Here is a 54,962-nt window from a genome sequence, read left to right as displayed (position 1 = left end):
CAGACCTCGGCTACGGTCGAGAAGCTGCTCGGCGTCCAGACCCTGGACAAGGCCGTGGAGATCCAGACGGCCTTCGTGAAGAGCGCCTATGAGAGCTTCGTGAGCCAATCGACCAAGATGGGCGCGCTCTATTCCGCCCTCGCGACCGAGACGGTCAAGCCTTACGAAGGCCTCCTGAAGAAGGCGACGGCCGCCTAAGGCCCAAGCCGCACCAGAGCTTCGAACCAACGCCCGGCCGAAAGGCCGGGCGTTTTGCATTGGGGCAGCCATGCACCGCAGGCTCGGCTGTGCCATTGCGCTCCTCGCGCAGGAGTGACCAAGATGTCGCTCTTTTCCCGGGCGCTGCGACCACCCATCTGGTTGATCTAGCGAACCGAATGGAGCGACTATACATTTGGCTCTGTGCTTGTGGCTCGAAACAGGATGCGGGCCATGGGGCTAGGACCAAGAAGAGAAGAAGGGGCGGTCACTCGATCATGCTGCGGTTAGCTCAGGATACTTCGACCCCGCTGGAGCAGTTTCCCATTTCGGCTGCAGGCGGGGCGCAGCCCCCTGGAGGGGATGATGGCGGACGCTCCAACACGGCCATCATCACGAAAACCAAACCGCGCACGAAACGGCCGAACCTTTACCGCGTTCTCCTCTTGAACGATGATTACACCCCGATGGAGTTCGTGGTGCATGTGCTGGAGCGTTTCTTCAACAAGAACCGGGAGGATGCGACCCGGATCATGTTGCACGTGCACCAGAACGGCGTGGGGGAGTGTGGAGTTTTTACGTACGAAGTCGCGGAGACGAAGGTGACCCAGGTGATGGATTTCGCCCGGAAGCACCAGCACCCTCTGCAATGTGTAATGGAAAAGAATTAGCCGAGCCCCGTCTCATAAAGGACAAGCCGTTGCCGAGCTTTTCTCGCAGTCTTGAACAAGCCCTTCACCGAGCCCTCGCTCTCGCAGGCGAGCGACGCCACGAATATGCAACCCTCGAACACCTCCTCCTGGCCCTGATCGACGACCAGGATGCGGCCGCCGTCATGCGGGCCTGCAATGTCGACATCGAAGTTCTTCGCCGCAATCTGGCGGATTACGTGGACAGCGAACTTGCCAACCTCGTGGCTGACGGGCGCCAGGATTCCAAGCCGACGGCCGGTTTCCAGCGCGTGATCCAGCGGGCGGTGATCCATGTCCAGTCCTCCGGCCGCGACGAGGTGACGGGCGCGAACGTGCTGGTGGCGATCTTCGCCGAGCGCGAGAGCCACGCTGCCTACTTCCTGCAGGAGCAGGACATGACCCGTTACGACGCGGTCAACTACATCAGCCATGGCATCGCCAAGCGTCCGGGCCTCACCGAGAGCCGCTCTCCGCGCGGTTCCGAGGAGGAGGCGTCGAACGAGCGTCCGACGCAGGATGAGGGCGACGCACGCCAGAAGAAAAAGGGCGACGCCCTCGACGCTTACTGCGTCAACCTGAACAAGAAGGCGAAGGAAGGCCGCATCGATCCGCTGATCGGCCGCGAGTCGGAGGTGCAGCGCACCATCCAGGTCCTGTGCCGTCGCCAAAAGAACAACCCGCTTCTCGTCGGCGAGCCTGGCGTCGGCAAGACCGCCATCGCGGAAGGCCTTGCCCGCAAGATCGTTCAGGGCGAGGTCCCCGAGGTCCTGAAGGGCGCGACCGTATTCTCCCTCGACATGGGCACGCTGCTCGCCGGCACCCGCTACCGGGGCGACTTCGAAGAGCGCCTGAAGCAGGTGATGAAGGAGATCGAGGCGCATCCGAACGCCATCATGTTCATCGATGAGATTCATACGGTGATCGGCGCGGGAGCCACCTCGGGCGGGGCCATGGATGCCTCGAACCTCCTGAAGCCGGCCTTGGCTCAAGGCAGCCTCCGCTGCATCGGCTCGACCACCTACAAGGAATACCGCCAGTATTTCGAGAAGGACCGGGCCCTCGTGCGTCGCTTCCAGAAGATCGACGTGAACGAGCCGTCCGTGCCGGATGCCATCGAGATCGTGAAAGGCCTCAAGCCCTATTTCGAGGACTTCCACAAGCTCAAGTACACCAACGACGCCGTGAAGGCGGCGGTGGAGCTGTCCGCCCGCTACATCAACGACCGGAAGCTGCCGGACAAGGCGATCGACGTGATCGACGAGACCGGCGCGTCCCAGATGCTCCTGCCCGAAGGCCGTCGCAAGAAGACCATCGGCATCAAGGAGATCGAGGCGACCATCGCCACCATGGCGCGCATCCCGCCCAAGACCGTATCGAAGGACGATGCCGAGGTGCTCGCGCACCTGCAGGACACCCTGAAGCGAGTGGTCTACGGGCAGGACAAGGCCATCGAGGCGCTGTCCTCGGCGATCAAGCTGGCCCGCGCCGGCCTGCGCGACGCGGAGAAGCCCATCGGCTCCTACCTCTTTGCCGGCCCTACGGGCGTCGGCAAGACCGAGGTTGCCAAGCAGCTTGCCACGTCGCTGGGCGTCGAGCTCCTGCGCTTCGACATGTCGGAGTACATGGAGCGGCATACGGTCAGCCGCCTGATCGGCGCGCCTCCCGGCTATGTGGGCTTCGACCAGGGCGGTCTCCTGACCGACGGCATCGACCAGCATCCCCATTGCGTGCTCCTGCTCGACGAGATCGAGAAGGCGCATCCGGATCTGTTCAATATCCTGCTCCAGGTCATGGATCACGGGAAGCTGACGGACCACAACGGCAAGCAGGTCGACTTCCGCAACGTGATCATCATCATGACCACGAATGCGGGTGCCGCCGACATGGCCCGCCCGGCATACGGCTTCACCCGCACCAAGCGGGAGGGTGACGATACCGAGGCCGTGAACAAGCTGTTCACGCCGGAGTTCCGCAACCGCCTCGATGCCATCATCTCGTTCGGCCATCTGCCGAAGGAAGTGGTTCAGAAGGTTGTCGACAAGTTCGTGATGCAACTCGACGTTCAGCTCGCCGACCGCAACGTGTCGATCGAGCTCACCGACGAGGCCCGCGACTGGCTGGTCGAGCATGGCTACGACGAGGCCATGGGCGCTCGCCCCATGGGCCGCCTGATCCAGACAACCATCAAGACGCCGCTGGCGGACGAGGTGCTCTTCGGGCGCCTCAAGGATGGCGGTGCGGTCAAGGTCATCGTCAAGACGGACGAGATCGGCCTTCAGAGCCTTGGGTTCGAATATGTCGAGGGCCCGGTCAAGCCGAAGCCCGAGAAGGACGTGACCAACGCCGCCAAGAAGAAGCCACGGGCCAAGTCCGCTTCATCGAAGACGAAAAAGTCGGTGAAGCCGAAGGGATCCGATGGTAATGGTGGCGGCGGTGGTGTTCGCACCGTTCCCAAGGTTCCGCTGGTTAGAGCATGACGAGTGAAATACACGAGGGCCCGCTCGAGGCCTCCCGCACCCTGGATGCTCCGGCGCAGCTGTCATGGCGTGAAAAGCGCTATCAGCGCCGCCGCCGGCGGGTCTGGTTCGAGGAAATCCTGGGCTGGGTCCTCGTGCCGGTCATCGTGCTGGGCTGCTACTGGATGATCGATCTGGCCCTGAATGCAGTCGGCACCTCGCCAGCCGCCATCATGGAAGGGATCGAGGCCGTTATCTCGAGTCTTTGAGGCCGAACGGGCTTTCTAAATGGCTCTCTTGAAAACCAAGCCGTACCGGATCTCACGGATCCGGTACGGCTTTTTTCGTAAGCGGTGTCAAGCGAGTGAGGCGTCCACGGTGCAGATGACGCCCGCCGGAGCAAACTGGATCTTCGCTTCCCCATCCAGGTCTTGGGCCAGGCTGCGCTCAATGAGGCGGGTGCCGAAACCGCGCCGCGTGGGTGGCTCGACGGCAGGTCCCCCGCTTTCGGTCCAGCTGAGATGCAGGCGGCGTTCGTGACCTGAATGCCTGGCCGACCATGCGATGTGAACCTGGCCCTCGGCACCGGAAAGGGCGCCGTACTTGACCGCGTTGGTGGCAAGCTCCTGCAGGGCCATGGCGAAAGCAAGAGCCATGCGCGGGGAAAGGCGCACATCCGGGCCCTTCATGTGCAGCCGGTTCTCCCGCTCATGACGGTAGGGAGCCATGGCTTCAGCGACAATCTCCTTGAGGCTGGCGCTTTCCCAGTTTTCCCGCGTCAGCACATCATGCGCCCGGGACAAGGCGAAGAGGCGCGCCTCGATAGCGGAGCGGGCATCCTCCTTGGTATGAGCGTTGCGCAGGGTTTGCGAGGCGATTGACTGGACGGTGGCGAGGGTGTTCTTCACCCGGTGGTTCAATTCATTGATCAGAAGCTGCTGATGCTGCTCGGCCTGCTTCTCCTGATCGATGTCGACGGCCGCCACGACGCCGGCAACAATGGTGCCCTCCGCATTTCGGATCGGCGCAGCGGCAAACCGCATCCAGGCCACGGTGTCATCCCCGCGGCGGTACAGGTATTCCTGGCCTTCCGTGATCTCCCCAGTCTGGATTGCGCGCGCAATCGGATAGTCCTGAGGAGCGGTCGGGCTTCCGTCCGGGTGGTGGACTCTCCATTGCCCGTAGGCTTCGAAGTCGGGCGTGGGATGGATCGGATGGCGGAAGATGCGTTCTGCCTGCGGGTTGCCGGTCACCACGCGGCCTGAGGGCGCTTCGGCAATGATGATGCCGACTGGAACGTTGTCGAGCACAGCCTTCAGCCGCGCTTCGCTGGCGCGCAGGGCCTCCGAAGCCTTCTGCCGCTCCGTTATGTCCCGGTAGAACGAAGCCACGCCCCCATCTTCGACAGGAAAGACGCGCAGTTCCAGCCATACGTCATGAATGTCGGAGACGTACCGGTGTTCGAGCGAGACCGGCACCCGCTCGTTCATAGCTCTTCGGTATGCATCCTCGACAGGGGTCCCGACGGAGTGGGGCCACAGCTCCCAGTGAGTCCGGCCCAGGATCTCCTCCGCAGCCCTGCTGTCGATCCTCAGGGCTTCATCGTTGATCTGCAGAATTCGGAATTCCCGGTCGAGGAGAAGGAAGCCCTCCGTCATTCCCCTCAGAACGCCGTTGGCTCGCGCTTCGCTCTCGCGAAGGGCCGCCTCGGCCCTTTTGGCTTCCGTGACGTCGCTGCCTTCCGCAAACACGCCGGAGACCCGGCCATGGGCATCCTTGATCGGCTGGTAGACGAAGTCGACGAAGCGCTCTTCAGGCTCGCTGTCGGGCTCCCGCTGAAGGGTCACGGCGATACCGCGGCCGACGAACGGTTCTCCGGTCTGATAAACCCTGTTCAGGAGTTCGTTGAAGCCCTGTTCCGCCACCTCCGGCAGCGCCTCCAGCACCGGCTTGCCGAGAATGTCCCTGTGGCCGACGAGCTGGTAATAGGAGGAATTGACCATCTCGAAGATGTGCTCCGGACCCCGGAGCATGGCCATGAAGCCGGGCGCTTGGTGAAACAGCTCGCGCAGCCGCTCGCTTTCCGTTGCAAGCCTTCGCTCCATCAGGACTTTGTCGGTTGCCTCGATGGCAGCGCAGAACATGCCTGCAATGGCGCCTTCGTCATCGTGCACCGGATTGTAGGAGAAGGTGAAGTAGGCATCCTCCGGATAGCCGTTTCGCTCCATGGGGATCAGAAGATCCTCATGCCAGCTGGCCTCGCCGGCAAGCGTGCTGTCGACAAGAGGCTTGATCTGCTCCCAAATATCCGACCACACCTCGGCGAAGGGCTGCCCCAGGGCATGGGGATGTTTGGCGCCGAAGATGGGCGCGTAGTCGTCATTGTAGAGGAAGACGAGTTGAGGTCCCCAGGCGATGAACATGGCCTGCTTGGCGTTGAGCATGAGACGAACGAGGGTTCGCAGGGATTGCGGCCATGTCTCGGGCAAGCCCAACGGCGACGCGGACCAGTCGTAGGCGCGCATCAGCGCCCCCATCCGGCCGCCGCCTGCAAGGAAATCGGGATTCGCCGCCCCGGCCCCGTCGGTCCGCTTGGCGAGCATTGTAGGCTCAGGCGACGTCATAAGGATCCCGATGGTGCGGCATTCCCGTTCCTTCGGGAGTTGCGGAATACAGGCAACAAGTGGCAGGTTTCACGCTATTTGGTGCAGAGACGGTCATTGGCGAGATGGATCGCCCGGAAACTCGTCTGAGGTGATGGGGGCGTCGACCCGGCAGTTGAGCCCTGGTTCCAGGAATTCGACCGACACCTGCCCGCCCAAGTCCTGCGCCAGACTGCGCTGGATGAGGCGGGTCCCGAAACCGCGGCGCGTTGGAGGTTTGACGGCAGGCCCTCCGGTCTCGGTCCATTCCAAGTGCAGGCGGGGTTGGCCATCAACCCTCTCAAGGCTCCAGGCGATGTGGACCTGACCCACCGCATTGGAGAGAGCGCCGTATTTGACCGCATTCGTGGCAAGCTCCTGCAGAGCCATGGCGATGGCCATGGCCATGCGCGGGGAAAGACGTATGTCGGGCCCCTGCGCATGCAGACGGTTTTCCCGCTCATGACGATACGGTGCCAAGGCCACCCGAACGATCTCCGACAGGCCCGCTCCTTCCCAGTTCTCGCGGGTCAAGACGTCATGGGCGCGGGACAGAGCGAACAGCCGGGCTTCCAAGGCCGAGCGTGCCTCCTCCATCGAGTCGGCGTTGCGCAGCGTCTGCGAGGCGACGGATTGGACGGTGGCCAGGGTGTTCTTCACCCGGTGGTTCAGCTCGTTGATGAGAAGCTGCTGATGCTCCTCCCAACGCTTACGCTCCGTGATGTCCATGATCACCCCGCGGGAGCGGAGGATGCGGCCCTCTTCGTCCCGGAGATACTCGCCCACTCCATTTACCCATCTGATCGTGCCGCCGGGCAGAAGCAGGCGGAGGGTCCATTCGAAGCCCCGAAGGCCGGTATCGGCATGGTCCCGGTCCCGCTTGCCGAAAACTTTCGCCACGTCGTCGGGATGATAACGGCTGCGGATGTCCGCTAGGGTGAGCACATGATCGGGCGGATAGCCGTAAAGTTCGCTAAGGCGAGGGGAGGGGTTCATCCTGCCCTTGATGTGATCGAAGTCGAAGATGGCCAATGAGCCCGCCTCGAGAGCGGCCATCAGCTCCGCTTCCCTTTCCAGCAGGGCCTCCTCGGCTTCCTTGCGGTCGGTGATATCCAGAAGAACACCGACCGTTCGGGTCGGCATCCCATCGGGACCGATCAGCATCTCGGCGCGCATCAGGAACCAGCGCAGGGCCCCGTCGACTCTGTAGAAGCGGTATTCGACCTCGAAGAACCGCTCACCTTTTCTGAGAGATCCCAGGGCTGCTTCGGTCAGTCGCGCGCGGTCTCCCGGATAATAGCGCTCGCGAATCTCCGCGATATTCAGCTGTGCGTCTGCCGGATATCCCAGGAGGCGATTGAGCTCGGGGCTCGCCGTAATCTGATCGGTGGCCGTGTGGTGCTCCCAGACGGCCATGCGCCCGGCATCGATGGCAAGACGCAGGCGGTCCTCGCTGGCGCGCAGCGCAGCCTCCGAGCGGACCCGCTCGACGGCATCCCAGGTTCGCTCGGCTACATCCCTGACGAGCTTGGCTTCGGTGTCGCTCCAGAGGCGGGGCGTCCGGTTGTGCACGTAGAGGGCGGCCACCATCCGCCCCCGCTTGATCAGGCTGACCGTTATGACGGCAGATGTCGCAAGGTACGCGAAGGCGGCCAGATGGTCCGGTGAATTGGTGCGGGGATCGGTGGCAACGTCGTTGACGACCAGGGGCTCCGCCCGCTTGAGGGCAGAGTGTATCTCTGGGCCGAAAGCCGCAAGGTCGTGGGTTCCGGTCTGGTGCGCGACCGTGCCGTCGGTCCAGTTCCGCTCCGTGGTGAAGTAGCGCGCTGTCTCCTCGACCTCTCCGTAGCCGACGCGGCTGGTCTTGAGATGCTCACCCAGCATCTCCTGTGCGGTTGCGATCACCTCGATTGGCTCGTTTAGGCCCCGCAGGCGATCGCTCAGGCGGACGAGAAATTCGAGCCTTTGCTCGCCCTGTACCTTCGCGGTCGTTTCGTGAATGATGCAGAGGAGGCCCACGGCCACGCCGGTCTCGTCATGGATCGGGCTGTAGGAGAAGGTCCACCACGTCTGTTCCGGGTAACCCTTGCGCTCGAGAGTAAGCGGCAGGTCCTCGAAGTAGCTCGCCTCCCCGGCGAGGGCCCGTTCCACAATCGGACCCAGGACATCCCAAGCCTCCGGCCAGATCTCCTGAAAGGGACGTCCGAGGGACTCGGGCTTTACGCCCAGGACCGGCCTGTAAGCGTCATTGTAGAAAGCTGTCAGTTCCGGTCCCCAGACCATGAAGGTCGGGAACTTCGAGCGGAGCATCATGCCCACGGCCGTCCGCAGGGACTGGGGCCACATGCCGATGGCGCCGATCGGGGTTGCCGACCAGTCGTGACAGCGGATGCGCTCACCCATGGTACCGCTGTTCGCCAGGAAGTCAGGCTGAAGCATGATGCTGTTCATCAGGCTTGCTCGCGAGGCAGGCGGGGAAAGAGGTGGATCATGGCTTCTGAGAAGGTTCGGCAAAGGACTGAGGGTCCATAGTCCACATATGAACGACTGTCCCGAATTTTCTAGGCGGCTTTAGGCTATAGGCCGAGCGTTGCCCGCCCCGGCCGTCGTTTGACTCGCACTTCCGCGAACCTTAGCGTTGAAGCGGCTGCCCCTTCCGCAAGGGCATCTTCTTGGGATGAGAGGCGGATGTTCGATGAGGGTGACATGACGAAGCTGATCGGCCTATCGGGGAGCCTGCGCCAAGCCTCCTACAATGCAGCTTTGCTGCGGGCTGCCGCAGGGCTGATGCCGGAGGGGACCGAGCTCGTGGTCGAGACCATTCGGGGCATTCCGCTCTACGATGCGGATCTCGAGGCAGCCGAGGGAATCCCGGAGCGCGTGAGCGGGCTCAAGGACGCTATCGCGTCAGCCGATGGGCTCCTGCTGGTGACGCCCGAGTACAACAACTCGATTCCGGGCGTGTTCAAGAACGCCATCGATTGGCTCTCCCGCCCCAATACGGACCTCAAGCGCGTCTTCGGCGGCAAGCCCGTCGCCCTGATCGGGGCCTCCCCAGGCGGATTCGGGACCATTCTGTCCCAGAACGCCTGGCTTCCCGTGCTGCGATACCTGGGCGCCGATCTCTGGAATGGTGGGCGCCTGATGGTGTCCAAGGCGCAGACGGTGTTCACCCCGAATGGCGTGCTTGCGGACCAAAAGATCGAGGAGCAGCTCCGTGCTTATCTTCAGGGCTTCGTCGCCTTTGCCGAGGCCTCGCGGCAGGAGACGTCCGTGTCCTGAGCCTATTCGTCCTCGCGGTGCTTGAACGGGGTTGCCTCCGCCAGTTCATCGGCTGCCTCGGAAACGTAGAGGCGCTCCTGCTCCAGATAAGCCTCGACGGCCCGGCGCAGAGAGGGATCGGCGATGTCGTGGGCGGATGACGTGATCACGGGCTTGTAACCCCGCGCCAGCTTGTGCTCCCCCTGGGCTCCGGCCTCGACCCGGTCGAGGCCGCGGGCGATGGCGAAATCGATGGATTGGTAATAGCAAACCTCGAAATGCAGGAAGGGATGATCCTCGATGCAGCCCCAATTGCGTCCGTAAAGCCGCTTGGCCCCGATGAAGTTGATCGCGCCAGCGATGTAGCGCCCGTTGCGCTTGGCCATGACGAGCAGCACCCGATCGGCCATCCGCTCGCCGATCAGGGAAAAGAAGCGGCGATTGAGATAGGGCCGGCCCCATTTGCGGGAGCCCGTATCCATGTAGAAGGCGAAGAAGGCATCCCAATGCGCCTCCGTGATCTCGGCACCCGTCAGCCATTCGATGGAGACGTCGTTTGCCAGCGCATCACGCCGCTCGCGCCTGATCGCTTTGCGCTTGCGGGAGGCGAGTGCGTCGAGGAAGCCGTCGAAGCTGCCATAGCCTTCGTTGAACCAGTGGAATTGCTGGTCGTTCCGCTGCAGGAAACTTTCCGAGGTAAATGCCTGGAGGTCCCGATCCTGCAGGAAAGTGGCATGGATGGAGGAGGCGCCTGTCTGGTCCCGCAGGGCCCGCAGGCCCGCGATCAGGTAGGAGCGTACTTCCTCAGCCTTGGATCCGCTGGGGACGAGAAGACGGGGGCCTGTGGCGGGCGTGAACGGCACCGCAACCTGGAGCTTGGGATAATAGCGCCCACCCGCCCGGGTATAGGCGTCCGCCCAGGAGTGATCGAAAACGTATTCGCCCATGGAGTGGGACTTGAGATAGCACGGCGCCGCACCCAGAAGGTTTTCTGCCTCGTCTTCGACAATGACGTGCAGAGGAGCCCAGCCGGTTTTCGCCCCGACACAGCCTGAATCCTCCAGCGCGGACAGAAAAGCGTGGGACACGAAAGGGTTGTTCAGGTCGTCGTCGCCCGATCCACTGCCCGCAGCGCAGGCATCCCAGGCGGCGGCAGGAACGGCCTTCAGGCCCTGGGCAATTTTGACTTGAAGCGTCACTGGATGGAAGGATCTCGCCGTTTGGACAAAGAGCTAATCACTCGGCGAGATCCTTGCAACCGTCAGGGCAGGAAGCCCTCGAACACCATCTGGTCCGCATGCTGCTCCGCTCGGGCGCGATCCTCGGGATTGCGCACGGTCCATGCCATCAGGGGCAGGTTGCCGATGGCCTTTGCCAAATACGGGGCGGCGCAAGGCAGGTTATTCACCTTCCAGGACACGAACTGCGGCTGGGACTCTTCGAAATGCAGCAGGTTCGAGAGCCTGTGCCGCAGCTCGTCTGTCATGAAGCTGTCGGCCTTTGAGGCATATTCCAGCTCGCCGATGATGCCGCGCGTGATGCTCGGCGCGATGGAGCGCAGGGTCGCGACGATCTGGGGATCGAAGGACTTGATCACGAACGGACCGCTGTAGTCGTTCAGGATTTCCACGGTCCGCTTCGTCAGGGTCATGTTGCCGTCGAACTTGCTCTTGATCTCGACCACAAGCGGCACCCGCCCGGCAACCGTATCGAGGAACTGCGTCAGCGACGGAATCTTGTCTCCCGCCTTGGCTCCGGAGATGTCGATCCCGGTCAGGTCGGACAGATTCCGCTCGGCGACGCGGCCGGTCTCTCCGGTCAGGCGCTCCAGCTCGAAATCGTGGAACACGACGGCTTCGTGATCTGCGGTCAGCTGCACGTCGAGCTCGATGGGAAAACCGCGCTCTACGCCGGCTTCCGCGGCCGAGAGAGTGTTCTCGATGACGCCGTTCGCCTTGTTGTGAAGGCCGCGATGGGCGATGGGCTTCGCGACAAGCCAGCTCGGCGTGCTCATTGGACTTCGAACATCCCTTCGACTTCGACACAGGCATCGAGCGGCAGTTCGGCCACGCCGACCGTGGAGCGGGCGTGACGGCCCGCATCGCCGAGGACCTCGACCATCAGGTCCGAGGCGCCGTTCATGACGGGGGCGAGAGCCGCGAAGGTCGGCACGGCGTTGATGAAGCCGCCGAGGCGCACGCAGCGCACCACCTTATCGAGATCGCCGACGGCGGCCTTGAGCTGGGCGAGGAGGTTGATCGCACACAGCCGGGCGGCCTCCTGGCCGGTCTCGGGAGAGATATCTGCCCCGAGCTTGCCCTTATGGCCGTCGGCCAGCTTGCCGTCGAGGCTGAGGCAGAGCTGCCCGGAAATGACGATCAGGTTCCCGGTCCGCACGAAAGGAACGTAGTTTGCAACCGGTGCGGCCGGTGTCGGCAAGGTGATGCCAAGGTCCTGAAGTTTCTTGTCGACTGCGCTCATGAAAGCCTCGGTTTGTCACTTAATCCAGAAGGAGTAGTGGCGGATGAGCCGGAAGGACGCAAGCGGGAACATTGCCCTGTCCGCAGGACACACCTATCTTGGCAACCGTGGGATCGGGAGAAGAGATGCGTTTCCTTGCTGTGGCCTCGGGCCTTTCCATCGTCTTGCTGATGCCGGCTTTAGCGGAGACGGCGAAGCCCTCGGTTCAACTCGCGCCTCACAGGGCGGTCTACGACCTCTCGCTTCTGCGCGCAGGCAACTCCAATGGGGTCGAGAACGCCAGAGGGCGCATCGCCATGGAGTTCGGTGGCGATGCCTGCGACGGCTACACCCTCAAGTACCGTCAGGTCACGATCCTGAACAGCAGTGAGTCGGGCTCCAACACCGTCGATATCCAGACGGCGACTTACGAGACGGGCGATGGCCGCTCCATGCATTTCAAAAGCACATCCCTGCGCCAGGGACTGATCAAGGACGGGGAGGTGGATGGCGATGCCAAGCTCACGCCCCAGGGAACGCTGAACGTTGACCTCAAGCAGCCAAAGAGAGCAGCCTTCGCGTCCAACGGCGAGACCGTCTTTCCGACCGAGCACCTGAAACGTTTGATCGAAGCGGGCCGCCGCGGTGATACGACCCTGGCCGTGAAGGTCTATGACGGGTCGAACAAGGGCGACAAGGTTTATGACACCTTGGGCCTGATCGGCCGAAAGATCGAGCCGGGTGCGGCGGCGGCCTCCCTGGAGGACCCTGCCCGGCAGGAGAGCCTTGCCTCCGTGCCGCGCTGGCCGGTGACGATCAGCTATTACGAGGAAGGGACCGCGGACCGCGTTCCGGTCTACACGATTTCCTTCGAGCTTTATGAGAATGGCATCAGCCGCGCCCTGAAGCTCGATTACGGCGACTTCGCCCTGAAGGGCGATCTGAAGAGCTTGGACGTGCAGGCGCCGAGCCCCTGTCAGCGCTGAGGCTTGCGCAGCACGATTCCCTTCTGCACGGCGTTGGCGCCGAACTTCTCGCGGATCTTGTCGATCGCGGCCTCCATGTGGGCCTGCCGCACCACCGTCTGATCCGCGAGGTCGCCCTTGTCCGCGTCCGCCCCATCGCAGAGATCGGCCGCACCGATCCCAATGAGGCGAAACGCCGTCCCGTCGCAGGACGCCCTCAGGAGCTGCCGCGCGGGGTCGAACAAGCGGACAGCGAGCTGGGTTGGAGCGAGGCCCGACCGGGTCCGGGTCAGGAGCCGGAACTCTTTGTCCTTGAGCTTCAGGGTTACGCTGCGTCCGGCAAGGCCCGCGGCCTTGAGGCGCCGGGAGACCTTTTCCGACAGCCGCCACAGGATCGGCTCGAGATCCTCGAAGGAGCGGAGGTCCGTCTCGAAGGTTGTCTCCGCCGAGACGCTCTTGGTCTCCCGCTCCGGGGTGACAGCCCGGCGGTCCTCGCCCCAGGCCAGACGGGACAGGCGCTGCGAGTCGCGGCCGAGCGCCTCGAAAAGGAGCTTCAACGGCACGTCCCGCAGGTGCGCGATCTGCGTCACGCCCACCTTGGCAAGGCGTGCCTGGGCTGAGGCGCCGATGCCCGGGATGATCCCGACCGGCTTGTCGGCGAGGAAATCGGCGGCCTCCTCACGGCCGATGATGGAAAAGCCGCGAGGCTTGTGGAGATCCGAGGCGATCTTGGCCAGGAACTTGTTGTAGGAGAGCCCGACCGAGATGCTGATCCCGATCTCGTTCTCGACCTTATGGGCGAATCGGGCGAGCGTCAGGGCAGGGCTGCCGTGGTGCAGGCGCTCCGTGCCGGTCAGGTCCAGGAAGGCCTCGTCGATGGAGACCGGCTCGACCAGCGGCGTGAGCTCCCGCATGAGCTGGCGCACCTCGCGCCCGGCCTTGCTGTACTTGTCTCCGTTCGGCTTGATGACCACAGCGTGGGGGCACAGCTTGAGGGCCTGGAACATGGGCATGGCGGAGCGCACCCCATAGGTGCGCGCCACGTAGCAGGCCGTCGAGACAACCCCGCGCTTGCCGCCGCCGATGATCACCGGCTTGTCCGCTAAGCTCGGCTCGTCGCGCTTCTCCACCGCCGCGAAGAAGGCGTCGCAGTCCACATGGGCGATGGAGAGGCCATCGCGCTCCTTGTGCCGCAGCAGGCGAGGGGACCCGCAGGCCGCGCACCTGTCTGCCCCGCGCCAGGCGGCGGGGGTGAGGCAATCGCGGCAGAAGGGCGCTTCGCTCATGGAACGGCTGGGCTCAGAAGGCGGCTTGGCTATTCGAACTCGGACGGAGAAAGGCTCCAGTGGGCCTGCATGATGTATTCAGGCTTGGTGTTCATTTCCTTGGCCAGGGCGATCAGCAGCGGCTCGTCCGAGGCGACGTAGTCGAGGATGCCGGCAAAGAAGCCTGGAGACGAGGCCGCCGAACGAATGGTGTCGGGGCCAAGCCCCGACACCGCAAGGAAGCGGCCCAGGCGCTCTTCGTCGCTCATGATGAACGAGAAAGCCTGGAGTGCGACATTTTCGGCCTCTTCGCGGGTAACTCTTTTTAAGGGAGTGTTCATGCTGTCAGTTTGCATTTCATCAATAGGTTTAGACCTACCTATATCATCAGATGAATAATTGGGCCGGTGAAGTGCGTTTTTGGGCCCCGGGATAGCGGCAATGAAGAAGACGGTGCTCATCGTTGAGGACAACGAACTCAACATGAAGCTCTTCAACGACCTCCTTGAGGCTCATGGCTACGCGACCTTGAAGACCAGCCATGGCATCGAGGCCATGGAGCTGGCCCGGGCCCATAAGCCTGACCTGATCCTCATGGACATCCAGCTTCCCGAGGTCTCAGGCCTCGAGGTGACCCGCTGGCTGAAGGCGGATGAGGAGCTGAAGTCCATTCCCGTGATCGCCATCACGGCCTTTGCCATGAAGGGCGACGAGGAGAGGATCCGGGAAGGGGGCTGCGAGGCCTACATGTCCAAGCCCATTTCCGTGGCCAAGTTCATCGCCACGGTCAAGACATACCTTGAGGCCGACAACGCTTCCTCTTAGCTTGGCCGGAATATTTACCTGGCTAAAACCTAACGTCAGGAGAACGATTCATCTCTTTGACAACACTTGGCTTTAACTTTTTTGGGAAAATGCCGCTTTTTGGCCACAAGGGCGCTTGCATCGCCAAATGTTTCCTATACGTTCAACTCAAGTATCCGCCACGAGCGGAAGAAATGCCCTACGGATGCTCAGGTCCGCCGCATCTCCTGGGACTTCGGGGGCTCGGCCAGCTTGGGGGCAGATCGTTGCCTCCTCAACACTGCCCCCAGCTGGCCACCAAACTTCATTTTCCAAGCATGGCGCCGCAAGGCGCCTTTTTATTTGCCTGGGTTGCGCGCGGGAAGCATTGAAGAACTTTCGTCATGTCCGTTCGAGTCAGTCAAACATCTCGTACACCCCAAGCTTGGCCATAAGACAGGCATGCCGTCAAGGAAACTGCCGCTGCCGGCATGATCCAAGGTGCGGTTGCTGTCCTGCCCTGCTACGTTAGGAAAACACTTTCCAAACGGGATGAGGGACATGGACCATCGCACACCATCGCAGCCTTCCAAGACAGCGTTGACCCGCTTTTCCGTGGCTCCCCTATCGACCATGACCCGGCGGCTGGCGGATGTGGCCTCGGGCCGTGCTCCCGCCGATCTGGTGATCACGGGTGCTCGGGTGCTCTCCACCTACAGCGAGCGCATCGCGCCCGAGCGGGAGATCTGGATTGCGGGCGGGCGCATTGCGGCCGTCAAGTCGGCCGGCTCCCATAGGCAGGTGAAGGGAACGCCGGGCAGGGTCTATGACGCGAAGGGCGGCATCATTGCGCCCGGCCTGGTCGATCCGCACATCCATATCGAAAGCAGCATGATCACGGCCTGCGCCTATGCGGAGGCGGCGTTGCTCAACGGCACGACGACGATCTTCTGCGACAGCCACGAGATCGGCAACGTGATGGACGCCGCCGGCATCGAGATGATGCTGGAGGATGCCCGTCACGCGCCGCTTTCCATTTTCCTCACCGTGCCCAGCACGGTGCCGGCAACCTCGCCGGAGCTGGAAACCGCCGGTGGCGACCTGACGCCTGAAAAGATCGCAGCCCTCTTCGACAGCTGGCCGGAAGCAGCGGCGCTCGGCGAGAAGATGGATTTCGTGCCCGTCACAATGGGCGACGAGCGCAGCCATGCGATCCTGGCCGCGGCCCTGGAGCGCGGCAAGCCGATCTCGGGGCACATCTATGGCCGCGAGTTCGTCGCGGCCTATGCGGCAAGCGGCGTCACCGACACCCACGAAGCCATCGACAGGGACATCGCGGACGATCTGCTCGACGCGGGCGTCTGGATCTTCCTGCGCGGCGGTCCGCCTACGACCCCATGGCACTCCCTGCCGGAGGCCATCAAGACCATCACGGAGCTGGGCTCGTCCCACAAGCGCATTTGCGTGTGCACCGACGACCGGGATGCTGACGACCTCATGATGTTCGGCATGGACTGGGTGACCCGAGAGGCGCGCCGCGCCGGGATGAGCCGCGAGCAGGCGTGGAGCATGGGCTCGCTTCATCCGGCCACCCGCTTTGCCATGGAAGGCGAGATCGGCGGCCTCGGCGGCGGACGCCGGGCCGACGTGGTGCTGCTCAACGATGAGCTGGAGGTGCAGAACACCTGGTACGGCGGCGAGCTCGTGGTCGAGAACAAGCGGATCACGCCGGTTCTCGATGGGGCGCTCTCCAACCGCTACCGCTATCCGGACGAAGCCTACCGCACGGTCCATATCCCCCAGGTGCCGAAGCTGATCCCGGAACTGCCGACGGAATCCTGCACGGCCAATGTGATCCGCGTTGCCCTGCCGGGCATCGTGCTGTTCCACGACAAGGTTCAACTGGACAAGGAGGAGAGCTGGGAGGCTTTGCTCTCCAAGAACGATCTGACCTTCGTCACCGTCATCGAGCGTCACGGCCGCACCGGGGGTGTGGCCCATGGTCTGCTCAAGGATTTCGGGCTCAAAAGCGGCGCCGTCGCCAGCAGCGTCGGGCACGACTCCCACAACGTCATCGTCGCCGGCACGAACGAGGCCGACATGCGGGTTGCCCTCGATACGCTCATCGAAGCCCAAGGCGGCGTTTGCCTCGTCGATGGCGGCAAGGTCGTCGCCATGGTCGCGCTCCCGATCGCCGGTCTTCTCTCCGACAAGCGCGTGACCGAGGTGGCGGCCGAGACGCAAGCCTTGAAGGCAGCCTGGGAAAGGGCGGGCTGCAAGATCCCCTATATGGGTTTCAACCTGATCCCGCTTTCCGTGATCCCGGAGATCCGCATCACCGACAAGGGCCTGGTTCTGGTGCCGGAAATGGAGCTCGTGCCGCTTTACGAGGGGTGACGGCCGCCGCCCGGTGAGGGCCTTTTCACGGGCGCTGCTGCGGCGCAGGCGCTTCAAACCTCCCCAGCGCTTCGCGCATGGCGGCTGCGAAGGCGGGATGACCGTACAGATCGTTATGGCCTGCCTCGGCGACGGTGCGGTCGAGAACGAGGTTGGGGATTGCCGTGCGCAATGGCTCCGTGCGCCGAGGCGGCACGATGGTGTCGCGGCCTGCTGCGATCAGAGCGGTCGATGTCCGTTGATCCTTCACAAGGTCGATGGTCGGCATGTGGTGCCGCAGGAGCAATCCGGTGGGCGCCCATGGAAAATGTTCGCGGGCGAGGGCCTTCAGCGAGTCGAAGGGTGTGACCAGCACGAGGCCGTCCACGGGGCGATGGCGGGCCAGATAGGCAGCCACCCCGCTGCCGATGCTGAAGCCGACGGCGACGACCCTTCGGGCGGGTTCCTGCTGCAGGCGGTCGAAGATCGCCAGCGAGTCCTCGAGCAGGGCCTTTGCGCTCGGCTGGCCGCCGCTCGGCGGATAGCCACGGTAATGAAACGCGATCACCTCGTGATCCGGAAAGAGGCCATGGAGATACAGCCCCATGGCCTCCGCATTCCACGCATTGCCCCCGAACCCGAGCAGCGCGGGCTTCAGGTCCGACCGGCTGCCGAGCCGCACGCCGATGAGGCGCACGCCATCGGCTGTTGTCAGCTCCAGCCGTTCGGCCGACGGCGGCAGGTTGGGCCGGTTGGCCGCTGCCATCTGTGCCGGAAACAGCATCCGGGTTTGCGACAGCGCTGCCACCGAGACCAGGGCGGCGTAGAGGAGGCTGATGCCGAGAATTAGATAAACAAACCACATGCGTGCCAGCCTGGAATGGCGTGCTGCCGGCAAGGTCAACGCTCCGAAGCTTCAGGAGTGCTCCGCAGCGCCAGCTCCTCGGTGCGTGCCAGCAGATCGCCAAGGTCCTTCTTGAACTGCTCGAAGGCAAAGCCCAGGGCAAAGACCTGCCCGAAGGTCTCGCCGGGCAGCTTTTGCATCAGGACATCTGACCTGAGAGCTTCCGTGGCGCCGATGAAGGCATGAAAAGCGGCCTGGAAAGCACCTGGATCCGGAGGTGGCTTACGATGCTGAAGAGCCTGCGCCAGCCCTAAGAGCAATTCCCGAGTTCTTTCATGCAGGACGGTCAGCGTCGGTCCTAGCCTCTCCAGGATCGGTGCGGGCAGAGGGCTCGACGCGGCGCGGCCGATCATCACGAGATCGTGGCGCACCCGGTAGAGCGTGCGGATGAGGGGCTCCGGATCGGCGGCATCGGTCAGGTGGCTTCGGCGCTCCCGCGCCGCTTCATCGGCGGCGGCTTCCGCCTTCTTCAGGGCCGCGCGGATTCGTGGGTGAAGCTGCTGCAACGCCTCACGGCCTTTCGGACCCGCGGTGAGTTCGTCAATGAAGAGGGAGATCAGCTCCGCATTGAGGGAGACAACCTTTGCGGCGGCTTCCGTCATCAGGGTGTGGGCTCGGGCAGGCAGCACCAACAGGGAGACGATGAGGCCTACGATGTTGCCCAGCGTGATCTCCAGCACGCGGTCGAAGGCCGAGAAAAGGGGGCCGATCGCCTGCCCCGTCGGCGGCAGAAGCATGATGAGCGCGGTGATGGGCGCAACCCGGAAGGCTGGTCTGACGGCGGCAAGAAGTGCCAGAGGGAGCAGGGCGACGACGATTGCAAGCCCCAAGCCGGCGGGAGAGTCATGCGGGACGAAAGCCGCAACGACTCCGCCGTAGACAGCTCCGGCAAGCGTGCCGCTGAACCGCTCGATGGCGGCCTTGAGTGAACCTCCGACGCTGGCCTGGGTCACCACAACGGCCGTAATCACGGCCCAGTATCCCTGCGGCAGGCCGATGACCTTCGTCACTACAAAGGCAAGGAAACCGGCGACGGTTACCCGCAACGCCAGCTTCATATCTGCGGGACGTAGCCCGATCCGGTCCCAGGCTCGTCCGATCCACCCAAGGAATGCCATGCGATTCTCCGAACGCAGAGCATAAAGGGTGGTTCGCAAAGGGTGCCAGGCGATTGAGCCTATGCGTGAGGATCCTGCGGGTCTGGCAGCACTCTCAGGCTCGATCCGCAATCTGCGCAGATGCCAAGGCCCGGTGACGCGATCATATGGGACGTGCCGCATTCCGGGCAGCCCTTCATGGCCATCCGCAGAGATCCCTGCATCTGGGCTGCACTTTGACGGAACGCCTCACTCACTTCGACGACTTGATCGAACATGGCCGCCTCCTTCGAGGAAGCACGATGCTGCGCCTCTTGGCACCCGTCGTCAAACACGAATTCTGGGTAGTCAGGCGGGCTCCCGATGGCCGGTGGACAGCACTGTTTCCATCCGGGTCAGAAGGCTCGCCGCAACGGAGAACAGGCCAAAGAGCACATGCGGGAGGTAGACCCGGTCCGCAAAGCCGAACAGGAAGGGCGAGGCCGCCAGCACCAATCCTCCGATCCCGTCGAAGATCAGGTGGAGGGGCATCGGCAGGAGGCGCAGCACCCCGAGCTCATAAGCCGTCAGGGCGGAGTAAAGGATCGCTCCCACCCCGAACACGACCGCAACCCACTTGGCTGCCGGCACATCCGCGAAACCGAGGAGCCAGGGGGTCGAGAGCAGCGCGATCCCCCAGATATAGTCGATCACGCCATGCACGCTCGTCGGAATGAAGCGCATTCGACGGGCCTTACGAGCGTGCAGCGCCTTGCGCGCCGGAGAGGTTCTGCTGAAGCCATTGCACAATCTCGCCGCTTTCCAGCATCGGCTGGCCGTCGATCACCAGACAGGGCACCTGCGACTTCCCGGTCAGCTGGACGAGCTTGTCTTTCGCGCCCTCGACCTCGTTGATCTCCGTATAGTCGATCCGGTCCTTCAATCCCTGCTCGTCGATGAAGTCGCGCACGCGGGCTGAGTAGGGGCACTGCCATTTGTGAATGAGCTCGAGCTTCAAGGCATGGTCCTTTCAGGGTATATCACTTGAGGGAGCGCCTGCGTCGCCGCAGGACGATCGCGATTACGAGGATCAGAGCCGAGAGGCCGATGATCGTGCCGATCGTCGTCAGCCAGATCGCACCGCCTTCCATGGCCCATCTCCCTCCTGGTCTGTTGCGGCAACGTGGTTCTCCAGCGCCCTGTTCCTCCGCTCAAGCATCCTTGGCTTGTGAAGATGGGCGGCTGCTCTAAATCGCAGGGAGGGCCAGAGGATCGGCAGAGCGGCGGATGAGCAGAATTCAGTGGCAGCAGGACCGCGTGGCTGGCGTGCCGCTCAATCGCCATGTGGGCTTTGTCGGACCCATCGAGGTCGGCAACGTCGCCTATGACGGCAGCAACAAATTCTGGATCTGGTCGACACCTCTCCAGGAGGATGCCTGGGGCTACGGTCCGACGGAGCAGGCCGCCAAGGCAGCTTTGGAGTTCTGGCTCGTCTCCTGGCTCGAAAACTTCAGGCCTTTCTTTCAGGCTGGCGATACACCGCCAGCCTGACTGGCTTGTTCCGTGCGCGATCAAACCCTCGTGCTGCGGCCGCGCCCGAGGAAGTAGTAGAGGAGTGCGGCAACCACGACGACGGCGACGATGATCCAGATCCAGTCCATTCCGTCGCCTGCGGCCGCCGCCTCGCCGGGGGTCGCTCCGGTCGTGGTTCCTGAAGGGGAGGTTGCTCCACCTCCGGGCGCTCCGGCTGGGGGTGTCTGAGCGAAAGCGATGGTGCTCCAGACCGTCAGCATCATGGTCAGCATGGACGCCTTGAATGTTTCAAGCATCTGATCTCTCCTCAGCCCGCCATCGGGCTTTTGAATCAACGTTGCCCACGGAGGGGCGTTCCGTGGAGACGAGAGAAGGTTACATCTGGAACAAGGGCAGTTTCCGCCAAGTTGTCGCTGCACGGGTTTGTCCTATCGGAAGGGAATGCGCAGGTGCCCTCATCGCCGCAACAGTCTCCGGTGGTTCTCCTGGTGGAGGAGGAGCCGAGCATCCGGGAGGCGCTTGTCCGCCACCTGCATGAGGCAGGATTCGAGGTGCTCGAAGCGACGGATTCGGATGCTGCCCTCGCCCAGCTTCAGAGCCGCCCTGCCGTCCATGCCCTCCTGACCGACGCGCACGTGCCTGGCAAGATCGACGGCTTCGAGCTGGCGGACCAGGCTCGCAGGCGCTGGCCCGATCTGGCCGTGGTGATGATGTCGGGGCATTCGGATGCCAGTTCCGGGCCTGTGCCTGCAGGCGCGGAATTCGTCGCCAAGCCCTACCTGACCACCCATCTCGTTCCGGCCCTGAACCGGCTGCTCGGGAGAGCCTCATGACTCACGTCGTGCTGCTCGGCGACAGCATCTTCGACAACGGCGCCTATGTGCGCCGGGGCGAGCCCGATGTGGTGACGCAGGTGCAGGCGAAGCTTCCCGGCGGCGCGAAGGCCTCCCTCTGCGCGGTTGATGGCGCCGTCACCGCCGGTGTCGAGCGACAACTGGCAAGGTTGCCTTCGGACGCGACCCACTTGGTGGTGAGCGTTGGCGGCAACGATGCTCTGCGCAGCAGCGGCCTCCTGCGGGAGCAAGCCCGCTCGGTGGCCGAGGTGATCGCGAAGTTCGCCGCCGTTCAGGACGAGTTTGCCCGAAACTACCGGGCAATGCTCGATGCCGTTCTCGAGCGCCGCCTGCCGACTGCGGTCTGCACGATCTACGATGCCCGGTTCCCGGACCCGCAGGAGCAGCGCCTTGTGGTGACGGCGCTTTCCATCTTCAACGACGTCATCACCCGCGAAGCCTTTGCCCGCAGGCTCCACCTCATCGACCTGCGCCTGATCTGCAACGAGCCCGACGACTACGCCAACCCCATAGAGCCATCGGCCAAGGGTGGGGAGAAGATCGCGGGCGTAATCGCGCAAGTAGCGGCGGGAAACACGATTTTCCCGCGCTCGCAGGTTTATGCACGCTGATCGATTGGTCCTCGAAGGCGGCCAATCATCTGCCTGTGGCGAACAGGCTCCCGGAGCATCCTGGGTCCTCCCGATCATCCTCCCAATCGTCCTCTCGGTCCTTGTAAAGATTAGACCTGAAAGCCGAGGTGCCATGACGCGGAAGCCGGAAACATCGAACCAGCGAATTGAGGAGCTTGCCGTCTTTCTTGATCAGGTTGCGTCGATCGGAGGCAGGATTGCTCATTGGCCAAGCGGCGCAGGGCGGCATGGCGCGAGGCTGCCAAACGGATCAACGCTTCAACTTCAGCTTAGCCGCAGATGCGGAGCGGATCGCCGAGCATCGGTCAGCAATTGTGAACGAATTGTCAGAAATCTTTGATTTTCATCAAGAAATTACGAGTTTTTCAGCCAAGCTGCGAACCAAGACTCAGGCTTCTGAATTGATTCAGTATTGAAGGGTATTTGCCCCTTCTCAAGAGGTTGGTCATGAAGAAACTAGCGTTACTGGCCAGTGCTGCCATCATCACTGTCGGAAGCGTCGGATCGGCTGAGGCCCAACGGTGGCGCGGCCATCGCCACGGCGGCTGGAACAATGGTGGCGCCGTCGCCGCCGGCCTGATCGGCGGCGTGGTGCTCGGCGGCCTGCTCACTGCCGCAGCTACCCCGGCTTACGCCTATCCCGGTTATGGCTACAGCTATCCGTCCTACGGCTATCGCTATGGGTACGGCTATCCTGCAGCCTATAGCTATCCGGCCTATTCCGACCCGGCCTACGGCTACTACTCGGCCCCGGTCGCAACACGCGTCGTCTACCGGCCTGCTCCGGTCTATCAGACCCGAGTGGTCTACCGCGAACCGCGCTACCGCACCCGAGTCGTTTACCGGCAGCCCCGTGAGGTGACGCGGGTGGTCTACAGAGAGCCACGGGCAATCAATGACAGGCGCTTCTGGGACCGCGATCGTGTCCGCCTCGTGCGAGCCGCCCGGCGCGATGTGGTAACGACCGGTTCGATCAGCCGTCGCCAGATGCGTGAGATGGACCGGATCCGCCACTGGGAAGACACGCGTTCGAGCCGCTAGGCAGGCACCTGCCGGGCAGTCTTTACCACAGAGAACGAAAAAACCGCCCGAGAGGGCGGTTTTTATCTGCGCAATTCTGCTTGGAAGCGGATTACTTGATCTTGGCTTCCTTGAAGTCCACGTGCTTCTTCGCGACAGGATCGTACTTCTTCATCGTGATCTTGTCGGTCATCGTGCGCGAGTTCTTCTTCGTCACGTAGAAATAGCCCGTGTCGGCGGTGGAGACGAGCTTCACTTTGATCGTTGCGGCTTTGGCCATGGTCGGACCTCATGTTCGGTTCGGCGTTTCGGTGGGCCCTAGGGCTTCGGCGAAACGCAAAAGCCGGGCGAACCCGGCCGGAAAATCGTGACGTTCCATTGCCCCATAATCCAAGTTCCGTCAAGGGCAGGGGGCGAAAAATCCCCGCCAGACCTCCACTGTCATCCCCGCGAAGACAGGGATCCATGATCATGGGTTTCAACGCGTGTGCGTTCAGTCCCCATGCCATTCTGCCCCATGCCCATTCTGGCTCTTAAAGGCTATGGGTTCAGGGCTCTGCTACACGGCTCCGGGATAACGGGTGGCGTCCGGATTACAGCAGCTCCTTTATGAAACGGCCGCGCTGCTGATGGAAGAAGGGCACCGGCAGCTGGTGCCCGAAGCCAGCGGCGATACGGGCCTCCAGCTCATTGAGAATCACCGTCGTGATCGGGGGCAGATCCAAGGCTTTCGCCTGAGCGATGGTGACCCAGGTCAGCTCCACAAGCTCCGCCTCGGGGCCGATCACTCCCTCGACTTCATCGGCGATGGCGGTGCGATCGACGGCAAAGAACCGGGTGTCGAAGCGCCTTACCCGCTTCGGAGGCGTGATGGCCCGGCCGATGAAGTGCAGGGCTTCGAGATCAGGATAGACGCCCCGTTCCTGGAAAGTGGACCATGCCGTGCCGGCCGGCACCTTGTCCGGGCTGCCGTAATCCTTGGAGCCCAGGAGAAGGCCCGTTTCCTCGCAGGTCTCGCGGATCGCCGCCAGGGCCAGGGCACGGCTCCGCTGGGCCGAGGGCTTAGTCACGCGGGCCATCAGGGCCTGCTCGGCGCGAGGGTGTAGGGCGCCGGTCACCGTCATGGACCGGTCGCCGGCCTCGATCCGCCCGCCGGGAAAGACGAACTTGCCCGGCATGAACTTGAGACCCTGATGGCGCTTGCCCATGAGCACCTTCGGGCTTTTGGGCTTGCGGTCGATGATGATGAGGGTTGCGGCGTCGACCGGACGGATGGTCGGAGCTTTGGGGTTGGCCTCAGCGGAAACGAGGCGATCCATCTTCGCCAGGGTTTCGATATCCGTCACGTGCATTGTCCTCGTCGGCAATCTTCTTCGCCCGGGCCGCCCCGAAGCCATGCATACCTAGCGCGTATTGCAGCCCCACGACAGCGCCTTTCACAGGCTGGAGAAGCGCAAGGCACAGGATCAGCGTCAGAGCGGGCCAGGTGGCCAGATGCACCCACATGGGCACCTCCAGCCTGGTCTCGGTCATCAGGATGCCGTAGCCGATCAGGTGGCCGACGATGAAGATCACCAGATAGGGCGGCAGGTCGTCCGCCCTGTGGTGGTGAAACTCTGTCCCGCAGGCGTCGCACTGCTCAGCCACCTTGAGAAAGCGGCCGAAGAGCCGACCCTTGTCGCAGGCCGGACAGTGGCCGAGAAAGCCGCGCCTCATGGCCGGGATGACCTTTATGTCGCCGGGCTCCTCCAGGGAGCCCGTCTTGATCGTCAAAGACATCGCCTATCCTTACTGGGCGCCTCCGCGCCGCTTGACCTTGACCCTGGTCGGGGAGCGGCCGCTCGGCGGAGGCGCCTTGCCTGCCTTGAAGCCGCGATGGGGACGCTTCGCGCCCTTCGTGGCTGCCCCTGTCTTTCCGGTGAAGCGGCCCTTGGTGAGCAGCTCGAACCGCAGCGCACCGGCCACCGGCGCGGCCTCGACCAGCTTCACCTGCACCTTGTCGCCAAGGCGATAGGTTTCGCCCGTGTCGTCGCCGCGCATGGAGTGGGTCTTCTCGTCGTAGCGATAGTAATCGTTGCCGATGGTGGCCGCCGGGATGAAGCCGTCCGCGCCGGTCTCATGCAGCTTGATGAAGAGGCCCGCCTTCGACACGCCGGAGATCTGCCCATCGAATGTGGCTCCGATCCGGTCGGCGAGGAAGTGCGCGATCAGGCGGTCGATTGTCTCACGCTCCGCCGCCATGGCCCGCCGCTCCGCCGCCGAGATCTTGGCGCTGATCTCGATCAGCTCCGCCCGGGTCGTGCCGGAGGGCAGCCCGTCCTTGCCGAGCTTGAGGCCGCTGACGAGGGCCCGGTGCACGATCAGGTCCGCATAGCGGCGGATGGGGGAGGTGAAGTGAGCATAGCGCCTGAGGTTCAGGCCGAAATGGCCGTAGTTTTCCGCCGAATATTCGGCCTGGGACTGGGAGCGCAGCACCACCTCGTTGATGAAGAGCTGGTGCTCGGAGCCCTCCACGCTGCGCAGGATCCGGTTGAACAGCTCCGGCTTGATCGGCCCCTGTCCCGGAATCTTGAGGCCGATGGAGGCCAGCACCTCGCTCAAGGAGCGCATCTTTTCAAGCGAAGGCTCGTCGTGGACACGGTAGATCAGGTCGGTTTCGACCTTCTCCAGGCTCTCGGCCGCCGCCACATTGGCGAGGATCATGAACTCCTCGATGAGCTTGTGGGCCTCCAACCGCTCGGGCACGAAGACGCGATCCACGGTGCCGTCGGGATTGAGCACGATCTTGCGTTCGGGAAGGTCGAGGAAGAGCGGCTCTCGAATATCGCGGGCTCGTCTTACAAGCTCGTAGCCCGCCCAGAGAGGCTTGAGGATCGTGTCGAGAATAGGCTTCGTGACCTCATCCGGGTGTCCGTCGATGGCGGCCTGCGCCTGCTGGTAGGACAGCTTCTCCGCCGACCGCATCATGATCCGGTGGAAGGTATGGCTCTTCTTGCGGCCATCGGGGCCGATCACCATGCGCACCGCGAGCGCCGGGCGGTCCTCGCGCGGCCTCAAGGAACAGAGATTGTTCGAGATCCGCTCCGGCAGCATGGGCACCACCCGGTCGGGGAAGTAGACCGAGTTGCCGCGCTCCTGCGCCTCGTTGTCCATGGCGGAGCCCGGCCGGATATAGGCGGCCACGTCCGCGATCGCGACGGTGACCACATAGCCGCCCGCGTTGTCGGGGCTGTCGTCCGGTACCGCATGAACCGCGTCGTCGTGGTCCTTGGCATCCGGAGGGTCGATGGTGACGAGGGGAAGGTCCCGCCAGTCCTCGCGTCCCTCCAGGGAGACCGGCTGAACCTTCTCGGCCTCGTCAAGAACGGCTTTCGGAAATTCGTTGGGAATGTTGTGGGCGAAGATCGCGATGAGGCTGACCGCCTTCTCGGATTTGACGGAGCCCAGCCTTTCCTTGACCTTGGCGGTGGGCAGGCCGAAGCGTCCATGCTTGACGATGGACACGGCGATCAGGTCGCCATCCTGCGCCTCGCCTTCGTCCCCTGGCTTGATCTGCAATTCCTGCTCGCGGGCCTTCTTGTCGACAGGAATGAGCCTGCCGCCGCCTTCCGGCATGGCCCGGAAGATGCCGAGCACCTGCGCCTGCTTCTTGGCGATGATCTTGGTAACGCGGCCGGAATAGCGGTGAATATCGCCTGGTTTCAGCGGATCGACGCGCAGAAGCGCCCTGTCGCCTACGCCTGCCACGGGCATGCCGGGGCGCGGCTTGCGGGGCGACAGGATAATGATCGTCGGAATGGAGCCGTGCTCCTCCTCGTCCCACTCCGTGGGTACGGCGATGAGCTCTCCGTCCCTGTCCCGCTTGGTGATGTCCGCCAGCACGACCGGCGGCAGCTGGCCTGCCTTGTGGACCGTCTTGCCCCTGCGGTCGACCACGCCTTCGATCTCAAGGTCCTTGAGGATCTGCTTGAGCCAGATGCGATCGTTCCCCTTGATGTTGAAGTGATGCGCGATCTCCCGCTTGCCCACCTTGCCCTGGGCACTGGCGATGAAGGAGACGACATCCTCGCGGGATGGGGGAGCGGCGGCGTGGTCAGATTTCGGACGTTTGGCCAAGGGAGAAGCTCGTTGGGTTCATCGGGTCTTGTCGCATGCAAGCTTGGCCGCGGCTAGTGCGCAGCCCGCCAGAGGGATGACGCTTGTGCGGGGCAAGAGATCCATCGAGGCGATTTGCCGTGCGGACAAAAAAATAAGGCCCCGCGAACGGAGCCTTTGAGGGACCGGCCCGTGGGGGCAGAATGAGCCGGTGAGCTTGTACAACTTCCCTCGACGGGGATGGTTCCAGGGGAGTCGAAAAATTTTTAAAAAAAGTTTCGAGCCCTCGGATATTCCTTGTCATCCCCGGCGAGCCGCAGGCGAGGGAAGGGGATCCACACTCGGCGGACGGATTTCCTTCCCGCACTTCGTGCGCCGGGGATGAAACCGGACAGGGTACCCGAAAATCGCGCTGAGCTGCCCCGGGCCGTCGTGTTCAGATGTCCAGATCCGCCTCATCGGCGAAGGCGGCGCGTTCCTGGATGAAGGCGAAGCGGGCTTCGGGCTTGTTGCCCATCAGGCGCTCCACCGCATCGCTTGCCTCCGGCTTGTCGTCCGCGTTGACCACCACCTTCAGAAGCAGGCGCTTCTTGGGGTCCATGGTGGTTTCCTTGAGCTGGGCCGGCAGCATCTCGCCAAGGCCCTTGAAGCGGCCGATCTCGACCTTGCCGCTGCCCTTGAACACCGTTTTCATGAGCCGTTCCCTATCGGCATCGTCGCGGGCATAGGCCGATTTCGACCCTAGCGTCAGCCGGTAAAGGGGCGGGACCGCAAGATACAGGTGCCCCTCGTCGATGAGGCGGGGCATCTGCCGGTAGAAGAAGGTGATCAGCAGCGAGGCGATGTGGGCGCCGTCCACGTCCGCATCGGTCATGATGACAACCTTCTCGTAGCGAAGGTCGGCATCGCGGTACTGCGAGCCCGTGCCGCAGCCGAGAGCCTGGACGAGGTCCGAGAGCTGCTGGTTCTGGTGCAGCTTCTCCTTGCCGGCCGAGGCCACGTTCAGGATCTTTCCACGCAGGGGAAGCACAGCCTGGCTGGCGCGGTCGCGCGCCTGCTTGGCGGAGCCGCCCGCCGAGTCGCCCTCAACGATGAACAGCTCGGAGCCTTTCGCGCCAGCGTTCGAGCAATCCGCCAGCTTGCCGGGAAGGCGCAGCTTGCGGGTGGCGGTCTTGCGGGCGACCTCCTTCTCCTGGCGGCGGCGCAGGCGCTCCTCGGCCCGGTCGATCACCCAGTCGAGGAGTTTGTTGGCCTGTTGCGGCGAGGCGGCGAGCCAATGGTCGAAGGTGTCGCGGATCGCGTTCTCGACGATGCGCCCGGCCTCGACGGTGGCCAGCTTGTCCTTGGTCTGGCCCTGGAACTCCGGCTCGCGGATGAACACCGACAGCATGGAGGCGCAGGTGGCCATCACGTCGTCGGTGGTCACCGCCGCCATGCGCTTGGCCTGGTTCACGCGCTCGGCATGGTCGCGCAGGGCCCGCAGCAGGGCGATGCGAAGGCCGTTCTCGTGCGTGCCGCCCTCAGGGGTGGGCACCGTGTTGCAGTACGAGGTGGAGAACCCGTCCTCGTTCGCCATCCAGGCGACCGCCCATTCCAGCGAGCCGTGGCTGCCGGGCTTGGTGATCTTGCCTGCGAAGATCTGGTCCGTGACCAGCTCCTTCCCCTCGATGTCGTGGAGCAGGTAGTCCTTGAGGCCATTCGGGAACTTGAAGGTGGCTTCCGCCGGAACGTTGGTAGCTCCCTCGATCAGGGACGGGGCGCATTTCCAGCGGATTTCCACGCCGCCGAACAGATAGGCCTTCGAACGAGCCATCTTGAACAGGCGACGGGGCTGGAAATGGGCGTCCGCGCCGAAGATCTGGTGATCGGGCTTGAAGCGCACCTTGGTGCCGCGGCGGTTGAGCACCCGGCCCACGGTTTCCAGCTTTCCCTTGGGGGTGCCGCGGGTGAAGATCTGGCGGTAGAGGGTCTGGCCGCGCGCCACCTCGACCTCGAGGATCTCGGAAAGGGCGTTCACCACCGACACGCCGACGCCGTGCAGGCCGCCCGAGGTCTCGTAGACCTTCGAGTCGAACTTGCCGCCCGCATGCAGCGTGGTCATGATGACCTCGAGCGCCGACTTCTTCGGGAACTTGGGATGCGGGTCGACCGGGATGCCGCGCCCGTTGTCGGTCACCGACAGCCAGCCGCCTTCCTCCAGCTCCACCTCGATGAAGGTCGCATGGCCTGCGACCGCCTCGTCCATGGAGTTGTCGATCACCTCGGCGAACAGATGGTGCAGGGCCTTCTCGTCCGTGCCGCCGATATACATGCCCGGACGGCGGCGGACGGGCTCGAGCCCCTCCAGCACCTCGATGGCCGACGCGTCGTAGCCGGCCTCGTCAGGCGTGCCGGCCTGAGGAGCCGGACGAGACACCTTGACGGCGGCGTTGCGGGCCGAGGCGGGCGTGGCGCGCTTGGCCGTTCCGCCCCCGAAGAGATCGTCATTATCTGTCATTGGGACCTTGGTCCGTGATGATTCGCGTTTCTTTACACTATATCCCATACCGTTTTTATACGTGAACAAAACGGAAACAGGAAGAGCGGTTCGACGTCACGAGCCACAAAATTGAGGCTCTGGTTAGCCTGTAAAGGTTACCATCCGATTCCCTCTAAAGGATGTCTTCCAGCTGTCATCAGGAACTGTTTAAATTCCATTCACGTTGGATGGTTAAGCATGAGCTTAACGGGAGATTAATCGTGACCACGCGGACAGCTTTGGGACCGGCACGCAAGCTTCACCTTGACCGCGCGGCGCGCACTGCAGGCGAGGCTTTTGCCTTCGACGAGCCGGATGCCATGCCCGCTCCCAATCGTTCCTATGGGCCGAGCCTCGTCTGGCTCTCCATGGCGGCCGTTGCCGTGCTGGGACTCGCGCTAGTCTTCTAAGGCCTGATCCGCCTCGGTGCTGTTGCTCTTGCCGAAGATACGGATGAGCCTCCGTTCAAGGCGCGTGCCGTAGGTCAGAAGCAAGAGCGTCACGAGGGTGCCGGCGATGGTGATGAACCAGGCGCCCAAGCCTGCCGTCACCCCAAGAGCCGCTGCAATCCACACGGTCGAGGCCGTGGTCAGGCCCTGAACCTCCGTCCCGTCCTTCCCCCGCAGGATTGACCCGGCGCCCAGAAATCCGAGACCCGTCAGGATGCCTTGAACGACGCGGCTCACCGCATCCTGCCCGAAATGCAGCCCCTCATAGACCGAACCGGACAGGATCACGATGGCGGAGCCGAGCGCCACGAGGCCCAGGGTCCGCATCCCGATCGGCTTGTTGTGAATGTCACGGTTGATGCCGATGATCATGCCGGCGACGGTCGCTCCGAAAAGACGGAGCGTCATCTCGATCTGATCGGCATACTCCACCGAGAGCCAGGACAGCCACTGATTCATCGAGTTCAACCTGCCCCGGCAGCCTTCTTGGTCGAAGCCGCCTTCTTGGCCGCCGGCTTCTTGACGGCAGCTTTCTTGGCTGCCGCCTTGGCGGGTGTCTTCACCGAGGCCTTCTTCGCGGCAGGCGCCTTGGCGGCGGCCTTTTTGGCCGGAGCTTTCTTGGCCGGAGCCTTGCGGCCGCGAGCGGGCTTCTTGGACGGGCCTGCGGCGCGACGGGCGACGAGAAGGGCAATGGCTTCGTCCAGCGTCACGGCCTCGGCCGTAACGGCCTTCGGCAGAGTGGCGTTGGTCTCGCCGTCGGTCACGTAAGGGCCGAAGCGCCCGGCCTTGACCACGATGGGCTTGCCGGACTCCGGATCCTCGCCCAGCGGACGGCCGGGATCGGCCGCCCCCCGCCGGGCGCCGCCGCCTCCGCTTTCCTTGGTGACGATCAGGTCGATGGCCCGGTTCGCACCGATCTCCAGCACGTCGTCGCCCGCGCCCAGATTGGCGTAGGTCTTGCCGTGTTGAACATAAGGACCGTAGCGCCCGATGCTCGCCAGGATCGGCTCGCCCGATTCAGGGTGGACCGCCACCTGACGCGGCAGCGCCAGCAGCTTCAAAGCCTTTTCCAGGTCCACCTGAGCGGGGGACAGGCCCTTCGGCAGGGAGGAGCGCTTGGGCTTCTCGCCTTCGCCGAGCTGAACGAAGGGGCCGAAGCGCCCGTCGCGCAGGGTCACCTGGAGGCCCGTCTCCGGGTCGTCGCCCAGCACCTTCACGCCAGGCTGGCCGCCGTTCTCGGATGAGCCTTCCCCGTCGCCATCGACGCCGGTGGCGGCAAGCTGGCGGGTGAACTTGCACTCGGGATAGTTCGAGCAGCCGATAAAGGAGCCGAACTTGCCGAGCTTCAGCGAAAGCTGACCCGTGCCGCAGGTCGGGCAGGTGCGCGGATTGGAGCCGTCGCCCTTGTCCGGGAAGATGTGCGGGCCGAGCAGCTCGTTGAGGGCATCGAGCACTTCCGTGGTGCGCAGCTCCTTGGTCTCGCCGATGGCGGCCGAGAAGTGGTTCCAGAACTCGCGCATCACCTGCTTCCAGTCGATCTCGTTGTTCGAGACCCGGTCGAGCTGCTCCTCCAGGTCCGCCGTGAAATCGTACTCCACGTAACGGCGGAAGAAGCTCTCCAGGAAGGCGGTGACAATGCGGCCCTTGTCCTCGGGGACAAGGCGCTTCTTCTCGATCTTGACGTATTCACGGTCCCGGAGGGTCTGCAGCACGGCGGCATAGGTCGAGGGGCGGCCGATGCCGAGCTCTTCCATGCGCTTGACCAGCGAGGCTTCCGAGTAGCGCGGCGGCGGCTCGGTGAAGTGCTGGCTCGCGTTGATGCGGCGGCGCTCCAGCGGATCGCCCGCCTTCATGGGCGGCAGGCGGCCTTCGTCCTCGTCCGCCTCGTCGTCCTTGCTCTCATTATAAAGCGTCAGGAAGCCGTCGAACTTGATCACCTGCCCGGTCGCTCGCAGGTCCAGCTTGCGCGGGCCCACCTGGGCCGCGATGTCGGCCGTGGTGCGCTCCAGCTCCGCCGATTCCATCTGGCTCGCGATGGTGCGGGTCCAGATCAGGTCGTAGAGGCGCGCCTGCTCGGGTTCCAGGTACTTCGCGATTTGTTTCGGCAGGCGGCCCATGTCCGTCGGCCGGATGGCCTCGTGGGCCTCCTGGGCGTTCTTGGCCTTGGTCGAGTACTTGCGCGGGGCGCCCGGCACGTAGCGGTCGCCGTATTCCTTGCCGATCACCCGGCGGGCGGCCTGCACGGCCTCGGGCGCCATGTCGACGCCGTCGGTACGCATATAAGTAATGATGCCGACCGTCTCGCCGCCGATATCCACGCCCTCATAAAGGCGCTGGGCGATGCGCATGGTCTGGGCCGGCGCCAGCCCCAGCTTGCGCGAGGCCTCCTGCTGCAGGGTCGAGGTGGTGAACGGCGGGTAGGGGTGGCGCTTGGCGGGCTTGGCCTCGATGTTCGCCACCGAGAAGGTGGCAAGCTCCAGGTCCTTCTTGAAGGCCTCGGCGTCCTGTCCGTTGCCGATGTCGAGGCGCTGGATCTTCTTGCCGTCGGCGCCCACGAGGCGGGCGTCGAACACGCCGCCTTCCTTGGTGGCGAGGGTGGCGATCAGCGACCAGTATTCCCGGGGCTTGAAGGTCTCGATCTCAAGCTCCCGGTCGCAGACCAAGCGCAGCGCCACCGACTGGACGCGGCCGGCCGAACGGGCGCCGGGCAGCTTGCGCCACAGGACCGGGGAGAGGGTAAAGCCCACGAGGTAATCGAGGGCGCGGCGGGCGAGATACGCATCGACCAGCGCCTGGTCGATCTGGCGCGGCTGGCGCAGGGCGGCCTGGACCGCGTCCTTGGTAATGGCGTTGAAGGTCACACGCTCGACGGGCAGGTCCTTCAGGACCCGCTTTTCGCGCAGCGCCTCCAGAACGTGCCAGGAAATCGCCTCGCCCTCGCGGTCAGGATCGGTGGCCAGGATAAGCTTCTCGGCTCCCTTGATCGCCTTGGCGATGTCGGAGACCCGCTTCGAGCCCCTGTCCTCCAGCGTCCAGATCATGCGGAAATCGGCATCCGGGTCGACCGAGCCATCCTTGGCGGGCAGATCGCGGATATGCCCGAAGGAGGCCAGGACCTCATAGTCCTTGCCGAGATACTTGTTGATCGTCTTGGCCTTCGCAGGCGACTCGACGACGAGGACTTTCATGAACGACTTCCTAAAAGCGGCAGCGAGCGGACGCCCTGCTGTCAAGGCGAGACACGGCGGTCAGCCCCTGACCGTCGCAGGGCGGGATAAGTGGTTGATGATTGCGGACAAGTCAAATCGGACTTGCCCATGGACAAAAGATATGGCGACGAGGGCGTGCTCCAGCAAGGGTTTCAAGGCTGAGCCGTTCGCCGGCAGCCCCCCGATCTCGGAGCCAAGGGCAGGTCCGGCGAGGGTAAAGGACTGCCTGATTTGGGAGGCGGCAGAGCCGGGGCAGGGGAGCCTGGGCATAATCTCACCCAAAGCCGAAACCCTTGCTTGCCGCCCGTTTCCGGAGCGCCTATAGCCGTTTCTTTAAGATGACAGACGCCCCCCGATCCGTTTTTCGCCACCGGCATCTCCTCGGAATCGAGGGGCTGTCTCCTTTGGATATCAAGGCGCTTCTCGATCTGGCCGACGCCCAGGTCGAGGTGAGCCGGCAGGTCGAAAAGAGAAAATCGAGCCTGCGGGGCCGCACCCAGATCAATCTCTTCTTCGAGCCCTCCACCCGCACGCAGTCCTCTTTCGAGATCGCCGGCAAGCGGCTCGGCGCCGATGTGATGAACATGCAGGTGGCCTCGTCCTCGGTGAAGAAGGGTGAAACGCTGATCGACACGGCGGCGACCCTGAACGCCATGCGGCCCGACATTATCGTGGTGCGCCACCATGCGGCGGGCGCGGTGCATTTGCTGGCCCGGAAGGTCGACTGCTCGGTGGTCAACGCCGGCGACGGCGCCCACGAGCACCCGACCCAGGCGCTGCTGGACGCGCTCACCATCCGGCGCAACAAGGGCCGCATCGAGGGCCTCACGGTGGCGATCTGCGGCGATATCCTGCATTCGCGGGTGGCGCGCTCCAATATGATCCTGCTCGCCGCCATGGGGGCGCGGGTGCGCCTCGTGGCGCCCTCGACCCTGCTGCCGCCGGGGATCGCGCGGCTCGGGTTCGAAACCTTCACCAGCATGAGTGAGGGGCTCAAGGACGCCGACATCGTCATGATGCTGCGCCTCCAGCTCGAGCGGATGAACGGCTCCTTCGTGCCTTCCGTCAAAGAATATTTCCGCTTCTACGGGCTCGATCAGGAGAAGCTCGGCTATGCCAAGCCCGACGCCCTCGTGATGCACCCCGGGCCCATGAACCGGGGCGTGGAAATCTCGTCCGACGTGGCCGACGGGGCGCAGTCCCTGATCCGCGAACAGGTCGAAATGGGCGTTGCCGTGCGCATGGCCGTGCTGGAGGCTCTGGCGAGCCATCTGCCGAACGCGTGAGAAATCCCTCTCCCGTACGGGAGAGGGAAAGGAGACCATCCGTAATGCCCACTGAACAACCGATCCTGCTGAAAAACGCCCGCCTGATCGACCCCGCCGGCGGCCGGGAGCAACGCGGCGCCGTCCTGGTGCGCGACGGTGTGATCCAGGAAGTCGGGCCGCAGGTCACGCAGGCTGAGGACGCGCAGGTGATCGATTGCGGCGGGCAGGTGCTCAGCCCGGGTCTCATCGACATGCGCGCGTTCATCGGCGAGCCGGGCGGTCCTTACCGGGAAACCCTGAAGAGCGCCGGCGAGGCGGCGGCGGCCGGCGGGGTCACCACCGTAGTGTCCATGCCGGACACCAGCCCGGCTCTCGACGATCCGGCGGTGATCGACTTCATCGTGCGCCGCGCCCGCGACACCTCCATCGTCAACATCCGTCCGGCCGCCGCCCTGACCAAGGGACTGAAGGGTGGGGAGATGGCGGAGATCGGCCGTCTCAAGGAGGCCGGCGCCATCGCCTTCACCGATGGGGCACACCCGGTCACCAACGCCCAGGTGATGCGCCGGGCGCTCACCTACGCCCGCGATTTCGACGCGCTGATCATCCACCACGTGGAGGATCCGGATCTCGTCGGCCAGGGCGTGATGAACGAGGGCGAGTTTTCGGCACGACTCGGTCTTCCCGGCATCCCGCGCGAGGCCGAGACCGTGATGCTGGAGCGCGACATCCGCCTCGTGCGCCTCACGGGCGGGCGCTACCACGCGGCCATGATCTCATGCGCCGATTCGGCCGAGATCGTGCGCGCCGCTAAGGCGAGGGGGCTGCCGGTCACCTGCGGCGTCTCCATCAACCATCTTGCGCTCAACGAAAACGACATCGGCGATTACCGCACCTTCCTGAAGCTTTCGCCGCCCCTTCGGCACGAGGACGACCGGCAGGCGATGATCGAGGCGCTGGCCGACGGGACCATCGACGTGATCGTCTCGGACCACAATCCACAGGATGTGGAGACCAAGCGACTGCCCTTCTCGGAGGCGGCCAACGGAGCGGTCGGGCTCGAGACCCTGCTGTCGGCCGCGCTGCGCCTCGTCCATGCAGGCCGCATCTCCCTGCCAGGGCTCCTGCGGGCGCTGTCCACGAGGCCTGCGGAGGTTCTTGGGCTTCCCGGAGGACGGCTCGCGGTCGGCGCTCCCGCCGATCTCATTGTCTTCGATCCCGATGCCCCATATGTCCTCGACAAGCGCCAGCTTCGCTCCCTGTCCAAGAACACGCCTTTCGATGAAGCCCGCCTGGAAGGGCAGGTGACCACAACAATGGTTGCAGGCAGGATAGTCTTTCAGCGCGATACGATGTAACGAGAAATAGATGTCCGACCCTGCAATCGTGCCCGAATCGATGATCTGGCTCTCCGTTCTCTCCGCCCTGGTGCTTGGGTACCTGTTCGGCTCCATTCCCTTCGGGGTGATCTTCACCCGCATGGCGGGGCTCGGCGACGTGCGGAAGATCGGGTCCGGCAATATTGGCGCGACCAACGTGCTGAGAACCGGCCGCAAGGGGCTTGCGGCCGCGACCCTGCTGGGAGATGCACTCAAGGGCACGGCGGCCGTGCTCATCGCCTATTATGTCTGGGGAGCGCAGCTTGCGACGATCGCCGCCCTGGGCGCCTTCCTGGGCCACCTGTTTCCGGTGTGGCTCAAGTTCAAGGGCGGCAAGGGTGTTGCCACCTTCATCGGCGTGCTGATCGGGTTGAAGCCCTTGGCGGCCCTGATCTTTGCGGCCGTCTGGCTCGGGCTTGCCTTCACGACCCGCTATTCCTCCCTGTCGGCCCTCGTCGCCAGCGCCGCGACGCCGGTTGTCCTTTGGCTTCTGGGCGAGCCTGGAATGGCGGGCATGACGGTGATCCTCGTGGCGCTTCTCTGGTGGAAGCACAGCGAGAACATCAGCCGCCTTCTGGCCGGGACCGAAGGCAAGATCGGGCAGAAGGGCTAAAGGCATGATCTTGACGGATGAGCAGCGTCTCGACTGGCTTCGCCTCATCCGCTCGGAGAATGTCGGCCCCAGAACTTTCCGGGCCCTGGTCAATCAGTATGGCGGCGCGGCCGCAGCGCTGGAAGCCTTGCCCGATCTCGCCCGTCGCGGCGGGCGCCTGCTCCTGAAGGTCACCAGCCGTGCCGAGGCCGAGAAGGAGATCGCGGCGGCGACACGGATGGGCGTGCGCTTCATCGCCATGGGCGAGCCGGATTATCCGAAAACCCTGCAGGCCGTTGACACCGCGCCGCCCCTGATCGCGCTTCGCGGCTCCAGCGACGTGCTGGCAAAGCCCTCCGTTGCCATCGTCGGCTCCCGCAACGCCTCCGCCTCCGGCCTGACCTTCGCCGAGCGCCTGTCCCGGCAGCTGGGCGAGGCCGGTTACGTGGTGGTGTCCGGCCTTGCGCGAGGCATCGACACGAAGGCCCATAAGGCGACCTTGCAGACGGGAACGGTCGCCGTGCTCGCGGGCGGCCACGACCGGATCTACCCTGCCCAGAACGAGCCTCTGCTCCAGGCCATCGTGGAGGAGGGCGGGGCGGTGATCTCCGAGATGCCCATGGGCTGGGAGCCGCGGGGCCGTGATTTCCCCCGCCGCAACCGGATTGTCTCAGGGTTGTCCTATGGGGTTGTCGTGGTCGAGGCGGCGCGGCGCTCCGGCTCCCTGATCACCGCGCGCTTTGCCCTTGAGCAGGGGCGCGAGGTCTTTGCCGTGCCGGGCTCCCCGCTCGATCCGCGCGCCGAGGGCACGAACGACCTCATCCGCGACGGCGCCACCCTCTGCGCCGGGATCGAGCATGTGACAAGCGTGCTGGAACCCCTGATCGCCTCGGGGCCTCGCCTCGACAGGAGCGCCGAGGAGCCTCACTACGCTCTGGGATCCGAGGAATTGTGGGACGAGCTCGATCTGCCGGATGTTGCGCGGGCTCCCGTGACGCCTGTCACGCCGGACCTTGGAGCGGGCGACGACCGGGACGATGAGGAAGCAGCAAGCCTGATCACCCTGCTCGGGCCCTCGCCCATCGCCATCGACGACCTGGTCAGGCAGTCCGGCCTGTCGATCCGCACCGTGCAGATGGGCCTGCTGGAGCTTGAGATCGCAGGGCGCCTGGAACGTCACGGCGGCAATGCCGTGTCCCTGATCGCAGGCCGTTAGCCCTATCGGTCTTTCTGCCCCGCCTGGACGCTTCGAATGGCTTCCAACCGGGCCATGTCGAGCAGGTAGGCCAGAAGATCGAGCTTCGACTCACGGGCCAGAAAGGCCAGCTCCGCGGAAAACTCGGCAATGTACTGGGCTGTTTCAGCGCTCGACATGTCAGCCACAGCCGAGCCGACCTGTTCACCAACCGTACCCTGCTGCTTCGGCGACGGGTCTTTTGCGGATCGGCGCATGGCTTTGGACATGGAGGATACAGCTGTCTCTTTGTTTCACTCCATCTAGATAGCAGCACAACCAAAGATAAAACAAGATCAATATACTTGACCTAAGGTTGTAGTTCTAAAGGTGTCATCAACCCAGAAGGGAGATTAATCCTGCTCCGAGAGATAACGGCTGTTTGAGGCAGCGGCTCAAACTGTGATCGGTGGCTGATAGACAGTCCGTGCGCGAAGTCGCAGGGGGTGAGCACACAAGATGGCTTCGATCGCAGGTCGAGCTTGGCATAACGAAATTACGACTTCGCAAGCGCTTCGTGTCGACCCCAAGGGTTTTATCGCCCGCGGTAGATCAAGGAGACTTCACCACTAAGCCTGCGGCCGAAGCCATGAATTAGGTCTTAAGAGCATTTCCTGGATCTGATCCTCATCTACTGCTTGAAGGCATCTCGCAGCTTCACATCGCGGCTTAGCCTCTCTTTCATGCGTGGTGCGAATTCACGTTGCAGAAGCAACTGGATTTCAGCCATAGCCTGCTTCATTACAGAATTTGTCTTAGAGGCTAAGCGAGCACCGATCGGGGTTTTGTAGAAATCGTAGAGGGCCCCAATTTCCTCCTCAGTAAAGCTACGCTTAAAGTAGTCGTTTATGAATGCCATTATGAATGGTTTCGTGCTGGCGATTTCATCGTCAATCAGTTGTAGAATGTAGTTTGCAATCTCTGGGGTAACTTTTGAGGAGGCGGCTTGTATTTGCCGCAACATCACTGGCCTTACTGAATCAACGCCGAGGTCGAAGCTCTTCTGAGCTTCGGTGATTTCGAGAATGTATTTAACCTTGTCATCGATCGTAGGCGTTGTTTGTGCTGTGGCCGTTAACGGCATGAGGATCATGCTCAAGATCGCAATCCATTTCACAGTCCTGATCATAGTCACTCCGATGTTGGGGCACGTGAACGCCTTATATCTAATAACATAACGCGCCTGTTAAAGGAGCAAACCTCTCTTTCCCTTTGGAGTGGCTTTCGCCGGTGGCCCAAAAACACTGCTTCTCAGCTTAGGAGCGAGATCAGCACAGGCATCGAGAGCAGGGCGATCAGGGTCTGCAGGGTCAGGATCTCGGCCATGAGGGACGCGTTGCCGCCCATCTGGCGGGCGAGCACATAGGACGCGCTGGCGGAAGGCACCGAGGCGGCGATGACCGTGACGGTCATGTCGTCGCCGCTCACGCCGATGAATCCCGCGAAGGTCACGGCGAGGAGCGGCATGAGAACCAGCTTCAGCCCGGCCGCGAGGGCATGGGGCAATCCCGGACTGGCAAGGCGCCGGATGTCGAGACCCGCTCCCACGATCAGGAGGCCCGCCGCCAGCGCCGCCCGTCCCATCACTTCGATATAGCCCATGAGGGGCTTCGGCAGCGGAGGCGCCAGGAGGTTGAGCGCCAGCCCCACGGCACAGGACCAGATGAAGGGATTCGTCAGGAAGGAGCGCAGGATGTCCCAGGGGCTCTGCTTCGGCCTGCCGGCGAAGCGGATGAAGACGTAGAAGGCCAGAAGGTTGAGCAGCGGCACCATGGCCGCGATGGCCACCGCGATCAGCGCGATGCCCCGCTGCCCGAACAGGCTGCCGGCAACGGCCAGGCCCACAAAGGTGTTCCACCGGGTGGCACCCTGGAAGACCGAGGTGAAGCTTGGGCCGTCGATGCGCAGGCGTCGCTCGAGGAACGGCCGCAAAGCCAGCACCAGCGCCGCCATGGACAGGATGGCGCCGATGAGCGCCCCGCCCACGCCCAGAACCGGCACCGACGACAAATCGGCCCGGGACAGGGTGTCGATGATCAGGGCCGGAAAGAAGATCACATAGGTCGCCCGCTCGAGTCCGGCCCAGTGCTGCTCGCTCACGAAATCCGTGGCCCGGCACAGCCAGCCGGTGGCGATGATCAGAAAGGTCGGGATCAGGCTGGCGAGAACGGCCGACATGGGAAAGCCCTGGAGGAGAGGGGTCGCAGGACCCAGCAGGACCGGGGCGCATGAGGCGCTTAGAACTTATCGCGGCAGTCGACAAGCGGCGGATAAGCTTGCATTGGAATTCAGCTTACACGCCCCAGTTTTTCCTGTTGCGTCCTGCCCGAGGCTTTCATGATTCACGTGACCAATTCGATCGCCCTCGACGAGGCGGAGCTTCAGGAGAGCTTCATCCGCGCCTCGGGTCCTGGAGGCCAGAACGTCAACAAGGTGGAAACCGCCGTCCAGCTGCGCTTCGACGTGCGCAATTCACCCTCGCTGCCGGATTACGTAAAGGAAAAGCTGGAAAGGCTGGCCGGAAAGCGACTGACGAACGAGGGCGTGCTTATCATCACCGCCCAGCGCTTCCGCACGCAGGAGCGCAACCGGGAGGATGCCGTCGAGCGCCTGGTCGAGCTGATCCGTCAGGCCACTGAGCGCCCGAAGCCGCGCCGCCCTACGCGACCGACCCTCGCTTCCAAGAAGCGTCGGCTGGAGGCGAAGGGGCGGAGAGCCGAGATCAAGAAGGGGCGCACGGGCAAACCGGCTTTCGATTAGCGGTGAAAGCCGGTTCGGGAACCCTTGGGGCCGAGGCGTTTAGCTGTAGGTCCGCCCCACGCCGACATCGGCCGTGTCGGGGGTCGTATGCGTCGTCAGCGCGGCGCCGATCTCCAGGATGCCGATGATGAGGTGGGGCCAGAAAACCTGATCGGCGAAGCCGAAGAGCCAGGGCGAGGCTGCGAGCAGGAGACCGCCGGCCGCATCGACGCCCAGATGCACCGGCATCGGGATCACCTTGGCCAAGGACAGTTCGTAGTTCGTCATGAGGCTCATGACCAGAATGGCCGCGCCGAGGACCATGGGCACCCATTGGGCAGGTCCGTTATCGGCAAAGCCGAGCACGAACGGAGCCATGATCAGGACGAGACCGGTCAGGTAGTCGACTGCACCGTGAACGCGGGTTGGGATGAAGCGCATGAGAATTCCTTACACATGGGTGGCTTTGCACCGGTGCAGGAGTAAAGACCGGAGAGCTCCAATGTTCCCGAAATCGCATCTTCGGCCTTGAGGCTTCGGGTCTCGAAGTCATTGAACTAACATATGTTATTCTTGCGGCGGGTACATGTGCTCCGTACCCCTGAAATCCAGGACCGTGTGGCAGCCGCCGCTCTCGCGAATGGCACTGGCCCCGATCACCGCCTTCCCGTGCCCGCCGGGAATGTCGAGGATATAGGTGGGCTGGCATAAACCGGAGATCCGCCCCCGAAGGCTTGAGAGGAGCGCGCGGCCCTCCTCGATGGAGAGGCGGAAATGGCTTGTGCCCGGAGCAAGGTCGGGATGGTGGAGGTAGTAGGGCTTGACCCGCGTTTCCACGAAGGCCCGCATGAGGGCAGCGAGCGTATCGGGATCGTCGTTGACGCCCTTGAGCAGCACCGACTGGCTGACCATGACGATCCCTGCATCCACGAGGCGGGCACAGGCGGCGCGGGCTTCCGGGGTCAGCTCGCGCGGATGGTTGGCGTGAAGCGCCACATAGGCCGTCTTGCCGCTCGCTTTCAGGGCTCCAATCAGATCCTCGTCGATCCGCTCGGGCTCGACCACGGGAACGCGGGTGTGGAAGCGGACGATCTTCACGTGATCGATGGCGGCGAGCCGCCCCATGATCTCGGCAAGGCGGCGCGGGGACAGCACCAGGGGATCGCCGCCGGTGAGGATCACCTCCCAGATGTCAGGGTGGCCTGCGATATAGGCGAAGGCTTTGTCCATGGCCTCAGGCGACAGGGTGCCGAGCCCTTGCGGCCCCACCATCTCGCGCCGGAAGCAGAAGCGGCAGTAGACCGGGCAGACATGCACCGCCTTGAGCAGGACGCGGTCGGGATAGCGATGAACGATGCCCTCGACCGGGCTGTGGGCGAGATCGCCGATGGGATCGTCCCGCTCCTCGGGCGTGACGGTCAGCTCGGACGCGTCCGGCACGAATTGACGGGCAATCGGGTCATGGGGGTCGTCCCGGTCGATCAGCGCGGCCATTGCGGGGCTGACCGCAATGGCGTAGCGCTCCGCCACGCCTTCGATCTCGGCGAGGCGCTCGGGCGCTACAAGGCCGGCGTCCAGCAGATCTGCGGGGGTGCGGATGGGGCGCTGTGCGTTCATGGGCGGGTCTCCGGCACGGGAGCCCACAGCACCTGCTCGATGCGGGAGGCGCCGGTCGCCAGCATCACGAGCCGGTCGAAGCCGAGCGCAATGCCGCTGGCGTCTGGCATGTGGCCCAGGGCTGCCAGGAAATCCTCGTCCACGGGATAGCTTTCCCCATAAACCCGCATCTTCTCACGCATCTCAGCCTCGAACCGGCGGCGCTGCTCGTCCGCATCGGTCAGTTCCCCGAAGGCGTTGGCGAGCTCGACCCCGCAGGCATAGAGCTCGAACCGCTCCGCCACGCGGGGATCCTGCGCGGTCGGACGGGCGAGAGCTGCTTCCGCGACGGGGTATTCGTCCAGGATCGTGGCGCGCCCAAGGCCGAGACGGGGCTCCACGCGCTCCACGATGACCCGGCTGAACAGGTCCGACCAGGTGTCGTCCTCCGCAACCCGTAAGCCCGCGGCTCTCAGATCGGCGGCCAAGCGATCCCGGTCCGTCGCACCACTCCTGTCGATAGAGGCGAGGAGATCGATCCCGGCAAAGCGCCAGAACGCCTCGGCCACGCTCAGGCGCTCCGGCTCCTGGAAAGGATCGGTCTCACGACCCCGGTAGGCGAGGGTACGGGTGCCGACGGTTTCGGCGGCCAGAGCCAGGATCCGCCCGCAATCCTGCATCAGCGCCTCGTAGCTCTCACCCGCGCGGTACCATTCGAGCATGGTGAATTCCGGGTGGTGCAGGGGGCCGCGCTCCCGGTTGCGGTAGACATGGGCAAAGCAGCTGATCCGGGGCTCGCCTGCAGCGAGCAGCTTCTTGCAGGCAAATTCCGGCGAGGTGTGGAGGTAGAGCGGCGCCCGCGACCCGTTGGGCCCGACAGCCTCCGTCGCGAAGGCATGAAGGTGCGCCTCGTTGCCTGGCGAGACCTGGAGCGTAGCCGTGTCGACCTCCACGAAATCCAGATCCGCGAAGAAGCCCCGCAGGGCCGCCTGGATGCGGTTCCGCCCCATCAGAAAGGGGCGCCGGTCGGCGTGAACATGCGGTGTCCACCAGGGGGAGGGCGAGGGCACGGAATTTTCCCTTCCAGAGGGCTCGTTAAGGTCGGACTGGCGATTTGCGCGAAGATAGGCTACTTGCGGCTCACAAAACCGTTTTCGGCGCCACTGGGGCAGGACGACCCGGCCCTCACGACGCGCCCCTATCTGTCACAAGGAAAGCTTCCCGTGAAGGTCATCGCCTCTACGCTCCGCAAAGGCAATGTCGTCGACATCGACGGCAGGCTCTATGTCGTGCTCACCGCCCAGAACATCCATCCCGGCAAGGGCACGCCGGTTACCCAGCTCGACATGCGCCGCATCTCCGACGGGGTGAAGGTCTCCGAGCGCTACCGCACCACCGAGCAGGTGGAGCGCGCCTTCGTGGAAGACCGCGAGCACACCTACCTCTACGAGGATGGCGAGGGCTTCCACTTCATGAACCCGGAAACCTTCGACCAGGTTGTGGTTCCGCAGGACATCATCGGCGACCTGAAGCCTTACCTTCAGGAAAACATGGCCGTGATGCTCTCGACCCATAACGGCGTGCCGATCGCCATCGAGCTGCCCGCCCGCGTGACCCTCGAGATCACCGAGACCGAGCCGGTCGTGAAGGGCCAGACGGCCTCCTCGTCCTACAAGCCCGCCATGCTGTCGAACGGCGTGCGCACCCTGGTGCCGCCGCACATCCAGGCCGGCACCCGCGTGGTCATCATGACCGAAGACGGCTCCTACGTGGAGCGCGCGAAGGACTAAGGTCCTTCTCCCCCTCCATCATCATCGGCTTATGTCGGTGATCCCGATATGAGGAAGCGCAACGCTTTTCAGAATCGGGATGGTTGGGACAACCCCGGCCATGGCGGCAGGCAAGGCCAATCAGACCTTGAAGGGCAGGCGGTTTCGGTGGAGGCTCACCGGCCTCTTGCCCTTTTTCAGTTTCGGAGTCGCGCAGTTTCATGACGAGCGGTCTTGTGAACCCCATCAACTCTCTCGTCGCCGATGTGGGCAGCCCGCCGATTCCCGAGGCGCAGAGCTGGATCAAGCGCTACGATGGAGCTTTCGGACCGCTCATCAATCTCTCGCAAGCCGTACCGGGCAATCCGCCTCACGCCAGCCTTCTGGAACGCATGGCCGCCACGGCAGGCTCGGCTGCTGGCTCGCAATACAGTCCGATCAACGGGGATGCGGATCTGAGGGAAGCCTATGCGGCCGAGCTCTCGCGGATCTACGAGGGCCGGATCGAGCCGGCCGACACCGCGATCACCGCCGGCTGCAACATGGCGTTCTTTGCCGCCATGATGCTGCTGGCCCATCGCGGCGATGCCGTGCTGCTGCCGACGCCCTGGTACTTCAATCACCAGATGAGCCTCGAGATGCTGGGCATCGAGCCGCGGCCGCTGCCATGCCGGCCGGAAGCCGGCTTCGTGCCCCGCGTCGAGGATGCGGAAGCCCTGATCGACGATAAAGTCAGGGCTCTGGTCCTCGTCACGCCGAACAATCCCACAGGCGCCGTCTATCCGGCCCACGTGATCGAGAGCTTTGCGCAGCTCTGCCGCCGGCGCGGCATTTATCTCGTGATCGACGAGACTTATCGTGACTTCCTGCCGCACGGGATGAACCGTCCGCACGGCCTCTTTACCGGCGAGGACTGGCGCGACACGGTGATCCAGCTCTACTCCTTCTCGAAGTCCTATGCGATTCCGGGACACCGCACGGGCGCCATCATGGCGGATGCCCGGCTGATCGAGCAGGCAGCCAAAATTCTCGACTGCATCCAGATCTGCGCCCCGCGCACCGCCCAGGCCGCCCTGCCCTGGGCCATCGACGCCCTACGGGACTGGCGCGAGGGCAACAGGACCGAGATCAACGGGCGTGCACAGGTTTTTCGGGAGGCGCTCGCGCCTCTGCCGGAATGGACGATCGAGTCGGCTGGCGCCTATTTCGCCTATCTGCGCCACCCGTTCCCGGGAGTGAGGGCGCAGCAGGTAGCGGAGCGATTGGCGACCGAGCGCGGCGTCCTGTGCCTGCCGGGCAGCTATTTCGGCCCCGGCCAGGAGGGGCATCTGCGGGTGGCCGTCGCCAATGTGGGGGCGGATGTTCTGGGTGGCCTGACCGAGCGCCTGAGAGGGCTCCGGATCTGATACCCCTTTCGGGGGTAAACGATATTCTGCCGGCTCCACCCTTGGCAGGACCGCAGGGCGGTTGTTACTCTCAGGACAAAGAGGGCATTCCCACCGGGGTGCCTGGGGAATGAGTTTTGACCGTCAAAGCCGACGTACCAACAGAACCGGGAGACCGACGCGCGGATCCGCTGATCGAGCCCGCGAACGGTTCATCCTGGGTTGCCGACCGTCCGGCGCCGGCTGCCAGAACGGAACCGAGACGGCGCACGTCCAGAAGCTACGCGGCCCTCGACCTCGGCACGAACAACTGCCGCCTTCTCATTGCGGAGCCTGCACATTTCGGCTTCCGGGTCGTGGACGCCTTCTCGCGGATCGTGCGCCTGGGCGAGGGGCTCGGGCTCGGAAACCGCCTCAGCGACGATGCGATCATGCGCACCCTCGAGGCGCTTCGCGTCTGCCGGGAGAAGATGATCGCCAAGGATGTGATCCGGGCGCGCCTCGTGGCCACCGAGGCCTGCCGCCTCGCCCAGAACGGCCCGGCCTTCATCGAGCGGGTGCGGCGCGATCTCGATCTGGAGCTTGAGATCGTCGACCGCAAGACGGAGGCTTATCTGGCCGTGACGGGCTGCGCGTCCCTGGTCGATCCCAAGGCGCAGTCGGTGATCATCTTCGACATCGGCGGCGGCTCCACCGAGATCGCGTGGCTCGACGGCCAGGCTCCGCATGCCTTCGCGGATCCGTGCAAGCGGATACGGGCCTGGGACTCGCTGCCTGTGGGCGTGGTGACCCTGGCCGAGCGCCATGGCGGAATAGACGTGACGCCCAAGACCTTCGAGAACATGGTCGAGGAGGTGTCCGACCTGCTCATGAATTTCGCCATCGGCGCCGCCGAGGCCGGTCGGGCCCGGAACTTCCATCTTCTCGGGACCTCGGGAACCGTCACGACCGTCGGGGGTATTCATCTCGGGCTCGCGCGCTACGACCGGCGCCGGGTCGATGGGATGTGGATGCGCAACGGCGAGATCTCGACAGTGATGGAGCGTTTGCTGCATTCGGACTTCAGGCAGCGGGCCGAGAATCCCTGCATCGGCAAGGACCGCGCCGATCTGGTTCTCGCAGGCTGCGCCATATTGGAAGCGATCCGGCGGGCTTTCCCCTCGGAGCGCCTGCGCATCGCGGATCGCGGACTGCGCGAAGGAATTTTGATGAACATGATGCGAGAGGATTCCGTGTGGCGAGGGGGCAGCCAGCGGTGAGCACGAAAACCGGATCCGGTGTCCGCAATCTCAAGCAGCGGGTGAAAACCGCCAACAAGCGGTCACTCTCCTCGCAGAAATGGCTCGAACGCCAGCTCAACGACCCCTACGTCGCCCGCGCCAAGCGGGAGGGCTACCGCTCGCGCGCGGCCTTCAAACTCCTGGAGATCGACGAGAAGTACAAGATCCTGAAGCCCGGCCAGAAGGTCGTCGATCTCGGCGCGGCGCCCGGCGGCTGGTCCCAGATCGCCGCCAAGGTGGTGGGTCCCAAGGGCAAGGTCGTCGGCATCGACCTCCTGCCCATCGATCCCATGGCGGGCGTGGAGTTCATCCAGCTCGACTTCCTGGACGAGAGCGCGCCGGGCAAGCTCATCGAGATGCTGGGCGGCCCGGCCGACATCGTCATGTCCGACATGGCGGCAAACACCACCGGCCACAAGAAGACCGATCATCTTCGGATTATCGGCCTCGCCGAAGCCGCCATCTACTTCGCGCGCGAGATACTGGCGCCCGGCGGCGCCTTTGTGGCCAAGGTGTTCCAGGGCGGCACGGAGAACCAGCTTCTCGCCGACCTGAAGCGGGATTTCGCCGTGGTCCGCCACGTGAAACCTGCCGCGAGCCGTGCCGATTCGGCGGAACTCTATGTGCTGGCGACCGGTTTCCGAGGGCGGGCGGACGAGACGCCTGCGGCCTGAAGGCCTTTGCATCAGCCTCGAAATCGAAGGAGCCAGACATGGCAGCCCATCAGATCGGCATCATCGGCCTCGGCAAGATCGCGCAGGATCAGCATCTGCCCGTCATCAAGGCCAACCCGAACTTCGAGCTTCTCGCGGTGTCGAGCCAGCGCGGGCTTTCGCATGAGGATGCGAAACACACCTTTCAGGATTACCACGATCTCCTGAAGCTGCCCGAGGTGGAGGCGGTTGCGATCTGCACCCCGCCGCAGGTCCGGTATGTGATCGCCCGCGAGGCGCTGCTTGCCGGCAAGAGCGTGCTCCTGGAAAAGCCGCCGGCCGCCACCTTGAGCGAGCTGGAGGACCTGAGGCACCTTGCCGACAAGATGGGCAAGACGGTCTTCACCACCTGGCATTCCCAGTACAACAAGGCCGTCGACGAGGCCAAGAAGGCCCTTGCCGGCTGGTCCATCAAGCGCCTTCAGGTGACCTGGAAGGAGGATGTGCGGCACTGGCATCCGGGCCAGCAATGGATCTGGGAGGCGGGCGGATTCGGGGTCTTCGATCCCGGCATCAACGCGCTGTCCATCGTCACGCGCATCATGCCCGAGCCGGTGTTCATCAAGAATGCGAGCCTGGAGTTTCCCGCCAACCGAGACGCTCCCATCGCGGCCAATCTGACGTTTTCGGCAAGCCACGGCACAGGCGATCTTCAGGCGGTGTTCGACTGGCGCCAGACAGGCCCGCAGAGCTGGGATATCGAGGTGGAGACCGAAGCCGGCCTGACCCTGAAGCTCTCCCATGGCGGAAGCTGCCTCGAAATCGGCGGCCGCCTCGTGGTGCAGGAGAAGCCCGCGGAATACGAGGGCATCTACCGGCGCTTCGACGCCCTGCTCACCATCGGCCGCTCCGAGATCGACGACGCCCCGTTCCGCCTCGTGGCCGATGCATTCATGATCGGCAAGCGGGTGCAGGTGGACGCGTTCGAGGAGTGATCTGCACCCCTGTCATTCCGGGGCAGTGCAGCGGAGCCCGGAATGACGGTGTCTCACGAGATTAAGCCAAGTTCTTCTTAAGAAACGCCACCGTCCGGCTCCAGGCCAGGTCGGCCGCCGTCTTGTCGTAGCGCGCTGCGTTGGTGTCGTTGTTGAACGCGTGGTTGGCGCCCTCGTAGACGTGGATCTCATAGGATTTGCCGGCCTGCTTCAATGCCGCTTCGTAGGCCGGGATGCCGGCGTTTATGCGCTCGTCGAGGCCGCCGTAATGCATCATCATCGCGGCTTCGATCTTCGGCACGTCCTCGGCTTTCGGCTGGCCGCCGTAATAGGCCACGCCGGCATCAAGGTCCGGTTCGTTCACGGCGAGGTTGTTCACCGCGCCGCCGCCCCAGCAGAAGCCGATGGCGCCCACCTTGCCGTTGCTGTCAGGGCGGCCTTTCAGGTAGGCCACGGCCGCCTTGCCGTTGGCGATCACGTCCGGCTGCTTCAACTGGCCGATCATCTCTCGCCCCTTGTCCTCGTCGGCGGGCGTGCCGCCCATGGGCGAGAGATAGTCCACTCCCAGGGCGATGAACCCCTCCGTCGCCATGCGGCGGGTGACGTCCTTGATGTGCGGGTTGAGTCCCCGGTTCTCGTGGATCACGATCACGGTCGGTAGCTTGCCCGCCGCGTCCTTTGGCTTGACGAGGTAACCCTTGAGGCCCTGTGCGCCAGGAATATCGATGGTCTCCGCCGTGATCCGGGGATCCGTCTCCGGCACGGTCTGGGCGTGGGCATAGTTGTTCTGCAGGATCGGCAGGATGGCTGCCGCGCCGGCCGCACTGCCGGCCAGGGCCACCAGCTTGTCGAGAAAGGAGCGGCGGCTCATGCCGCCATGGGTGAAGTCGTCATAGAGATCGATGATGCGCTGATCCATGGTGGCCTCCTGGTCCCGTCCATGGATGCTAGCGCAGCTTAGCGGCCCGACATACCGTCTCCGAGCCCCGCGGAGGGCGGTCTGTCCTTCACAATCTTGTGTCCCGACATCTCGGCGCCGGCCGTTGGAGACAGGCGGGCGAAAACGAAGCCGGATGTGGCCGATATCGCGGCAACGGCCCAAAAGGCCGGTCCGAAATCCGCAGCCGTGACGGACCGGTCGCCGTTGAGGCTCGCTGCCGTTTCCAGCACGAAGGCGCCGAAGGCCACGCCGATGCTGAGCGAGACCTGCTGCAGGGCGCTTCCCAGGCTGGTGGCGTAGCTCATCTCCCGGTTGGAGATTTCCGCATAGCCGATGGCGTTGAGGCTCGTGAACTGGAGCGAGCGGAAGCAGCCGCCGATCAGCAGGAAGATCATGATGAGCCAGTGCGGCGTCTCGGGGGTGAAGAACCCGTTGGCCGCCACAAAAGCGGCGCCTATGAAGGCGTTGATCGTGAGCAGCCGCCGGAAGCCCGTTCGCTCCAGGATGCGCTTGGCCATGGTCTTCATGAACAGCGCGCCCACGGCTCCGATGAAGGTAAGCGAGCCCGAGGCCAGAGGGCCGAGCCCGAAGCCCACCTGCAGCATCAGCGGCAGCAGGAACGGAATCGCCCCGATGCCGATGCGGAACAGCGAGCCGCCGATGACGCTCGCCCGGAAGGTGGGCACCTTCAGGAGGCTCAGGTGCAGAACCGGGTAGGGGGTGCGCCTTGCGTGAAAGACGTAGAGAACCAGGCTGACGGCTCCGATCACCGTGCACCCGAGCGAGATCGCGCCCGGGATGAGATGCTGCCCGCTCGTGGAAAAACCGAGCATCAGCAGGGAGAAGCCGACGCCTGTCAGCAGAAACCCGATGATGTCGAGGGGCGGCGTGTCGTCTTCCTTTATGTTGGGCACGAACATCAGGGCGCACACGATGCCGAGGATCCCGATGGGGATGTTGATGAAGAAGATCCAGCGCCAGTGGAAGAACTCCGTGATGAAGCCCCCCAGCGGCGGCCCGATGATGGGGCCGATGAGCGCCGGGATCGTCAGGGTCGCCAGCGCCTGCACCACCTCGCTCCGGGCCACGCTGCGCAGGAGCACGAGGCGTCCCACCGGCACCATCATGGCGCCGCCCGCCCCTTGAACGAAGCGGGAGAACACGAAGCCTTCGAGGGAATCGGCGGCGGCGCAGGCAAGCGAGCCCGCCATGAACACGCCGATCGCGGCGGTGAAAATGGTCTGTGCGCCGTATTTGTCGGCCATCCAGCCGGAGATCGGGATGAAGATCGCGAGGCTCACCAGATAGGAGGTCAGCGCCAGCTTGAGAGCAATCGGGTCGGTGCCCAGGTCCTGCGCGATCATCGGGAGCGACGTGGAGATCACGGTCGAATCCATGTTCTCCATGAACAGGGCGGTCGCGATGATCAGCGGGAGAAGGCGGGATTGACGCATGGCCTGTGAGACCTAGCGCATCGTGCGGAAAAGTGGACCCGGTTTTCCGCTCACGACGATGCGCTGCTTAAAAAATGAGCATCGGATGGATCTCAAAAGTGCATTCCACTTTCGGGTCCGATGCTCTAGCGCTCGGCAACTGGATTGCAAAGGCTCAAGCAGCGCAATCCAGATCTTCTGGGAATGCGTCTCTCGGCGCTTTGCGAAAACCAAACCCCGTGCTACGGACCCGTGCCAACTCGCCATAGCGTTATCGCTGCATCTGCGCACCCCAAAGGAGTTGGTTCATGGCCTCAGTTTTCGCCGATAAGATCATCGAAGGACTGACCTTCGACGACGTGCTTCTCCGGCCCGGCCGCTCCGAAGTCCTGCCGAGCGATGTGGATGTCGCAACCCAGCTGACCCGCACCATCCGCCTCAACATGCCGATCGTCGCCTCCGCCATGGATACGGTGACGGAAGCCCGCATGGCCATCGCCATGGCCCAGAACGGCGGCCTCGGTGTGATCCATCGCAATCTCGAGCCCGACGCCCAGGCCGAGCAGGTGCGCCTCGTGAAGCGCTACGAGTCGGGCATGGTGATGAACCCCATCACCATCCATCCCGACGAGACCCTCGCCGATGCGCTCGCCATGATGAAGCATCACGGCATTTCCGGCATTCCGGTGGTCGAGCGCGGACCCGGAGGCGCCAAGGGCAAGCTCGTCGGCATTCTCACCAACCGCGACGTGCGCTTCGCCACCAGCCCGGCTCAGCCCGTGTCCGAACTGATGACCAAGGACCGCCTGATCACGGTGCGCGAGGGCGTAAACCAGGAGGAGGCGCGCCGCCTCCTGCACCAGTTCCGCATCGAGAAGCTGCTCGTCGTCGACGATCATTACCGCTGCATCGGCCTCATCACCGTCAAGGACATCGAGAAGCAGGTGGCCTATCCCAATGCCGCCAAGGACACGCAAGGCCGCCTTCTGGTGGCTGCGGCCACCACCACGGGGGAACAGGGCTTCGAGCGTTCCGAGCGCCTTATCGATGCGGGCTGCGACGTGATCGTGGTCGACACCGCCCACGGCCATTCCGTGAAGGTTCTGGAGAGCGTCACCCGGGTCAAGAAGCTCTCGAACGCTGTCCAGGTCATCGCCGGCAACGTGGCGACGAGGGAAGGGGCCAAGGCCCTCATCGATGCGGGCGCGGATGCGGTGAAGGTGGGCATCGGACCCGGCTCCATCTGCACCACCCGCATCGTGGCGGGCGTTGGCGTGCCCCAGCTCACCGCCATCATGGAGGCGGTGGAATCGGCGATGGAGGCCGATGTGCCGGTGATCGCCGACGGCGGCATCAAGTTCTCGGGCGATCTCGCCAAGGCGCTCGCGGCCGGCGCCTCCTGCGCCATGGTCGGCTCGCTGCTTGCCGGCACGGACGAAACCCCGGGCGAGGTATTCCTGTACCAGGGCCGTTCCTACAAATCCTATCGCGGCATGGGGTCGGTCGGTGCCATGGCCCGCGGTTCGGCGGACCGCTACTTCCAAGCGGAGGTGCGCGACACCCTGAAGCTCGTGCCGGAAGGCATCGAAGGGCAGGTGGCCTATAAGGGTCCGGTCTCGGCGGTGCTCCACCAGCTCACCGGTGGCCTGCGCGCCGCCATGGGCTATGTGGGCGCCGCGACCCTGCCGGAATTCCGCGAGAAGGCCCAGTTCATCCGCATCACCTCTGCCGGCCTGCGCGAAAGCCACGTTCATGACGTGACGATCACGCGGGAAAGCCCTAACTATCCGACTCGCAGCTAAGTTTTACGCGAGTCACCACATGAGCATCTCCGCCGTTATCCTGCCCGTCCTCGTTCAGGTCGGGCTCACCCTCCTTCTGCTGCTCTGGATGGGCCGGACCCGGGTCGGCCACCTGCGCCGCGGCGAGGTGAAGGTGCAGGACATCGTTCTCGGCGAGCGCAACTGGCCCAAGCAGGTGACGCAGATCCAGAACTCGTACCACAACCAGTTCGAGCTTCCGGTGCTGTTCTATGTGCTCGTGGCCCTAGCGCTGATCACCCGCAAGGCGGACCTGCTTTTCGTGGTCATGTCCTGGGTTTTCGTGGCGAGCCGGCTGGCTCATGCGGCGATCCACACCACCTCGAACAAGCTGGCCTGGCGCTTTCAGGCCTTCGTCGTCGGGGTGCTGATCCTCGCCGCCATGTGGGTGATCTTCGGCATCCGCATCTTTTCGGCGGAAGCCGGCGTTTAAGCCAGGACGGGATGGGCGTTGCGCCCATCCCGCCGATGCCGTTAATAGCGGCGGCCGCTCTCGAGCTGCGTCTTGGCATCGAGCTGCTTCATCGGAGGTGGCTGGATGCTGGCAGCCGGGGCCGTGGCGCAGGCGGCGATCGCGAGAGTGAGGCCGAGCGCGACGAGGCCGCGGGTCACACGGGTCAACATAAGGTGTCTCCAGAAAGAATCGTGCGGACTGCACGCCCTCTCTGAAGTCACGGCTGATCCCGACGGAAAATAGGAAACATTGTGTCGTATCTACGGCCAAGCTTGAGTGTGCTTTCCCCATGACACCTGCCGCCCGCATCTCCGCCGCCATCGAGGTCCTTGCCGACATCGAGACCCGCCGTCGCCCGGCAACGGACGCCCTGAAGGATTGGGGCCTGTCGCACCGTTTCGCCGGCTCCAAGGACCGAGCCGCCATCGCGAGCCTCGTCTATGACGCCCTGCGCCGGAAATCCTCCGCCGCCTGGATCATGGGGGATGCCACGCCCCGCGCCACCGTGCTGGGCATGCTGAGGCTGCAGCGGGGTCTGACCGTCGATGCGGTCGCGGCGCTGTGCTCCGGCGAGCGCTTCGCCCCTGAGCCCCTCTCGGCCGCCGAGCGCGAAAGGCTGGAGAAAGCCGACCTGGGCGGCGCGCCCGCACCCATCGCCGGTGACTTCCCCGACTGGATCGAGCCTTCGCTCCAACGCCTCTTCGACGGCGATCTCGTCCCCGAGATGCAGGCTCTGGCCACGCGCGCCCCCCTGGATCTGCGGGTCAACCCGTTGAAGGTCTCGTCCCGCGATGAGGCCCACGATGCCCTTCCGCATCTGGGCGCGGTGGAGACGCCCCTCTCGCCCCTGGGGCTGCGGATCGCGCCGAGCGAGGATGGGCGCGGACCGGCCGTGCAGTCGGAGCCGGAATTCATCAAGGGCTGGATCGAGATCCAGGACGAGGGATCCCAGCTGGCGGCCCTGATCTCCGGCGTCAAGCCCGGCGAGCAGGTGGTCGATCTCTGCGCCGGCGGCGGCGGCAAGACCTTGGCCCTGGCGGCCATGATGGACAACCAGGGCCAGATCTACGCCACGGACAACGACGCGCGCCGTCTCGCACCGATCCATGACCGCCTGGCACGGGCAGGGGCCCGCAACGTTCAGGTTCGCACGCCCCGGGCCAAGGCCGATGCGGTCTCCGATCTCGACGGGCGTATCGACTGCGTTCTCGTGGATGCGCCGTGCACGGGAATCGGCACCTGGCGGCGCAACCCGGATGCCAAGTGGCGACTGAGGCCCGGAAGCTTGGACGTGCGGCGCAAGGAGCAGGCAGCGGTGCTCGACCGGGCAGCGGCTCTGGCGCGGCCGGGCGGACGGATCGTCTACATCACCTGCTCGATCCTGCCCGAGGAGAACGACGACGCGCTTACCGCCTTCCTGGAGCGGAATGACGGCTTCAAGCCGCTGCCGCAGGCGGACGTGCTGGCGCAGGCTGGCCTCGGCCACCTGTCCGCGCTGACCCATGCCACCGCCTTCGGTTTGCAGATGACCCCGCACCGGACCGGAACGGACGGCTTCTTCGTCGCAGTCCTTCAACGAGCCTCTTGAGGCTTTTCGGAATAAGGTGTTTTGCCCCGCAGCGTCCCCTGGGGCGCAAGTGTTGCGTTCCCAGACCGAGTCAATTGCCAAGCTTAACGTTTCTTTCGGCTGAAAATATTCAAAGGATATCGTCTCCGTCTTGAGCATTAATGCCTAACTGGCTGATAGGATTACTTACGTTTAGACATTAAGGGTTATTGCAGGGCATCCGAACTCATCTAAGCTGGCCGCAACAAACAGAATAAACGGGGGTGTCTGCCATGGAGGAAAACAATGGCGGTTCGAACAGGCACCAACAGAAGTGAGGTGCTGCGAGGAACGAGATCAAGCGACACTCTCAATGGCTTAGGCGGGGATGACACCCTCCTCGGGGGCCGGGGCAACGACCAACTGAACGGCTCAACCGGTGACGACTTCCTGCGGGGTGGCCCGGGCCGCGACCGCCTCAATGGCGGGAT

At 64.0% G+C, this 54,962-nt stretch carries 58 protein-coding genes (2 of these 58 cut by a window edge); 28 read left to right on the top strand and 30 right to left on the bottom strand.

The annotated features are described in order from the left end of the window. The 4 genes from JKG68_RS00825 to JKG68_RS00810 all read left to right on the top strand — a co-directional run. Positions 1–198: the 3' portion of a phasin family protein gene (locus JKG68_RS00825; RefSeq protein WP_202055188.1), read on the top strand. 138 nt of this gene lie to the left of the window's left edge; 198 of the gene's 336 nt are visible here — the last part of the coding sequence; its start codon lies beyond the left edge, outside the window; it ends in the stop codon at positions 196–198. A gap of 278 nt (positions 199–476) precedes the next feature. After that, on the top strand, positions 477–869 hold the full coding sequence (clpS, locus tag JKG68_RS00820) for an ATP-dependent Clp protease adapter ClpS (RefSeq protein WP_246514991.1): 393 nt from the start codon (positions 477–479) through the stop codon (positions 867–869). Positions 870–898: 29 nt separating this feature from the next. Then, entirely contained in the window at positions 899–3,367 is a 2,469-nt protein-coding gene (clpA, locus tag JKG68_RS00815) for an ATP-dependent Clp protease ATP-binding subunit ClpA (RefSeq protein ID WP_202055187.1), read from the top strand. After that, a complete protein-coding gene (locus tag JKG68_RS00810) occupies positions 3,364–3,615 on the top strand; it encodes a hypothetical protein (protein WP_202055186.1) in 252 nt (83 codons plus the stop codon). Before clpA ends, JKG68_RS00810 begins: the two co-directional genes overlap by 4 nt. Before the next feature lie 87 nt (positions 3,616–3,702). Here the strand turns inward: JKG68_RS00810 and JKG68_RS00805 are convergent, their stop codons facing one another. Both JKG68_RS00805 and JKG68_RS00800 read right to left on the bottom strand, forming a co-directional pair. Further along, positions 3,703–5,949, bottom strand: coding sequence for a PAS domain-containing sensor histidine kinase (locus JKG68_RS00805; RefSeq protein WP_202055185.1), 2,247 nt, complete (start codon positions 5,947–5,949; stop codon positions 3,703–3,705). Between the two features lie 114 nt (positions 5,950–6,063). After that, positions 6,064–8,427 carry an HWE histidine kinase domain-containing protein gene (locus JKG68_RS00800; protein ID WP_202055184.1) on the bottom strand — a complete coding sequence of 788 codons (2,364 nt, stop codon included), beginning with the start codon at positions 8,425–8,427 and terminating at the stop codon, positions 6,064–6,066. Between the two features lie 267 nt (positions 8,428–8,694). On the opposite strand from JKG68_RS00800, the gene JKG68_RS00795 reads away from it, so the two are divergent. Continuing rightward, positions 8,695–9,270: an NADPH-dependent FMN reductase gene (locus JKG68_RS00795; RefSeq protein WP_202055367.1), complete on the top strand. Its 576-nt coding sequence runs from the start codon at positions 8,695–8,697 to the stop codon at positions 9,268–9,270. A 2-nt stretch (positions 9,271–9,272) separates the two neighbouring features. Here the strand turns inward: JKG68_RS00795 and JKG68_RS00790 are convergent, their stop codons facing one another. The 3 genes from JKG68_RS00790 to JKG68_RS00780 all read right to left on the bottom strand — a co-directional run bounded on the left by JKG68_RS00790 (position 9,273) and on the right by JKG68_RS00780 (position 11,730). Continuing rightward, complete coding sequence (locus tag JKG68_RS00790; protein WP_202055183.1) at positions 9,273–10,448, bottom strand: GNAT family N-acetyltransferase; 1,176 nt, start codon at positions 10,446–10,448, stop codon at positions 9,273–9,275. 62 nt (positions 10,449–10,510) lie between these two features. Next, on the bottom strand, positions 10,511–11,263 hold the full coding sequence (locus JKG68_RS00785; RefSeq protein ID WP_202055182.1) for a glycerophosphodiester phosphodiesterase family protein: 753 nt from the start codon (positions 11,261–11,263) through the stop codon (positions 10,511–10,513). Next, a complete protein-coding gene (locus JKG68_RS00780) occupies positions 11,260–11,730 on the bottom strand; it encodes a RidA family protein (RefSeq protein WP_202055181.1) in 471 nt (156 codons plus the stop codon). The genes JKG68_RS00785 and JKG68_RS00780 overlap by 4 nt, the downstream gene beginning before the upstream one ends. A gap of 125 nt (positions 11,731–11,855) precedes the next feature. On the opposite strand from JKG68_RS00780, the gene JKG68_RS00775 reads away from it, so the two are divergent. Beyond that, positions 11,856–12,695, top strand: coding sequence for a cell envelope integrity EipB family protein (locus JKG68_RS00775; RefSeq protein WP_202055180.1), 840 nt, complete (start codon positions 11,856–11,858; stop codon positions 12,693–12,695). On the opposite strand, the gene JKG68_RS00770 is transcribed toward JKG68_RS00775, so the two are convergent. Further along, positions 12,686–13,960 (bottom strand): DNA polymerase IV, encoded by a 1,275-nt coding sequence (locus JKG68_RS00770; RefSeq protein WP_202055179.1) that lies wholly within the window; start codon positions 13,958–13,960, stop codon positions 12,686–12,688. The genes JKG68_RS00775 and JKG68_RS00770 overlap by 10 nt on opposite strands. Before the next feature lie 29 nt (positions 13,961–13,989). Then, entirely contained in the window at positions 13,990–14,400 is a 411-nt protein-coding gene (locus tag JKG68_RS00765) for a DUF3572 domain-containing protein (protein WP_246514990.1), read from the bottom strand. Between JKG68_RS00765 and JKG68_RS00760 the strand changes: the two genes are divergently transcribed. Together JKG68_RS00760 and JKG68_RS00755 are read left to right on the top strand one after the other, a co-directional pair. Further along, a complete protein-coding gene (locus tag JKG68_RS00760; protein ID WP_202055178.1) occupies positions 14,381–14,764 on the top strand; it encodes a response regulator in 384 nt (127 codons plus the stop codon). The genes JKG68_RS00765 and JKG68_RS00760 overlap by 20 nt on opposite strands. Before the next feature lie 519 nt (positions 14,765–15,283). Then, positions 15,284–17,119 (top strand): adenine deaminase, encoded by a 1,836-nt coding sequence (locus tag JKG68_RS00755; protein WP_202055177.1) that lies wholly within the window; start codon positions 15,284–15,286, stop codon positions 17,117–17,119. Positions 17,120–17,144: 25 nt separating this feature from the next. Here JKG68_RS00755 and JKG68_RS00750 read toward each other — a convergent pair whose 3' ends face one another. From JKG68_RS00750 to JKG68_RS00725, 6 genes are all read right to left on the bottom strand, one after another. Next, entirely contained in the window at positions 17,145–17,963 is an 819-nt protein-coding gene (locus tag JKG68_RS00750; protein ID WP_202055176.1) for an alpha/beta hydrolase, read from the bottom strand. 35 nt (positions 17,964–17,998) lie between these two features. Further along, a complete protein-coding gene (locus tag JKG68_RS00745; RefSeq protein ID WP_202055175.1) occupies positions 17,999–19,120 on the bottom strand; it encodes an FUSC family protein in 1,122 nt (373 codons plus the stop codon). 59 nt (positions 19,121–19,179) lie between these two features. Beyond that, positions 19,180–19,377: a hypothetical protein gene (locus JKG68_RS00740; protein ID WP_202055174.1), complete on the bottom strand. Its 198-nt coding sequence runs from the start codon at positions 19,375–19,377 to the stop codon at positions 19,180–19,182. 70 nt (positions 19,378–19,447) lie between these two features. Further along, on the bottom strand, positions 19,448–19,822 hold the full coding sequence (locus JKG68_RS00735; protein ID WP_202055173.1) for an SPW repeat domain-containing protein: 375 nt from the start codon (positions 19,820–19,822) through the stop codon (positions 19,448–19,450). Between the two features lie 10 nt (positions 19,823–19,832). Then, on the bottom strand, positions 19,833–20,096 hold the full coding sequence (locus JKG68_RS00730; protein ID WP_202055172.1) for a glutaredoxin family protein: 264 nt from the start codon (positions 20,094–20,096) through the stop codon (positions 19,833–19,835). Between the two features lie 22 nt (positions 20,097–20,118). Then, positions 20,119–20,229, bottom strand: coding sequence for an LPXTG cell wall anchor domain-containing protein (locus JKG68_RS00725; protein ID WP_202055171.1), 111 nt, complete (start codon positions 20,227–20,229; stop codon positions 20,119–20,121). A gap of 136 nt (positions 20,230–20,365) precedes the next feature. Here JKG68_RS00725 and JKG68_RS00720 point away from each other — a divergent pair, with 136 nt between their 5' ends. Beyond that, positions 20,366–20,629, top strand: coding sequence for a hypothetical protein (locus JKG68_RS00720; RefSeq protein WP_202055170.1), 264 nt, complete (start codon positions 20,366–20,368; stop codon positions 20,627–20,629). Between the two features lie 20 nt (positions 20,630–20,649). On the opposite strand, the gene JKG68_RS00715 is transcribed toward JKG68_RS00720, so the two are convergent. Then, positions 20,650–20,907, bottom strand: coding sequence for a hypothetical protein (locus JKG68_RS00715; RefSeq protein ID WP_202055169.1), 258 nt, complete (start codon positions 20,905–20,907; stop codon positions 20,650–20,652). Positions 20,908–21,060: 153 nt separating this feature from the next. Here JKG68_RS00715 and JKG68_RS00710 point away from each other — a divergent pair, with 153 nt between their 5' ends. The 4 genes from JKG68_RS00710 to JKG68_RS00695 all read left to right on the top strand — a co-directional run bounded on the left by JKG68_RS00710 (position 21,061) and on the right by JKG68_RS00695 (position 23,138). Then, positions 21,061–21,444, top strand: coding sequence for a response regulator (locus JKG68_RS00710; RefSeq protein ID WP_202055168.1), 384 nt, complete (start codon positions 21,061–21,063; stop codon positions 21,442–21,444). Further along, positions 21,441–22,076, top strand: a complete 636-nt coding sequence (locus tag JKG68_RS00705; protein WP_202055167.1) for an SGNH/GDSL hydrolase family protein — start codon at positions 21,441–21,443, stop codon at positions 22,074–22,076. The genes JKG68_RS00710 and JKG68_RS00705 overlap by 4 nt, the downstream gene beginning before the upstream one ends. Positions 22,077–22,294: 218 nt before the next feature. Then, positions 22,295–22,513: a hypothetical protein gene (locus JKG68_RS00700; protein WP_202055166.1), complete on the top strand. Its 219-nt coding sequence runs from the start codon at positions 22,295–22,297 to the stop codon at positions 22,511–22,513. Between the two features lie 31 nt (positions 22,514–22,544). Beyond that, the gene (locus tag JKG68_RS00695) at positions 22,545–23,138 is read left to right on the top strand and encodes a hypothetical protein (RefSeq protein WP_202055165.1); all 594 of its coding nucleotides are present in this window, start codon (positions 22,545–22,547) and stop codon (positions 23,136–23,138) included. Positions 23,139–23,229: 91 nt separating this feature from the next. Here JKG68_RS00695 and rpmG read toward each other — a convergent pair whose 3' ends face one another. The 5 genes from rpmG to parE all read right to left on the bottom strand — a co-directional run bounded on the left by rpmG (position 23,230) and on the right by parE (position 29,709). After that, complete coding sequence (rpmG, locus tag JKG68_RS00690; RefSeq protein ID WP_202055164.1) at positions 23,230–23,397, bottom strand: 50S ribosomal protein L33; 168 nt, start codon at positions 23,395–23,397, stop codon at positions 23,230–23,232. Positions 23,398–23,710: 313 nt separating this feature from the next. Next, on the bottom strand, positions 23,711–24,469 hold the full coding sequence (locus JKG68_RS00685; RefSeq protein WP_376773093.1) for an NUDIX hydrolase: 759 nt from the start codon (positions 24,467–24,469) through the stop codon (positions 23,711–23,713). Continuing rightward, a complete protein-coding gene (locus JKG68_RS00680; RefSeq protein ID WP_202055163.1) occupies positions 24,414–24,896 on the bottom strand; it encodes a DUF983 domain-containing protein in 483 nt (160 codons plus the stop codon). The genes JKG68_RS00685 and JKG68_RS00680 overlap by 56 nt, the downstream gene beginning before the upstream one ends. A 9-nt stretch (positions 24,897–24,905) precedes the next feature. Next, complete coding sequence (gene rnr / locus JKG68_RS00675) at positions 24,906–27,233, bottom strand: ribonuclease R (RefSeq protein ID WP_202055162.1); 2,328 nt, start codon at positions 27,231–27,233, stop codon at positions 24,906–24,908. A gap of 415 nt (positions 27,234–27,648) precedes the next feature. After that, positions 27,649–29,709: a DNA topoisomerase IV subunit B gene (parE, locus tag JKG68_RS00670; protein ID WP_202055161.1), complete on the bottom strand. Its 2,061-nt coding sequence runs from the start codon at positions 29,707–29,709 to the stop codon at positions 27,649–27,651. A gap of 242 nt (positions 29,710–29,951) precedes the next feature. Here parE and JKG68_RS00665 point away from each other — a divergent pair, with 242 nt between their 5' ends. Next, positions 29,952–30,140 carry a hypothetical protein gene (locus JKG68_RS00665; protein WP_202055160.1) on the top strand — a complete coding sequence of 63 codons (189 nt, stop codon included), beginning with the start codon at positions 29,952–29,954 and terminating at the stop codon, positions 30,138–30,140. Here JKG68_RS00665 and JKG68_RS00660 read toward each other — a convergent pair. Continuing rightward, the gene (locus tag JKG68_RS00660) at positions 30,129–30,638 is read right to left on the bottom strand and encodes an MgtC/SapB family protein (protein ID WP_202055159.1); all 510 of its coding nucleotides are present in this window, start codon (positions 30,636–30,638) and stop codon (positions 30,129–30,131) included. The two genes, JKG68_RS00665 and JKG68_RS00660, sit on opposite strands and share 12 nt — an antisense overlap. Positions 30,639–30,643: 5 nt before the next feature. After that, positions 30,644–33,367: a type I DNA topoisomerase gene (gene topA / locus JKG68_RS00655; protein WP_202055158.1), complete on the bottom strand. Its 2,724-nt coding sequence runs from the start codon at positions 33,365–33,367 to the stop codon at positions 30,644–30,646. 359 nt (positions 33,368–33,726) lie between these two features. Between topA and JKG68_RS00650 the strand changes: the two genes are divergently transcribed. From JKG68_RS00650 to dprA, 4 genes are read left to right on the top strand one after another with little or no spacing between them, the layout of a single operon-like run. Then, a complete protein-coding gene (locus JKG68_RS00650; RefSeq protein ID WP_202055157.1) occupies positions 33,727–34,674 on the top strand; it encodes an aspartate carbamoyltransferase catalytic subunit in 948 nt (315 codons plus the stop codon). 44 nt (positions 34,675–34,718) lie between these two features. Further along, complete coding sequence (locus JKG68_RS00645) at positions 34,719–36,014, top strand: dihydroorotase (RefSeq protein ID WP_202055156.1); 1,296 nt, start codon at positions 34,719–34,721, stop codon at positions 36,012–36,014. 10 nt (positions 36,015–36,024) lie between these two features. Next, positions 36,025–36,648 (top strand): glycerol-3-phosphate 1-O-acyltransferase PlsY, encoded by a 624-nt coding sequence (gene plsY, locus JKG68_RS00640; protein WP_246514988.1) that lies wholly within the window; start codon positions 36,025–36,027, stop codon positions 36,646–36,648. Between the two features lie 4 nt (positions 36,649–36,652). Further along, on the top strand, positions 36,653–37,843 hold the full coding sequence (gene dprA / locus JKG68_RS00635; protein WP_202055155.1) for a DNA-processing protein DprA: 1,191 nt from the start codon (positions 36,653–36,655) through the stop codon (positions 37,841–37,843). A gap of 2 nt (positions 37,844–37,845) precedes the next feature. On the opposite strand, the gene JKG68_RS00630 is transcribed toward dprA, so the two are convergent. From JKG68_RS00630 to JKG68_RS00620, 3 genes are all read right to left on the bottom strand, one after another. Continuing rightward, the gene (locus JKG68_RS00630) at positions 37,846–38,091 is read right to left on the bottom strand and encodes a hypothetical protein (protein WP_202055154.1); all 246 of its coding nucleotides are present in this window, start codon (positions 38,089–38,091) and stop codon (positions 37,846–37,848) included. Positions 38,092–38,492: 401 nt separating this feature from the next. After that, positions 38,493–38,954, bottom strand: a complete 462-nt coding sequence (locus tag JKG68_RS00625; protein ID WP_246515007.1) for a DUF2059 domain-containing protein — start codon at positions 38,952–38,954, stop codon at positions 38,493–38,495. Positions 38,955–39,112: 158 nt separating this feature from the next. Further along, positions 39,113–40,039 (bottom strand): AEC family transporter, encoded by a 927-nt coding sequence (locus tag JKG68_RS00620; RefSeq protein ID WP_202055152.1) that lies wholly within the window; start codon positions 40,037–40,039, stop codon positions 39,113–39,115. A 159-nt stretch (positions 40,040–40,198) separates the two neighbouring features. Here JKG68_RS00620 and arfB point away from each other — a divergent pair, with 159 nt between their 5' ends. Beyond that, positions 40,199–40,621, top strand: coding sequence for an alternative ribosome rescue aminoacyl-tRNA hydrolase ArfB (gene arfB, locus JKG68_RS00615; RefSeq protein ID WP_202055151.1), 423 nt, complete (start codon positions 40,199–40,201; stop codon positions 40,619–40,621). A gap of 39 nt (positions 40,622–40,660) precedes the next feature. On the opposite strand, the gene JKG68_RS00610 is transcribed toward arfB, so the two are convergent. From JKG68_RS00610 to epmA, 3 genes are all read right to left on the bottom strand, one after another. Beyond that, entirely contained in the window at positions 40,661–41,041 is a 381-nt protein-coding gene (locus JKG68_RS00610; RefSeq protein WP_202055150.1) for an SPW repeat domain-containing protein, read from the bottom strand. 126 nt (positions 41,042–41,167) lie between these two features. Then, positions 41,168–42,217, bottom strand: a complete 1,050-nt coding sequence (locus JKG68_RS00605) for a lysine-2,3-aminomutase-like protein (protein ID WP_202055149.1) — start codon at positions 42,215–42,217, stop codon at positions 41,168–41,170. Continuing rightward, on the bottom strand, positions 42,214–43,266 hold the full coding sequence (gene epmA / locus JKG68_RS00600) for an EF-P lysine aminoacylase EpmA (protein WP_312890713.1): 1,053 nt from the start codon (positions 43,264–43,266) through the stop codon (positions 42,214–42,216). The genes JKG68_RS00605 and epmA overlap by 4 nt, the downstream gene beginning before the upstream one ends. Positions 43,267–43,419: 153 nt before the next feature. On the opposite strand from epmA, the gene efp reads away from it, so the two are divergent. The 5 genes from efp to JKG68_RS00575 all read left to right on the top strand — a co-directional run bounded on the left by efp (position 43,420) and on the right by JKG68_RS00575 (position 48,278). Then, positions 43,420–43,986 (top strand): elongation factor P, encoded by a 567-nt coding sequence (efp, locus tag JKG68_RS00595; protein WP_202055362.1) that lies wholly within the window; start codon positions 43,420–43,422, stop codon positions 43,984–43,986. A 200-nt stretch (positions 43,987–44,186) separates the two neighbouring features. Beyond that, positions 44,187–45,371: an aminotransferase gene (locus JKG68_RS00590; protein WP_202055148.1), complete on the top strand. Its 1,185-nt coding sequence runs from the start codon at positions 44,187–44,189 to the stop codon at positions 45,369–45,371. A 170-nt stretch (positions 45,372–45,541) separates the two neighbouring features. Further along, a complete protein-coding gene (locus JKG68_RS00585) occupies positions 45,542–46,609 on the top strand; it encodes a Ppx/GppA phosphatase family protein (RefSeq protein WP_202055361.1) in 1,068 nt (355 codons plus the stop codon). Then, a complete protein-coding gene (locus JKG68_RS00580; RefSeq protein ID WP_202055147.1) occupies positions 46,606–47,304 on the top strand; it encodes an RlmE family RNA methyltransferase in 699 nt (232 codons plus the stop codon). Before JKG68_RS00585 ends, JKG68_RS00580 begins: the two co-directional genes overlap by 4 nt. Positions 47,305–47,342: 38 nt before the next feature. Then, entirely contained in the window at positions 47,343–48,278 is a 936-nt protein-coding gene (locus JKG68_RS00575; RefSeq protein ID WP_202055146.1) for a Gfo/Idh/MocA family protein, read from the top strand. Between the two features lie 61 nt (positions 48,279–48,339). Here JKG68_RS00575 and JKG68_RS00570 read toward each other — a convergent pair whose 3' ends face one another. Beyond that, positions 48,340–49,224 (bottom strand): dienelactone hydrolase family protein, encoded by an 885-nt coding sequence (locus JKG68_RS00570; protein ID WP_446685737.1) that lies wholly within the window; start codon positions 49,222–49,224, stop codon positions 48,340–48,342. Positions 49,225–49,235: 11 nt separating this feature from the next. After that, positions 49,236–50,672 carry a DHA2 family efflux MFS transporter permease subunit gene (locus JKG68_RS00565; protein ID WP_202055144.1) on the bottom strand — a complete coding sequence of 479 codons (1,437 nt, stop codon included), beginning with the start codon at positions 50,670–50,672 and terminating at the stop codon, positions 49,236–49,238. A gap of 287 nt (positions 50,673–50,959) precedes the next feature. Here JKG68_RS00565 and guaB point away from each other — a divergent pair, with 287 nt between their 5' ends. After that, positions 50,960–52,453, top strand: coding sequence for an IMP dehydrogenase (guaB, locus tag JKG68_RS00560; RefSeq protein WP_202055143.1), 1,494 nt, complete (start codon positions 50,960–50,962; stop codon positions 52,451–52,453). 19 nt (positions 52,454–52,472) lie between these two features. After that, positions 52,473–52,904: an MAPEG family protein gene (locus JKG68_RS00555; protein ID WP_202055142.1), complete on the top strand. Its 432-nt coding sequence runs from the start codon at positions 52,473–52,475 to the stop codon at positions 52,902–52,904. Positions 52,905–52,945: 41 nt separating this feature from the next. Here the strand turns inward: JKG68_RS00555 and JKG68_RS00550 are convergent, their stop codons facing one another. Further along, positions 52,946–53,095 (bottom strand): hypothetical protein, encoded by a 150-nt coding sequence (locus JKG68_RS00550; protein ID WP_202055141.1) that lies wholly within the window; start codon positions 53,093–53,095, stop codon positions 52,946–52,948. A gap of 119 nt (positions 53,096–53,214) precedes the next feature. Between JKG68_RS00550 and JKG68_RS00545 the strand changes: the two genes are divergently transcribed. Further along, complete coding sequence (locus JKG68_RS00545; RefSeq protein ID WP_202055140.1) at positions 53,215–54,513, top strand: RsmB/NOP family class I SAM-dependent RNA methyltransferase; 1,299 nt, start codon at positions 53,215–53,217, stop codon at positions 54,511–54,513. Positions 54,514–54,777: 264 nt separating this feature from the next. Next, positions 54,778–54,962, top strand: the start of a protein-coding gene (locus JKG68_RS00540) for a calcium-binding protein (protein WP_202055139.1). The gene runs 1,039 nt beyond the window's last position; 185 of the gene's 1,224 nt are visible here — the first part of the coding sequence; it begins with the start codon at positions 54,778–54,780; its stop codon lies off the right edge, out of view.

Source organism: Microvirga aerilata, from assembly GCF_016743775.1.
Classification (GTDB): domain Bacteria; phylum Pseudomonadota; class Alphaproteobacteria; order Rhizobiales; family Beijerinckiaceae; genus Microvirga; species Microvirga aerilata.
Note: the sequence above shows the minus strand (reverse complement) of the source record. Positions and strands in the feature narration are given on the sequence as shown.

Bases quoted from the DNA above. Each gene is read 5' to 3' on its own strand.
- JKG68_RS00775 (WP_202055180.1), top strand. From the start codon at position 11,856: ATGCGTTTCCTTGCTGTGGCCTCGGGCCTTTCCATCGTCTTGCTGATG.
- parE (WP_202055161.1), bottom strand. From the start codon at position 29,709: ATGACAGATAATGACGATCTCTTCGGGGGCGGAACGGCCAAGCGCGCC.
- JKG68_RS00745 (WP_202055175.1), bottom strand. From the start codon at position 19,120: ATGGCATTCCTTGGGTGGATCGGACGAGCCTGGGACCGGATCGGGCTA.
- JKG68_RS00630 (WP_202055154.1), bottom strand. From the start codon at position 38,091: ATGTCCAAAGCCATGCGCCGATCCGCAAAAGACCCGTCGCCGAAGCAG.
- JKG68_RS00550 (WP_202055141.1), bottom strand. From the start codon at position 53,095: ATGTTGACCCGTGTGACCCGCGGCCTCGTCGCGCTCGGCCTCACTCTC.
- JKG68_RS00605 (WP_202055149.1), bottom strand. From the start codon at position 42,217: ATGAACGCACAGCGCCCCATCCGCACCCCCGCAGATCTGCTGGACGCC.
- JKG68_RS00755 (WP_202055177.1), top strand. From the start codon at position 15,284: ATGGACCATCGCACACCATCGCAGCCTTCCAAGACAGCGTTGACCCGC.
- JKG68_RS00735 (WP_202055173.1), bottom strand. From the start codon at position 19,822: ATGCGCTTCATTCCGACGAGCGTGCATGGCGTGATCGACTATATCTGG.
- JKG68_RS00620 (WP_202055152.1), bottom strand. From the start codon at position 40,039: ATGTCGGCCGTTCTCGCCAGCCTGATCCCGACCTTTCTGATCATCGCC.
- JKG68_RS00750 (WP_202055176.1), bottom strand. From the start codon at position 17,963: ATGTGGTTTGTTTATCTAATTCTCGGCATCAGCCTCCTCTACGCCGCC.
- JKG68_RS00680 (WP_202055163.1), bottom strand. From the start codon at position 24,896: ATGTCTTTGACGATCAAGACGGGCTCCCTGGAGGAGCCCGGCGACATA.
- JKG68_RS00800 (WP_202055184.1), bottom strand. From the start codon at position 8,427: ATGCTTCAGCCTGACTTCCTGGCGAACAGCGGTACCATGGGTGAGCGC.
- JKG68_RS00765 (WP_246514990.1), bottom strand. From the start codon at position 14,400: ATGAGCACCGTCTTCTTCATTGCCGCTATCCCGGGGCCCAAAAACGCA.
- arfB (WP_202055151.1), top strand. From the start codon at position 40,199: ATGATTCACGTGACCAATTCGATCGCCCTCGACGAGGCGGAGCTTCAG.
- JKG68_RS00805 (WP_202055185.1), bottom strand. From the start codon at position 5,949: ATGCTCGCCAAGCGGACCGACGGGGCCGGGGCGGCGAATCCCGATTTC.
- guaB (WP_202055143.1), top strand. From the start codon at position 50,960: ATGGCCTCAGTTTTCGCCGATAAGATCATCGAAGGACTGACCTTCGAC.
- clpS (WP_246514991.1), top strand. From the start codon at position 477: ATGCTGCGGTTAGCTCAGGATACTTCGACCCCGCTGGAGCAGTTTCCC.
- JKG68_RS00740 (WP_202055174.1), bottom strand. From the start codon at position 19,377: ATGTTCGATCAAGTCGTCGAAGTGAGTGAGGCGTTCCGTCAAAGTGCA.
- JKG68_RS00810 (WP_202055186.1), top strand. From the start codon at position 3,364: ATGACGAGTGAAATACACGAGGGCCCGCTCGAGGCCTCCCGCACCCTG.
- JKG68_RS00610 (WP_202055150.1), bottom strand. From the start codon at position 41,041: ATGCGCTTCATCCCAACCCGCGTTCACGGTGCAGTCGACTACCTGACC.
- JKG68_RS00780 (WP_202055181.1), bottom strand. From the start codon at position 11,730: ATGAGCGCAGTCGACAAGAAACTTCAGGACCTTGGCATCACCTTGCCG.
- JKG68_RS00555 (WP_202055142.1), top strand. From the start codon at position 52,473: ATGAGCATCTCCGCCGTTATCCTGCCCGTCCTCGTTCAGGTCGGGCTC.
- JKG68_RS00725 (WP_202055171.1), bottom strand. From the start codon at position 20,229: ATGGAAGGCGGTGCGATCTGGCTGACGACGATCGGCACGATCATCGGC.
- rpmG (WP_202055164.1), bottom strand. From the start codon at position 23,397: ATGGCCAAAGCCGCAACGATCAAAGTGAAGCTCGTCTCCACCGCCGAC.
- JKG68_RS00770 (WP_202055179.1), bottom strand. From the start codon at position 13,960: ATGAGCGAAGCGCCCTTCTGCCGCGATTGCCTCACCCCCGCCGCCTGG.
- JKG68_RS00575 (WP_202055146.1), top strand. From the start codon at position 47,343: ATGGCAGCCCATCAGATCGGCATCATCGGCCTCGGCAAGATCGCGCAG.
- JKG68_RS00645 (WP_202055156.1), top strand. From the start codon at position 34,719: ATGCCCACTGAACAACCGATCCTGCTGAAAAACGCCCGCCTGATCGAC.
- JKG68_RS00545 (WP_202055140.1), top strand. From the start codon at position 53,215: ATGACACCTGCCGCCCGCATCTCCGCCGCCATCGAGGTCCTTGCCGAC.
- JKG68_RS00785 (WP_202055182.1), bottom strand. From the start codon at position 11,263: ATGAGCACGCCGAGCTGGCTTGTCGCGAAGCCCATCGCCCATCGCGGC.
- JKG68_RS00705 (WP_202055167.1), top strand. From the start codon at position 21,441: ATGACTCACGTCGTGCTGCTCGGCGACAGCATCTTCGACAACGGCGCC.
- JKG68_RS00660 (WP_202055159.1), bottom strand. From the start codon at position 30,638: ATGAATCAGTGGCTGTCCTGGCTCTCGGTGGAGTATGCCGATCAGATC.
- JKG68_RS00720 (WP_202055170.1), top strand. From the start codon at position 20,366: ATGAGCAGAATTCAGTGGCAGCAGGACCGCGTGGCTGGCGTGCCGCTC.
- JKG68_RS00625 (WP_246515007.1), bottom strand. From the start codon at position 38,954: ATGATCCTCATGCCGTTAACGGCCACAGCACAAACAACGCCTACGATC.
- JKG68_RS00695 (WP_202055165.1), top strand. From the start codon at position 22,545: ATGAAGAAACTAGCGTTACTGGCCAGTGCTGCCATCATCACTGTCGGA.
- dprA (WP_202055155.1), top strand. From the start codon at position 36,653: ATGATCTTGACGGATGAGCAGCGTCTCGACTGGCTTCGCCTCATCCGC.
- JKG68_RS00565 (WP_202055144.1), bottom strand. From the start codon at position 50,672: ATGCGTCAATCCCGCCTTCTCCCGCTGATCATCGCGACCGCCCTGTTC.
- JKG68_RS00715 (WP_202055169.1), bottom strand. From the start codon at position 20,907: ATGCTTGAAACATTCAAGGCGTCCATGCTGACCATGATGCTGACGGTC.
- JKG68_RS00590 (WP_202055148.1), top strand. From the start codon at position 44,187: ATGACGAGCGGTCTTGTGAACCCCATCAACTCTCTCGTCGCCGATGTG.
- JKG68_RS00795 (WP_202055367.1), top strand. From the start codon at position 8,695: ATGACGAAGCTGATCGGCCTATCGGGGAGCCTGCGCCAAGCCTCCTAC.
- topA (WP_202055158.1), bottom strand. From the start codon at position 33,367: ATGAAAGTCCTCGTCGTCGAGTCGCCTGCGAAGGCCAAGACGATCAAC.
- JKG68_RS00760 (WP_202055178.1), top strand. From the start codon at position 14,381: ATGAAGAAGACGGTGCTCATCGTTGAGGACAACGAACTCAACATGAAG.
- plsY (WP_246514988.1), top strand. From the start codon at position 36,025: ATGTCCGACCCTGCAATCGTGCCCGAATCGATGATCTGGCTCTCCGTT.
- JKG68_RS00685 (WP_376773093.1), bottom strand. From the start codon at position 24,469: ATGCACGTGACGGATATCGAAACCCTGGCGAAGATGGATCGCCTCGTT.
- JKG68_RS00650 (WP_202055157.1), top strand. From the start codon at position 33,727: ATGACAGACGCCCCCCGATCCGTTTTTCGCCACCGGCATCTCCTCGGA.